Genomic DNA, 53,084 nt, shown 5'->3' with positions numbered 1-53,084 from the left:
GTCGTAGTTTTTCGCATAGCAAGAATTGCAACAGCGCATATCATTAGCAATTTTAATTTCTATTCCGCTGTATCTCATGTTGCTTCCCCTTTCTTTTTTGCTTTCTCTGCCGCCGCCTGCACTTCCGCCGCGTATTGCTCCGGGGTCAGCCCCAAAACCTCCGCCGCGATTCTGTCCGTCGCCGTTTCGATCAGGTCGTTCAGGCTTTCAAAGCCGCCAGCTTCTACCGCTTTTTGATAGACCGCCTTTTTCCCGATCTTTACATAGGGGTAAAGGCGGTCGTAATTTTCGGCGTTCCACTTGTTCTTCGCCCGCGTGTTGCACGCATACTTTTTCTTTTCCATGTGTTCCGCCTCCTTTCTCCGCTGATTATATCATTTTCCGAATACTCACGCAAGTATGAAAAACTATACAATCTCACGTGAGTATTTTTGTGCAACTTCCCATCTTGCTTTTTCATACTCACGTGAGTATAATAAAAACAGAAAGAGGGAAGCGAAAGCCGCCCACCCGCCGGGGCGTAAAGAATACGGCGGGGGCCAACCTTACGGGCCGACACGAAAAGGGGGCCGACACGGTAAACGACAACACTTCAATTTCTGGTTTTTATATATGGGAGGTAATCACATGAAAAAGTTTGAAATCGGCAAGGAATACTTCACGCGTAGCATTTGCGACAGTGAGTGCATTTTCTCCATCAAGATCACCGGGCGGACCGCGAAAACCGTTTCTTATGAGTATATGGGCGAATCCCGCCGTTCCAAGATTCGCTTCGATGATTCCGGCGAATATATCCAGCCGGACCGCTATTCTATGGCTCCCACGTTCCGCGCTGAACGTGAGGTTCAGCCGGAGGAAGAGGCCCCAGCCGCGGAGGAATCCGCCGTTTCCGTTCCCGCGGAGGACGCGGCCCCCTCCAACGTGATCACCATTTCCCAGCCCGCCGACAACGGGACGGTAATTGTAATGATCGGCCAGCGCGTCGAATGCGTCTGCGGTGCCTGCTATCCCGTGGAGGGCGGAACGGTAATCGGCTTTGAGGATGTCCCCGACGGGCGGTTCTTCCGCGGCGGCGTGTTTGCCCTGATTCGCTGGGACAGCCGCCCGGACCGTCCCGAACGGGTCCGCCTCTCCGACATTCACCGCCGCGGGTGGCGGTCTGCGGGTGGCTCTCCGCTGGGCGTGTTCGTGGCCGGGTAAACCAACAAGGGGCGGCGCAAGCCGCCGCCCCCTCTTTGACGAATGGAGGATGATTCGATGAAATTATATAAGGGTTACACCCGCGCACAACTGATTGACATTTTGGCCGATTACGCCGTGTTTACCGCAACCATAAACAACGATCACGGCGGCGCACCCCAAAACACGAACAAAGGGGACTATGTGGGGCTTTATAGCACCTATCCCATGAACTCCCGGAAGTACCCTGCATTCTCTCTTTCCGTTATGTTTGATCGTATGAACGTGGATATTGCAAGGGCGGCGGAGATCGCTTCGTTCTGCGTTCCCGTCGCGGGCGAAAGTGTGGTGGTTTGATGTCCAGCAAGCCCCACCGCACAACCCGGACGGCCCGCACCCGCTCCCGCAAGTTCTCCGGGCGTTGTGAATCCTGTGGAAAGCCCCTTTGCAGTTGCCGCGCGTATCAGTACACCGACGAAAGCAACGGGGCGATCACCGCAAACGCGCCGTACCTCTGCCGCGACTGCTACGAAACCCGCTACGGTGTAAAGATACCGACGGAGGTTGACGCGTACAAGGCGCGCTTGCTGGGTGTGCTGGTCCGTTATGCTGATAGCGTGGAGGGCGCGCCCGCCCGTGATCTCGCCTTGCGTGTGATGCGCCTGATTGAAAATACCGATTGACCCCGCGCCGCCGAACCTCCCACGGCGGCGCAACTTTTTTGAAAATTTTTCGTTTTCCTCTTGACTTTTCATACTCACGTGAGTATAATAATAAACAGAAAGGGGGTGAAGCGGTGAAGAGGAAAAAGAAAAAGCCCACGAAATCGCGGGTCGATGTTCGCACCATCGTAATAACCGCAATCGTGGACTTTCTGGTAGGGCTTGCGTTACTCCTGATTGATAAGCACACGTAAGCCGAAACCCCGTATTCTATGGGCGGGTTCACCGCCCACCCATAGAATACACTTTTTCTTCTGAACTGTCAACCATGCTTGCAAAACTCGGAATCTTCCTGATCGTCGTTGCCGTTGTGAAACTGATTATCGCCGCAATAATCTATTTTAGACAGAGAAAGGAGGAATGAATCATGGGCGCATACGGGTTTTACGAACTGGAATATGTCAGGACGGACCGCAACGGAACAAAAATCTATCACGATAATAATTGCCCGCATTGTTCCGGGTACGGCTCCCTTGAAAAATGGGCGCGTACGGGCAAGACTTGTTTTGAATGCGGCGGGTCCGGGCTTCGTCCCCGTCCGAAAATCGTTAAAATCTACACCCCAGAACACCGCGCAAAGCTGGACGCGCAAAAGGCCGCGCGAGACGCGAAACGCCTTGTGGAGAATCCGCCGCCGTCGGAAGAAAAGTTGCTGGATGCGGCCCGTGAATCCGTTTTGAGTATATGGGAGAATCAAGGGTTCAACCGCGACGGTTCCGGCTTCATTCTTTCCGGCAACACATACCCGAACCGCGACGCGATTTACAAGGACGGCGGGCGGTGGTGTCGGTTCCTGAAAGCCTATATCGCGCCCCGCCCGATTGACGGGTTGCGTGGTATCAAGATTACCCCCACAAGCGCGGAAGCCCTTTGCAACGCGGCGGGGTATGTAGATATAGACAAGGCGCTTAAACTTTCCGAAACGCTATGACCACCAACAAAAAAAGCCCGCCGGGGAATAACCCCCGGCGGGCTTCGTTTCTGTCCGAATCGGACAGCTATTCACTTTCCGCGGGCGCGTCTGCTTCCTCTTCCGCGTCCTGTTTAATTCCGATTGCCAGCATGGTTTCGGCGGGCGGGGTTTCCACGTACTCTTTCAAATTCTCGTTGGTTCCCCACGCCTTTTTCGCTTCTTCCAATACGGCTTCAATCATAGTCGCAATATCCTTTTCCGTGAACAGCAGTTTCAGCACCGCCGGAATTCTCTGATAAATCCAGTCTGCGACGGCGGCAAACTTCAATTCGCCCGTCCCACTCCCGAACTGCTTTTCTGCCTGTGTCACAAGATTAAAAAGAATCTTCTTCAAAACCTTTGTTTCGCCGCGCTTGATAAGCACGACAACCAGCACAAGGAACGCGAGGACCACAAGAACACTGTCCCAATTCGCGGCCAGAAATTGAATGATGTTCATAATTCGTTTCTCCTTTCGTTTTTACACAGCCCCGCCCAGCGCGCAAAGAAGCAGGTCAAGGCTCTGCAATTTCCCGTAGTTCTGCAACCAATATTCCGGGGTGTTGATGACCCCGGCTTTCACCAGCGCGCCAACGCCCGATTTCACGTCCGCGGTTCGCGGCCCGGCCTTTGTAATCTTCGCCGCGGCCTGCGTGAACAGAATATCCAGATAGGCCACCTTTCCGCCTGCGACGGCGTTTTTCCAGTAGTCCGGGGAGTTGATGACCCCCAGCCCGGCCAGCTTGTCAATGGCCGCGTCCGTCTCGCTCTGAACGTCCGCCGCGTTGACCCAGCCGTAAACCGTGGACCCGCCGCCCGCCTGCTTGATAAGGTGGTACGGGTGTTTCGCGCCCTTTGAAATCATGGTGACTTTTGCCGGGCCGGGCTTACAGGCTTTCCCGCTTGCCGCCGCCGCGCTGGTGTAGTGCGTGTTGCCCGTAAACTGCACCACGTCGCCCACGGCGAACGCCAGCGCGCCGGAGGTGTCGGAGGTCCCGCCGGGCTTCTGCGCCGTTCCTGCGCCGCCTGTGGCCGCGCCTGCGGTGTCATAGGTAATATACGGCAATTTGCCGTGTTTGGTCCACCTGCGCCCGTTCATGCCGGAGATTGCGCCGATGTTCAGGCACGCCGTCACCTGCACGCAGTTCTTGAACGCCGGGGAACACTCAATCACCTTTCCGCCGCCGATGTAAACGCCGATATGACCCGAAAGCCAGACAGCTTCCCCCGGAACAATCTTGCTGAAATCGGTGGAAACGCCGGAACACTTCGTAATCATGGTGTCGGCTCCGATGTCCGGCACACCGCCGGAGGCATAGGACGCGCCGCCGTAGGTTTTGGACGCGTCGCCGTTCCAGCCCCACAAAACGCCCTTGATCATGCACACGCAGTCAAAGCCGAAAACGGGCGGGTTCTGATTCGCCGCGGCCTTGATCATGGCCGTGCGCGCCGCCTGCTTGTTGTAGCTGTGGTTCTGGCAGTACCGGGACACGTTGCCCCCGGTCAGGGGCGCGCCGAAACAGCCCATGACGTACAGTGTCTTGTAATGGTCCACGATGTCTTGCAGTTTCTTGATGAATTCAGACGCTTTCATTTTGCCCTCTCCTTTCGCGTCTGTGGGGCGTTCCGCCCCAGCCGTGATATTTGACCCGCCGCCCGCTCCGGCCTGTCCTGCGCCGTCGTAGGCCGTCAGGCCGTATGATTCGATAATCTGAATCAGCTTGTCCGGGTAGTTCGGGTCCGTGGCGTAGCCCGCCGCCTTGATCGCCCGGCAAGCGGTCTTATAGTCCCGCTCCCCGACAACGGCTTTGTACCGGGCCGCGCCCGTCAGCAACGCCGAATGGTCCTCCACGCTCTCTTCCCAACTGTCGTATGCCCGGAAAAGGGCCGTCACGGTGGTAAAGTTCACGCCGTCGTAACACTCTTGCGTTTTCGTGCTGTAAACCCGGCCTTTCCAGCTTGTCCCCGCCTTGATGCCGAACAGGGCGTTTGCCTTGACGGTCAGGCCGGATTTTCCCCATCCGCTTTCCAAAATCGCCTGCGCGATTGTCAGCGAGGCAAGCACGCCGCTTTTCTTCATATCCGCCGCGGCCAGCGCGCCCACCCGCTCAATAAATGCTTTCTGTTCCTGTGTCATTTGTGTTCCTCCGCTATGGCTGAATGTTGTTCAGGTCTACGGGCATTCCCTCCGTCGCCGTCTGGTTTGCCTGCTTGATCTTCACCACGTTTTCCGCCTTTGCTTTCCAACTGTAAAAGCCGATTGCCGTTGCCGCCGGGGTTCCCACATAGGCGAGGAAAACGCCAAGTTGCGACGGGTCAAAGGCCACGGCCCGCGCGCCGATGACAAACCCCGCAAAATAGGTCAAAAGGACCGCCGAAAGAACCAGCTTTGAAAACTCGATCTTCCGGCGGTCGTTCTTGCTGTCTGTCCGGCGGCGGCTCCGCCGTCTGCCGAACAGCAGAACGGCGGCAATCCCGCCCGCCAGCCCCGCGGCAATGCTGATCAGGTATTGCATATTCCGCGCCGCCTTTCACAAAAAGTCGTGTTTGACCAACCTGTCATCATACACGCGTTTGATGTTTGCGACGGCGTGCGTCGCCCGGTTGTTCTTGTAGTCCGGGTGTTCCTCGCAGTATCGTTCGTAACTGTCAATCTCGCTCAATGCTTCGATGAACTCTTCCCGCGTGTGCGGAATATCCCGCAACAGTTCGTTGTTGAACCGCAGGATTGCGGCCCGGTGCATATCTGCGTTTCGCGCGTCGTCTGTCCTGATATGGTCATCAAGGGTTTTTCTGGTTTCGTCCAGCTTTTCGATCACGTCGCCGTTGACGCACTTCCCGATTGCCTTTCCGATTTTTGACCACGGGTTGATCTTAATGGGGGCAATCTCGATCAGGGTCAAAGCGACAAGCAGAACGCCGACGGCACCACCCCCGGAAAATAAGTCGTTCAATGTCACGTCTGTTTCCCTCCGTGTAGAAGATCGCCCCCGGCGCGGATTGCGCGCCGGGGGCCTTTCCGCCTCCCTTAAAGGGTGATTTCAAGGGCGGTCAGCAGATCTTCCACCTCAGCTTTCAGCCGCGCGGGGACCTGCTCCAAGGTCTTTTTGCCCTTGACGATCAGGGTTGCATAAACAACAGCCATCGTTTCCACCTCCTTTCGGCAAAAGATGTATGCAAAAAGCAGGAACAGCGCGTTACTCATTGCCGCCCCCGCTTTCAGCCGTTTTCAGCAGTTCGCGCACCTTGTCGCGCAACCGCTCCGGGACATCATCAATCGTTTTCAGCCCCTTTTGAATCAGATCGGCATAGACCCGTTCCATGTTCACCCCTCCTTTACTCTGCGCCGTACACGGTCGCTTCGATCATTTCGTAAACGTCGCAAAGGGCAAGTTGCAGGTCTGTGACCTGCCCCGAAAGGCTCTCGTTTTTCTCCCGCAACTGCTCGTTTTCGCGGGTCAGTTCTTCAACCGATTTCGGCTTGTTCTTGATGCTGGTCGCCTTGTGCTGTACGCTCATTCAAAATTACCTCCCACGGAAGAAATGAAGCAATCCCCGCTTGCGCTGTTCCGCTTCACCTTGATTCGGAAATTGAATCCCCATTCCTCCGCCGTCTTGCTGTCGTTGGAAAGGAAAAACTTGCTCCCGCTGGTGACGGCCTGCGTCACGTCCTCCCACGCGGGGGAATCGTCGTGGCCGTTGTTGCACGCCTCCACGGTGAATTCTGCACCCGCCGGAATCTGCCGGGTGATGGACATAATCGCCTTTGTCACCATGTCGTCGGCTTCAAGAGGCGTTGCAAGGGTCAGTTCGATTTCAGTTTCGTTCTTGCTGAATGTGTAAGTCCGCGTCGCGGCTCCGCCGTAATTGTCCGTCGCCGTCACCGTCAGCGTGTGGGACCCGTTCAACAGCTTCCGCCATTCATCCGCGGTGACGCTGAACGTGTATTCCTGCCCGCTGGTCGCGGCGTAGGACCTCTTTTGCGTTCCGTCGATCTTCTCAACGACGGTGATCGTCTGGCCGCTGTCCGGGTCGGTGACGGTGTATTTCTGGTCGAACGCTCCGGTCTTTGCCCCAAGGTCCGTATCTGTCCCGCTGATCGTGGGCGGCGTGTTGTTGATGACTGTCCGTGTCGCGCTGGTTTTGTACGCCGATTCTGCGCCCGCGCTGTCGTATGCCTTGACCCGGTACGCCACATTCTCCCAGCCCTTTGTGATCTGGTCGGTGTACGTCCGGTTGATTCCCTTGTAGACCTGCGCCCAGCCGCCGCCGTTGTACTGCCGTTCGAGGATGTACCCCGAAAGGTTGTTGTCCGGGTCGGTGGAGGTCCCCCACGTCACGGTCAGTTTTTCGCCGCCCCGAACGTCGCTCGGAACGTCGATGGAATCCGGGACCGACGGGGCGCGGTTCCAAATAATCGTGTATGCGCCGTCCGAATCCGGGCTGTCAGATACCAAGATTTCAGATTTTAGATTACAAAGCGGGCGAACGCCCCAGTCGCCGGTGTACGCGCTGTCCCAGCCCACCGCGCCGGAGGAAATGACGTAGCGGACGCGGTACGAATACGACGCATAAGCGTCCGCAAGCCACCAGTACCACGGGTCATTGACGTTAAAACCGCTTGTCTGGTATTCGCTTTTTGATACGCATTCCGCCGTTGGCTTCGCCTTGCGGGAATTGTCATCCGTGAATAGCGCAAGTTTGCTTCCGGCCACCACGTCGCCCGACAATCCAACTTCCGTTGACGTGGCAAAGAAAATCTTGTCGGTGCATGTTTCTGTTCCGCCGCCGTCCACCTGCGCTTTTCCGACGGTCCGGTTCGTGGTCAGCAGGGCGGCAATGAAATTCGCGGAGAATCCCGCCAGAAAGCCCGCTTCTGCCTCGTACTCGTTGTAGTTGTTCCACACATTCGAGTTGTTCGGCGGCGCGTCCTGCCCGTGCTGGGCCGCGTACCACGCGCCCGCCCCCGCTTGACTGTTCAGCCATCGACGGATATTTGACCAAATCCAGCGGTTGTTTCCGTAGGAACGGCGGTTTCCGTCGTTGTTGCTCGGCTCCATAGCGTCAAAGCATTTCAGCGAGATAATGCGCTCCGTGATCAGCGTGACGGAATTCGCCGGAAACCCGGCGTGGTTCTTGTCCGCGATTTTCCAAATAATCGGTTTCCCGTTGTAAAGCGTCCCCGTGTCCTTGACCAGCGCGCCAACGACAAGGGAACTTAAACTTTTTGCCATTGTTTAACACTCTCCTTGAATAATTTTTTGAACAGGCGGTCCGTTTCCCGGATAAGGTGGTGACAGTTGCCCTTTGCCGCATGGCTCCGCCAACTTCCGTATGACTGTTCGATTGCCGCAAGGGTAATTTTCCCCTTGTTCAGCAAGCCCCGCTGTTTCTTCAATTTCCGTTGCTCGTTACATTTGCTGTTCCTCCTTACCTTTCGCACGATCTTCCCCGTGTCAGTCATATAGGTTCGGAATCCAAGGAAATCAATTCCGTTCCGCAACGGGAAAATATTTGTCTTGTTGTTCAGTTTCAGTCCCAGCCCGGCCACGTACTTTTCAATCTCCCGGCGGCAATACTGCAAATACGCCTTGTCCTCGTGAATCAAGTAAAAGTCGTCCATATACCGCCCATAATAGCGGATTCCCAATTTCTCTTTTATGAAGTGGTCAAGCCCCGAAAGGTACATGACCGCGAACCATTGTGAAGTCTGGTTGCCGATCGGAATTCCGGGGTCGTCCGTGCTGTCAATGATCATGTCGACAAGCCATAGAACGTCCGGGTCCCGGATGAAGCGGCGCACCATTGCTTTCAATGGTTCATGCGGAATTGAGTAGAAATATTTTGATATGTCGCATTTCAGAACCCAGCCGTCCGCATAATGGGCGGCGCGCGGGTCGGGCCGCGGCAACCCCTCCTCCCGGCACCGTTGTTCTTCCCGCGCTTTCCGCTCGAAATAATAGGACCGCATAAACACTTCCAGTCGATACAGCCCGTCATGCGTCCCGCGCCCGGCCTGCGACGCGTAGTTGTCGCGGATAAAGGTACGGGAAAACGCTGGTTCTAACACATTGTCACATAAGGAATGCTGAACCACCTTGTCTTTGAACGCGTTGGTCATAACAATGCGTTCTTTCGGTTCGTAAACCCGAAATACGAAATATTCCGACGGGCGATAGGTTTTGTTCTTCAGCATTTCCGAAAGCAGGCAAAGGGCTTCCAGCAGGTTTGCTTCAAACTTCGCAACGCTTTCTTTTCCCCGTTTGCCCCGGCGGGCTTTTAGAAACCCTGCGTACAGGTTCCCGAAATCGTGGACCCGCTCGAATTCTGTTTGTTGCATAATAATAAAAAATAACTCCTTGCCGTGTATAGAATCCGCCTTGCGGGGACGGTAAGCGGCCTGCGCCCGCCGTCGCAATGCTTCATCATCGGACCCCGCCGCGCGCCCGCGCCGGGGCGGAAGCTGGTTCCCGTGGGCCTTGCTTCACCAATCTTGTGTTTACCGTCGCGCTGTCACCGCGGCGGAGGGATGCGGCTTCCTTTGATAGTGGTCCTCTGTTTTTCAGCCGTTGGCTTACTCATTCGCGGTATTCCACCAAAGCGGGCGAACGCCCCTGTTGCCGTTGTACGCGTTGTTCCAGTTCATCGCGCCGGAGGAATTGACGTTGCGGACGTTGTACGAATTCGACGCTACAAGCCGCACCCCAAGAAAAACGCCCCGGCGATCACCGCCGCGGCGCGCTTCCCCGTTGTCTGGATTCCGTGAACCGTTCGAGGTCCTTTTTTCTCCAACTGGCCGTCATCCGTTTTACTTCCACGGCGTACTTTGTCCACGCCGCGCATTGCGCCGTTGAAATCAGGTTCTTTCGTTCGGCCAGTTCGATCAAAAACAGCATGTCTTTACAACGTGAAAGGGCCTGTTTCTGTTCGTACCGCCGTTCCCGGAACTCTCCCGCGTCCTGAACGTCAAGTTCGTTCGCGTCCTGAATATGAATCACGATTTCCCGCGCAAATTCCATCAGGTCTACGGCAAGTTTCCCGTGCCGCTTTGGAAAGCGGCGGGCGGTGGTCATGTCGTAGGTGTGAAAGGCTAAATCTTTCGCTTTCGTGATGATGATAAATTCCTTTTCATCCGCCACGCCGCAAGCACCTCTTTCCCCGGATTTCTTCAATCTCCGACGGGTCCCCGTCGAACCGGAATCCCCATTCCGTGACAGTTAGAACCGCCTGTGCCCCGGTATAGGTTCGCCCGCTGATCGTCAGTTCGTCAGCGTCGGAATCGCACGCGGCGCAAGGCGGGTCCAGCTCCGTAAACAGATTCCCAATGATGCAGGACAGTTCCCGCCGCGTGCAGGCGTATTCCCTCAACATTCGATTCTGTTTCTGGCCGCGTTCCAAATGCCTTTTGTCATAACCACCCCGTCGAGGGAATCAAATTGCACAAGAAACGGGTTTCCGGTGATGTTGTTGAACAGTCCATCTTCCACGCGGGAAACGCGGCTTTCCAGCCCCGCAATAGCGGACAGGGCTTCCGCCGCGTCCGCCTCCGCCTGCTCTGCGGCCTCCGCGCCTGCGTCCCACGCGGCCCGCTCGCCCGGCTGAACGTGAACTTCTGTGTCCTCCGTGTGGTCGATCAGTCCGGCAATGGCCGTGTCATAGTTCCCCATCGTCGTGGGGTTCACGTGAATGTCGCTGTTGTTCGCGTGGTCGTTCAGGGCGGTAACATCTGCCTTTTTCTCAAACTCCGCGGCGTGCGCCGTCTGCGACGTGTTGTGGTCTGCAAGGTCCTTTTTCGTGGCCGTTACCACGTTCGGGTCAATGACGAAAGAGATCGCGCCCGTGTTGGAAATTTCGATGTGCATAGTCAGTTCAATTTCCCCGGCGGCTCCGCTGGTGATAATGACCTTTTCCGTGTCCGGCGTATTGCAAACGGCGATCATGTTCGGCTCTTCCGCGTCGTCGAACACGCCCATTTCCCGGATAGTCCAGCCGCCCACGTCGGAGGGGACCACCGCCACCACGTCAATCATGTTCGGGGATTTCTCGTTGACCTCCACGCGGTTTACCTTTCCGCGCCATTTCTCGCCCTTTAGGGCGGTCATGGTGGAATTCGGCTTGTAGTAGCTTCCGCCGCCGTCGCCCACGGCGAGGGTTGTAATATTGACTTTCTGCCCCTCCATGACTGCTTCCGTGATAAGCTGAACGCCTACGTCGGTCACAATACTTCCGTATTTGTTTTCGATTTCTGCCATTGTTACGCCTCCGTTCTGTTCTGCGGGAAGATTTCAAGTTTCCCGGTTTGCTGAATATAGGCGGCGCATAACGCGCGCCAATCTGCCCCCATCTTCCGGTAAACATGCGGGTAAATGTCCACGCGCACGCCGACGGTGTGGCCCGCCCCGGCCTTGATGCGCGCCGTTTCCTCGATGTCCTCCGCAAGATAGGGGTAAACTTCCAGCCGCACGCCGACGGAATGGACCGCCGCCGTGAATACTGCCGCTTTTTTCTCAATCTGATAACTGATTGCTTCCAAATGGGACCGGAGGTTTTTATAAAAGCGCACCCGCTCCAAAACCGCCGCTTGCCGGTCCGCCGATACCCCCGATTCCGTCGCGCCGATGATGACTTTGAACATGTACGGTTCTCCGCCGTACTCGAACCACTCTTGCACCCGCGTTCCGGGGAATACCGCCCCCAGCGCGGTTTCGACGGCGTATTTCGTCCCCAACCTCCGGTGAACGCGCACGCTGTCCCGGATGGTCTGCCGCTTGACTTCGATCGGATAGGAATAGTCGTACCAATCCACATGCAGGTCATAGGCCAGCACGTCAAGCGTCTGTTCGTCCAGTTCGTCAATCCGGGCGTATATGATGTTCTTCCCGATCTGCCGGACGGTCCCTTGCAACTGCTCCGCAATGACCCGCGCAAGGGCCGTCATGGTCGGGTCGTTTTTCAGGGGAGGGGGGAGGGACCGTGTATAATCTGCCGAATGCAGTTCGTTGTCATTCACTTTCCGCACCCCCGTTCGTAACGGTGGTCGTTCCGATTTTCGCAACCTGATTGTCTTTCACCGTCGCAAAAGCCGGGGCGCGGACCTCCACCCGCTTTACCCCGGCTTGCATAAGCAGTTGAATCAAATAGGACGGGTTCACGTCCCGCCCCATCTTCTCCGCCTGCCATTTCTTGAACGCGCCCACCGCCGCGTTTACGTTCTCCGAAATCACGTCGTCGCTGATTGCGCCGCCCTCCTGTGTGTAGTAGGTCACGTCGATGTTGTATGCCACGGTTTCCGGGGCCTTGACGGTCACATGGTCAGTCAGCGGGCGCACCGTGTCCGCGTTCAGGATTTCCGAAACCTCTTTCAAGATTTCTTCCTCTGGCAGTTCTCCGCCTGCCAGCAGAACCCGCACGTCCACTTCTCCCGGCTCCGGCGACGTGGCTTTTACGTCCGCGATCAGGGCCGACGCGGATTTTGCGAAATACTCATATCCGCCCATCGGCCCCGCTGTGGAGTATGTTTCCACGCTCTCCCGTAGCCGTTCATAAAATGCCGCGTCGCTCTCTTCATCTGCGCCGCCCGCGCTTTCCGTTGTGTTCGACACGCTTTGAAAGTAGGGGAACACGTCAACCGCCTGTTTGATTTGCCCCGGAACAAAGCCGTTCCCGATTTCTCCCGCCTGCGTGCATTCCGCCGCCACGTCGCCGGACAACTGGCCCGCCGGAATGGTCAGGTCTTGAAGCGTGGCAAACACAACGTCGCCGTCCGGTGTTGCACGGGTCCCTGCCGGGATGACGGTCGCGGTGTCAAGTTTGATGGACAGCGTATAGCGCAAGGTTGTTTTCGCCTTTTCCGGCTCCAATCGGTACGTGTCCTTGAACAGTTCCGCGAGGGAATCCAGATATTCCCCCTCCGCGTATCGCGGCACGTTCTGTTTTGCCGAAAAGTCGATGTTCACCCGCTCTTGAACGATGATGTCCGCCACCCACAAAATGAAAAGCCGCGCCGGGTCCGCCGGGTACAGCGTGCGCCCGGTGAACTTCTCGTATGACTGAATCAACGCGTTCACGATTGCTTCCGTGTCGGTTTCCACAAAGGAAATATCCGGGTAACTCCTATTCGTCGCCGTCAATGATCTTCACCTCCACAATGGGAATCAGGGTCCCCGGCCTGTCCCCCAACTCAAAGGTCACGTTTTCCACCTCTGCCCGCGGCTCGAATTCCTCGATCGCTTCGAGTACCTCTGAAATCAAGATTGACTGCGCCGCCGGAATCGGTTTATCAAGAAACCGTTGCGCCAGCCCCAAGCCCCGCTCTAACGGAACGGAAAATTTCGGTGTGGAAAGGATGACCGCCACGTTCTGCAATACCTCTTCCGTGGTGTCCTCCGGCGCGAGGTTGATTTTTTCAAGGGCGTATGCCTTTACGGTGTAAGCCATCGTCCGCCCTCCTATCTGCTCGAATATGATTGCATGGTTACATTGACCGACGCGGCCAGCAGGTTCCCGCCCCGGTCGTATCGTTGCAGGGAATTTGACAGTTTGGTGATGACCCACTTGTTCGTCCCATACGCTTTCGGGCCGATGATCAGATAATGGGCCTCGCCCCGCCGCATGGTTTGAAGCAGGTTCGCAACCTCCGCAATGGGGTTCACGCCCAAAAAGACGGAAAAGAACATGGTGAAAGACATGCTTTCCACGTCCTGCCCGGTGAACTCCAAAAGCGGCTCTTTCAAATGCCGCTCGTGCGTGGCGTACTTCACCGAACTTTCCCATTTCAGATCGTCAAACGTCTTGATGGATGACCGGGAAACGTAAAAGGTGAACGTCCCCCAGCTTCCGATTTCCGCCATCGTCAAATCCCCCCAATCACGAACCCGTCCCCGTCCTCTGTCGGGAGGTAGATGCAAAGCACGTAATCCCCCGGCGACGGTAGCCACGGGCTGATCTTGACGGCGTGGCTGTGGCCCGCAAAGGCCGCGTCGCCGCTTCCGCCGCTCTCGGTTTCCGTCCGTTGCGGCGCGTTCTGCGCCGGGATGAATGGCGCGTTTTTCAGAACTTTCAGTTCTCCCGAAACAATCGGGCTTTCTCCCTTGTCCGAAAAGGTCACGCGGGCCGTTCGGTTCCCTGCGTTGACAGAAGAGACGATGCCCGTTCGGACCATATTTTTCAAAACGGATAATTCGCTCATTTAGTAGCCCTCCAGCACGCGGCGCAAAGTCAGATCGGTTTTATACCCGCTTCGGGATATGGAATGTGTCGCCGTTTCGATGATGTACTTTCCGTCGAACGCCCCATACCCGGCCACCTGAACCGTTACGCCCGCCACAAGGCGCGCGTCCCCGGCCAGCTTGAACGATGCCTTGAATTCTCCTTTGTTCTTTTCCCGTAACCGCTTCATTGCCAGTTGCCGGGCCTCTTCACGGTTTGATACCTTTTCGTTGATTTCCAGCGTTTGGCCGCTCTTGTCCGCGTCCCGCGGGGTGTAGGTATATTCGATCGTCGTCCCCGTGGCCGGGTCTGTGTAGGACACGTGGCATTTGCTGTACGCGGTGTCGTGCAGGCTCGTGGAAAAAGAATAGCTTCCCACGTCTGCTTTTCCCCGCTGGATGGTCCGCACCGCGTCTTTCTGCTCATACGCCGCCGCGTCAAACAGGACGATGATTTTTGCCGTGACTTTCAGGGAGATTCCAGCCGCTTTGCAAAGCCGCTGTAAAAAGGTGATGTCGGATTCCTGCATTTGCTCTTTCCGCTGATAAAATGGGTCGGACGCAGATTCAAACATACAGGTAAACCCGTTCGCCCCCGCAATCTCCTTTGCAATGCCGGAAAGCGTGTATTTCTCCCACGCTTTCGTCTTTTTCTGTGTCCGAATGGTGGAGGCGTAGGGGATAGACCCGGCCTTGATGGTCGCTTTCGCGGGCGGTCCGCTCCCGTCCACTGTGTCCACGGCGAACACGCCGCAGTCAAGAACCCGGTCTTTCCCGTCCGATTCCCAATTCTTTTGCACAATCACGGCGGAGATTTCCGCCCCCTTTGACGCGGAGGGCGTATTCAGCCAGCTTCCCAGCCATACGCCCTCCTTGTCGTCAAGGGATAGTTGCAGGTCGTCCGTCTTGTCCTCTTCGTTGTCCGTGTAGGTCAGCGAAAGAAGATGCTTGTTGATGTCCGCCGAAATATCCACCCCCGAAAAGGTCAGGCGGATAACCGCTCTTCTCGCGTTCATGCCGTCCCCCTTTTCCACGGCGGCAACCCCGCCGCAACCTGTGATTCAGGCTCCGGGATGGTCAGCACGATTCCCGCGGGGAACACGAAAAGGCGGCGGTATTCCGGGTTCAGCTTCATAATCCTGTCCGTGTACGCTTCGTCGCCCAGCGTTTTATAGGCGATTGCGTCCCACATGTCCCCGGCTATGGTGGTGTATTTAGTCATAGTTCCGCCGCCTTTCGTCGTCCTCCTGTTGCCGCTTCCGCTCTTCGATTTCGTCCAGCAGTTCTTCGTCGTGCCTGCGTAGCAGTTCTTCGATGTCCTCCGCCTGCGCCTCGCTCCCAACATGGAAAACGGGCGCGCTGTGAATGACGATCGACGCTTGCCGCGCGCCGGACGCGATAGACGGTGCCGACACGCTGGGGGCCTCCGCGCCTGCATAAGCCAGTTGCAGGGCCGGAACGCCAACCCCCGCCCGAATGGTGTTGACGGTGTTTGCGAGATTGCGGAAGATCGCCCCGGTTTCCGCCGCATTGAAAACGGTCCGGTTCCTTGCATTCGTGACAAGTTCCGCGCCCGCTTCACCCGCTATGAACGTGTCAGGCGTGTTTTTCGTGCCTTTTGCAAAAGTCGGAATCAACGGAATGTTGATGCCCTTTCCGCCGATGCCGGGGACCCAATCAGGAATTTTCAGTTTGTTCAGCCCGGAAATCACGCCGTTGATCAGGCCGATAATTCCGTTCAGAACGCCGCTTGCAATGCTTTTCAGGGAATTCCAAACGCCGCTGAATATCCCTTTCACGCCCTCCCACACGCGGGACCAATCCCCCGTGAAGATGCCCGCGAACACGTCCACAATGCCTTTAATCGCCGTCAGCGCGCCGGACACAACCCCTTGAATGGTCGTCAGCGCAACGCTGATAATATTTTGAATCGTCGGCATAAGAAACTGAATCACGGACATAATGGCCGTTGCGATCGTCGAAACGACGGTTGCCAGCCCTTGCAGGATGGAAGCGATTGTCGGCGCCCAATCCGCGAACGCCTGCGCGATCTGCGGAAGCACCGTTTGAACGATGAATGTAAAAATCTGTTCCACAATCGGGCGGACGTAGGTATTCACGAACTCGATAAAGCCGGAAAGTATATTCCACACAGTTTGCAAAACCGTGATCGCACCGTCGATAACGCCCGTCGCTTCCTCTCCGAACAGGTTGATCAGGAAGTCCCGCGCTCCGCCCAAGTTCCCGTCTGTGAAGATGCTCTGGATTGTGCTTCCGATATTCGAGATTGCGGACACGATTTTGTCGAACACTTCAACACCCGCGTCCCCGAACACGTTTCGGATAACCTCTCGCACCTTGTCCAGATTGTCCCGCAGGATTTGCACCGCCGAAATAATCAGGGTGATCACACCCACGACGGGAAGCACTTTCCCAAGAATGCCGCTGAACGGCCCCAAGATTGCGCCGCCCAGCTTTTGAAGCGGGCCGAACAGGGTTGACAGCTTCCCGAACCCCTTTGCAACCACGCTTCCAATCTTTCCAAGCGGACCCGCCGCAACTGCGGCCCCGGCCCGCCCCAATATTCCGGTAATGGTTCCCGCTACTCCGGTAAACGCCCGCGTAGCAACGCCGCCCACGCCGGAAAATATGCGGGTAAACACGCCGCCCACGGCTCCGCCGATACCGGAAAACAGGTTTCCGATTTTCGTTCCGGCGAACATCTGCCCGAACGCGCGGCCTACGCCGCCCGCCGCGCTTCCGATTCCGCCGAAATACCCTGTGACGCTTTTTGCAACGCCCTTGACTTTAGACGCAAAGCCCACGGCTTCCACGCCCGCAAGGGCGAATTTGCCTTTGAACAGGGCCATGACCTTTTGAATGGTCAGTACCCCGCCTTTCAGGTCAAGAAATGCCAGCTTTGCCACCAGCCCCGCCGCCTTGAACGCCAGAAGTCCGGTGACAACCTTTGTGATCGTCCGTACCAACTCCGGGTTTGCATTGATAAACTCGGTCAGTTTGGAGATCAGCTCCGCGGCCTTTTCCGCGCCCTCGGTAAACGTCGGTAACAGCGCGTCGCCCAGCGCAATTTGTAGACCCTCAACTGCGGATTGCAACAGCGTTACTTTTCCTTGAAAGTTGTCCAGTTTGATTTGCGCCATTCGCTCCGCCGCGCCTGCGGAATTGTTGACCGAATCGGACAATTTTTGAAAATCTGCCTCGCTTGCATTGACGATCGCCAGCATACCCGCAAAGGATTCCTTGCCGAAAATGGCCGTTGCCGCCGCCACCTGCTCCGTTTCAGACAACCCGCCCAGACTGCTTCGCAGATTGTCCACCACTTCGCGGAATGACTTCATGCTTCCGTCTGCATTCGTCAGGCTGATTCCGTACTTGTCCATGTACTCTTTCATCTGCTTTGTCGGCTTTGCCATGTTCGCAAGGGCGGTTTTCAGCGAGGTTCCGGCCACTTCCGACTTTATGGACGCATTCGCCATCAGGCCGATTGCAAGGGAAACGTCCTCAACGGAATATCCCAGCGCGCCCGCGACGGGGGCCACTTTTTGGAAAGTCGCGCCCATCATTGCCACGTTGGTATTTGAATTGCTCGACGCTTGCGCCAGCACGTCCGCAAAGCGGCCCGCCTGATCTGCCGTCATGTTAAACGCGGTCAGCGCGTCCGTCACAATGTCAGAAACCTGCCCCAAGTCCTCGCCGGATGCCGCCGCAAGGTTCATAATGCCCGGCAAGCCGCCCAACATCTGGTCTGTTTTCCATCCGGCCATTGCCATGTATTCGAGGGCTTTTCCCGCTTCAACGGCGGTAAACTGCGTCGTCGCGCCCATTCTCTTTGCTTCATCCGACAAACGCTTCATTTCATCCGCGGTCGCGCCGGAAATGGCTTCTACGGTGGACATCTGCGCTTCAAACTCCGCGGCCTTTCTCACTGGCCCGGCGTAAATTGCCGTTCCAAGTGCCGCAAGGGTTCCGACGGTCCCCGCAAGTTGCGTTTTGGTCTTTGAAATCGCCGCGTTGTTCTGTTCCAACGCGGCGTTTACTTTTGCCAATTCCTCTTGACTTTTTTTGACCCGCTCGTAACTTTTGGATAATCGTTCGTTTTCCTCGGTCAGACGGGAGGTGTTCACCCCTGCGTCGGACAGTTCTCCGCCCAATTCGTTCAGCCGCGCTTCCTGTTGCTCGATTCTCGATGTGGTCGCCGCGATCTGCCGTTCGTTCTGCGCCATCTTTGCCCGCAGTTCTTCCGTTGGCTCTCCGGTTTCGCTGATTTCCCGTTGCAGTCGTTCATGCTCTGCGGTCAGCCGTTCCAGCTTTTGACGGTTCGATTCAAGGGCGGCTTCCTGCTTTTTGTAAGCGTCGATCTTTCCGGTGATAGAATTTAGCTTTTGCAGGCTGTTTTGCATTTGCCGCGTGGTATTCAGCGCGCTACTGAATGCCGCATTGAAGTTTCCGCCCAATGCGGCGGTCAGTTTGAAGAGAAGTTCATATTCCTTTCTTCCTGCCAAATTCTTCACCTCGCTTTCTGGTTCTTCTGCTCTGCTGTGGCGGCGTTGATGTCCTCAATCCATGCCGTGATCTCCGTCACGGTCATGTCAAGCCAGAATGGAACGGGCGTAAAGGTTGCCTGTGCCAGTTTGAAGCATTCCCGCCGCCACCAGCGGGCCGGGCTTCTTAAAAGCCCGTGTCGATTAAAAAACTTCTGGCCGCGTTGGTGATCTTGTTGAAATCTTTCAGGGGCATTGCTTCCAGCACGTCGCTTCCGATGCCCGCGGCCTTTGCCGCCATCTTCCCTTGAAAACTCCGGGAAATTTCCGGTGCAAGGGCGTATTCGTTGTTCATCTGCATTTCGGTTTCAATGGAAACCATGTCGCGCCCGGAAAGCCGCTCGAAATTGAACGTCAGTTCGGTGTAGGTCTTTCCCTCATACTCGAAAGGCTTCTTGAACACGTGCGTATAAACGCCCGTGTTGCCCTCTGCGGGCTTCTCTGCGGCTTCCTGTGCTGGTCCATGGGTGACGGCTTCCGCCGCGCCTGCGGGCCGCTCTGCGCCCTCTGTGGTGGTTTTTTTCTCGGTGTCGTTCATGGTCAATTCCTCCATTCAGATTTTCATAGGTTCAAATACAGAAAAAGGGCAAAGGAAAGCCCAGCGGGGAGGACCCCGCCGGGCTTATGCCTTGCCAAGTGCCTTTCTAACGTCGGCCAGATAGTCGGTTCCGTTGATGTAGTAAATGAAATTGATAATATCAATTTCGAGGACCTTTTTCCCGTCGATGTATGTTGCGAAATAGGTTGCCGCATACTCCCCGGACGCTTCCGCGGAGGCGGCGGGGGCCAGCTTTCCGGGCGCGAACTTCGTCGGCGTTACCATCAGCACGTGTTTTACCGCCTGTTGAATGAACTTGCCCGCGCTGTTGTCCCAATACTGTTGTGCCGCGCGCAAGTCAAGCTGGTGGTTGCGCGGCTCTGCCAGTTTGATTGCGTCGGCGGTCACAGAACGGAAATTCAGGGTCAGCGTCATTGCCTCGATATGCCCGACGAACGCGCCGTTGAACGCGCCCGCGATTCCCGCGCCCTTGACTTCCTCCGTGATCTGCGAGATTTCAGGAAGCGTAGCTTCCGCCATTCCGTAAAACTCCGTCGCGTCCTCATACACGGCAAAGTTGGTTGTGCCGTTGTCAACTTTCATGTTGTCTTTCCCTCCTTATGCCGCCAAAGCCGACGAAACATAGTCCGCGTCGTACTCCAATACGAATTCGCATTCTTTCATCGGGCTGGGCGGGGTCATGTAGATGTGGAAAACTGCCTTGCCAGCCATAAGCGCGGTTTCGCTGTTTTCCTCTTCCAGAAATTCCACGCGCCCGCCCAGCAGTTTTTCCTCGTTGACAAGGCCGTTCAGCCAGATATTGACGGAATTCACGATGCTGTCGATCAGGCGGCGCGTCATCTTCTTGTCCAGCTTGCTCCAATAGGACAGGACAAGCGAATTCGCAACCCATCCGAACATGCGCGACACGGGAATGAAGTAGTTCTTCACGTCCGTATCGGCGGGGAAGCAGGCGGTTTCATTGCCCCAAAGGACATACCCGCCGATGAAATTCAGCGCGGTTACAATGCCGTTGCTGTTCAGATAGTTTGCTTGATTCAGGTCGAGAAGAACGGTGGTCCCGTCGGCAAGGCACGCCCGGTCGATCTGCAAAGACTTGTTGGAGGGACTTTCCGCCGGGCAACCGCCGTTGTCCGAATCGGTCGCCGTCATCCGTGCCGCGGTGTGGACCGACGCGTGAAACACGTAATCGCCCAGCCCGAACAGGGGCCAGCAAAGGATTTCCGCCTTGTCGTTGATGTTCTGCGTTTTCTTCCACGCGGGCGCGTCTGCATAATGCGTGACTTCTGTTGTGTCAATGTCGATCAGGGCCTTTGCGCCGTGGAAAACGCCGTTGATGGTTTCCGCCTTTGCCCGCATTGCCGCCGCGACAGTTGACTTATGGGACCATCCCGGCGCAAGAATCATGTCGCACACAATTCCATATTTCGGGAAAACCTTGTCAATCAGTTCCAGCCCGGAATATTTCTTTGTGCTTACCTCAAAACCGCCGATAATATCTTTCTCCGCGATTTTGGAGGGGTCCACCGCGTCAAACGCAATGGTCAGTTCTCCCGTCCGCTCTGGGATGCTCCCGCCCTCGATCACTTCAAGAATCAGATTTTCGCCCTCGTAGAACAGGTCGAAATCCTCGCCTGCGGTATAGTCGGTGACTTTCACCGTGTCTTTCAGGGCTTCCAGCGGCAAAAGAACCTTTCCGTCCGTGACAGCGTAATTCTGCTCCGAAACGCTCTTCTTGTGCTTTGCGGGGTCCAGAATGTTCACGAATACGACGGGCGATACGCCGTACAGCTTGAACTGTGCGTAGATCGCTTCGCAAATCGGATAGTTTCCCCAGTTATCGCTGTACCCCATAGCGGCCACGGCCTCCGCGTAACTCTGGCACATGATCGGGTCGTTCACGCTTCCGCCGACGGTGTGCGCCGGGGCCGCGCCTACGACGAACGCAATCCCGGAATCTGCCGTAACAGGGGTCGAAACCGACGTGTCAACCTGCCGCGTCGAAACCCCGTGGAAATACTCTGCCATTTGTTATACCTCCTTGTTTCCCCGCATTGTCGAAACAATGTCGTTGTAATACTTGTGTGCAAGGTTTCCGGGCGTTTTCACCTTGACGTGAAACGCGGAAAGCCGCTCAACAGGGACGATCATCCGCGCTACAAGGGGATAGTCCGCGATCACGTCCGCAAGGTACGCTTTCACGTCCTCGAACGTCCCGTTGAACACGGCATTTTCTTTCAGTCTCCCGCGTGGGAGGGACGGCCCGGCATAGACGAACAGGTTGTACCCCTCCGGGGCTTCCTGCGCGTCCTCTGCGGGCGTTTCCTGCCCGGCGGTGTCCTCGGTCCCCTCTCTGTCCCCGGCCTGTCCTGCGCCGCTCTGTGCGGCCTGTTGGCCGTCTGCGGCGGTTTCCTCCGGGCTGGTGTTCAGTTCCGCCCCGTCGGGCGCGCGGCTGTTTGCGCCGTCCAGCGCGGCAAGAATCGCCGTTTTTGTCATACTGTCATCGGCCTGCACGCCGTTTGCGGTGGCGATTTCCAGCAATTCCGCTTTCGTCATGCTGGGTTTATAGTTCATTGCCATACTTTTTGAACCTCACTTTCTACAACTGGCATTTCCCATTCCGTCATCATTTCCCCCAAATAGTAGGGGGCTGTCGTTCCATCCGGGTACACAATCATTTCAAGGGGCGGTTTCAGCATGTACCGCTCTCCAATCACGCCGTCTTTCAACAGGGCAACCCGGATTCGGGTCAGCAGGTTCAGGACGCATGTTGCGCCCTCGCTTTCGTCCTCCGAATACGTCGCGGCGACGATGCGTACCGTACAAACACTTTCCGGTTCCTGTCCCGGCTCCTGTGTGTCTGTGCTTTTGATGTACTGCAACAGCAGATAGGGGACGCGCTCGGTCTGCGCCTTTTTGGTCGGCAACCGCATTTTGTAAATTTCCGCGGGCCGCTCTTTCGGCTCTCCGCTCCGGCGGTCTACGCGGACAGGTAAAAGCATGTCCTTTGTTTCGCGCCGCACGAACTCTTCCAGCACGTCCAAAAGGTCTAAAGGTGTCATGGCTTATCCTCCGTAACCGTTCAGAATCCGGGTGATTTCATGTTCAATCCGCTTGTTTATGACTTCCTGCGCCTTTTCCTCCACCTGCTCCACAACTACACTGTTCGCCGCCATCTGTGCGGCGGACGGCCCCATGAACTCGGTGATCGGAAGTCTGCCTGTCCCGTCCCGCTCGAACATGCCCGTATGACCGCTTTTCATTTTTGCGATAAATGCGTGTGCAAACGGGGTTCGCCCGCTCTCCGCCAGCACCGCCGCCGAAACGGTCGCGCGCTGGACAGGGAGGGTCGGGGAGACATTGAAGCGGTAAAGGGGGATTTTGTACCCGGCAAACGATACCATTCCCACAACCCCGCCGTCCACTTTCTGCGTCCTCACTTTGATTGTGGTATCTGCCCGGACATTCTGCCGGGTGATTGCGTAAACGCTCGTGATGCCCTTTAGGGCTTCTGATCTCACGGTGTTGTTGGCCCGGCGGATGACGCTTGCCATTGCCTTTTCCGCACCTTTTGGAACGCCGGAAAGAATCAGGTTCACCCGCTCGATCTGGTCGGCTGTAATCTGAATCATTCGGTCAACGCCTCCATGTAAAGCACGATTTCCCCGGCTTCCGGGTGAACCTTTGTGATTCGGTACAGGCAATCCCCGATTTCCACGTTCAGGTCCTTTTGCGGGATGGTTTTCAACAGGGACAGCGGAACATACATGACAAGATCGACAAGAATCAAACCGTCCACGTGGTCCGTGGACGGTTTCTTCCGGTCCTGCGCCCCGCCGTCGTCGATGATGACCGGGCCTTTGTAGCGGATTCCGTCAATCCAGAATTCCACAACGTCGGCGTGTTCCCGGCTGTTGTGGAATACGGCGGTCAAATCCCGCTCCACCTGATCTTTGAAATTCATGGTTAAAGTACCTGCGCCACGTACCAGCTATTGACCTCATGGGGGACGGTCAGCGGCTTGCTGTTGATTTGCAGGAAGCGGCGGTCCGGGCGGCGTTCAATCCATGTCTGCGGCACCTTGTCGCCCTCCACGGTGACAAATCCCTTGCCCTCTTCGGGAATCATAGTGATTGCGCCGTAGTAGATGGAGTAATCCGCCTCCGTATAAAGCAAAGCAATGTGCTTGTCCGGTACAATGGGCTTGTTTTCCGGTTCGCCCGGCTCCGTCCAGTCGTCCAGATACCATTCGTTGTACTGATAGAAGTCAAGCCCCAACTTGTGATACGTGCCGATGTAAGTTGCTCCGTTCGGAAGTTGCCGGGGCTTGATGACCGCAAGATCATAGGCTTTCACGTCCAGCACTTCTTTAACCTTTGCGTGGTTAATGAACGCTGTTGCAACATCTTTCGCCATGACGCAGACATTGCAGTTCACGAAACCTTCCCGCTGTACGATTTCGTGCCACCGCTCAATGTCTGCCAGCGGGTCGCTCTGCGCGTTGTCCCACTTCTTTTCGGCGGACACGATGGTTTCTTTGTTGGTGAAGTCAAAGTCGATGACCTCATTCACACCCTCGCCAACAATCGGAATCTGCCCCGTAAAGATCGCCGTCGCCGCCATCCACTCTTCCCGGCGCACGATCATTTCGTTCAGTTCCCGCAAATCCTCCGCCAGCTTTTCCACGGCGCGTTCCGCGGGCTTTCTGCCGCTGTAAGGGTCCTCGCCCGCGGCCCGCTCCAACAGGTCGTCAACGGTGGTGATCTTGTTCGGGGCCAGCAGAACGGGGGTGTAACTCTTCGTCTGATAGCCCGTGTTTAGGATGGTTTTCCCGCCCACTTTCGGATGAACAAAGGGCGCAAGGGCGCGGGACCCCTTTTTGAAGTCCACGTCAACGCTCTTCGTGTTGAACGTCCGGCGGTTCTTGAAAAAAGTATCGCGGAAGAACGTATGCACCGGGGGCATACGCCGAACCAGTTTCCCCAGCGTGCGGGGGGTATAGATGGTAGTTTCGATTCCCATTTCGTTTCCTCTCCTTTACTTCAAAAAGATTCCGATATTTCGGAATGCGGTTGTCAGGGTTTCCGCGGTCACACTGTCCGGGAGATTGATTGCGTCCGCGAAAAATTCGCCCGTCAGGTAAACAACGACATCTTCTCCGGCTCCCGCGTCGCCCGCCGCAATGCCGTAGATTCCCGCCGTGGTGTTCTCGTACTCCGTTTTCGCCGGAATTGTACTTCCGCTGTTCGCCTCGCTCGCCTCCACCTTGACGACGGGTTCCACCTTTCCGTCAACCAGCTTCACGGGGTCGTATTTCTTGACGCTCTTCCCGCTCGAAACCTCGCGGACCGCCGTTGCAACGGGATAATCGCCCGCAAAAAAGTTCACCGGGCTTGTCTGGTCTTTCTGAATCTCGTACATGCTTCTTTCCTCCTTACTTCACGTCGGGGAACAGCTTGTCAATGGCCGCGTCCACTTCATCGGGGCCGTCGCCGCCCGCTCCCTCTCGCTGTCCTCCGGTTCCAACGTCGCCCGCTCCGCTCGCGTGCGCGTCGTCGTCGCGGTCCTGAATGTACTTGCCGCCCTGCTTCTTCTGCTCCGCAAGAATCGCTTTCGCAACGTCTCCCGCGGCAATGGGGGTCTTGAACTTTGCGTCCGCCACGATGGTTTCATAGCCCGCAATCGCCACGTCCTCGATGTCCTGAATGCGCTTGCGCTCCGCGTCGGTTGCCGCTTCCTCGATCTGCTTTGTCAGGTCTGGGAAAGCCGCTTTCAGGTCGGCCACGGTCTTAATGTCTTTGATTCCGTCCATGTTCTCTTCGCTCCTTTTCGGTTCATTTATGGTTGGTTTATTTGAAAAACCGCCGTGCGCGCGAGCCGTCGTGCGGTTTAACAACGAAATCGGCATATTCGGATAACGGTTCAGGTCCAGCGAAACGCTGTTGACAACGATTTTCGCGGCGTTTTCAATGGTAGTTTCCGCGTCCTCAAACATCAGCTTGTCGCAAAAGCCAGCGTCAACCGCCTGTTTCCCGTCAAACCAGCTTTCCGCCGCCATAATCGCGGCAACCTCCGCCGCGTCTTTTCCGGTTTTCAGAACATAAGCGTTCACAATAGACTGTTTGACCACTTTTAATTCCTCGGTCATCTTTGCAAGGTCCGCTTCGTTGAAGTAGCCCAGCAAGCCCAAGGACGGGTCATGCACCATGAAAACGCCGTTCCCCGGAATCTCGATCACGTCGCCTGCCATTGCAACGATCGTCGCGGCGGACGCGGCCCATCCGTCGATTTTTACGGTGATCTTTGCCGCGTTATCCTTTAGGCGGGTGTAAATCGCATTCGCGGCGAACACGTCTCCGCCGCCGCTGTTGATTCGGACAACGATTTCGGGGACCGCCCCCAGCGCGTCCAATTCCTCCGTAAACTGCCGCGGGGTCACTTCGTCGCCCCACCACGTTTCGGAAGCAATATCGCCATATAAAATCAGTTCCGGGGCGGCGTTATCTCCCGCCGCGGCCCGGAACGTCCAGAAATGCTTATTTTTTACCTGTTTGTGCTGGGCCTGCGCCCGGCTCTGTTCCTGTGCCATCTGCTTTCGCCTCCCTTAACATTTTTTCTTCCCGTTTGATCTGCGCGGCGTTCCGGTAGAAATCGGACCCGTTCATTTCCATTGCTTCCCGGTCGCGGGTGGAAAATCCGTTCTGTACCCGTTTTTCCGCCGCAGTCACTTCCTGCACGGGGTTCAAAAGCCCCTGCGCCGGACCGTTCCATTCCGCGCCTGTGTATGCCTTGCGAATGATAGGGTCGCCAAAAAATCCGGGCGCGGGGATTCGTCCCTTTGCCACGGCCTCCGCAAACCATTCTTCATAAATCGGTTGGCAGAAGTCATTTGCAAGCCATGTCCGGTACATTCGGAACATTTTCCACGCTTCCAGCAACGCCCCGCGGGACGCGCTGTAAGACGCGTTGAAGTTCTTTACCAATAGTTCATAGGGGATTTCGAGGGCCGCGCCGATCTGCCTGCAAATCGCAACCACGAACCCGTCAAACGCCGTGTTCGGCCTGCCGGGGTTCATGTCGTGCGCCTTTTCTCCCTCGTTCAAGTCCACGATTGCGCCGGGCGCAAGTTCAATCGTGCTGTCGTCGCCCGCGTCCACCTGCGCTTCCTCCGGGATGATCTCGCCAAAGGTTCCGTCACTGGACGCGGATTCCTTTTCGATGAACACTGTGAACATGCCGGAAACCACGGCGGCGACAAGTTCCGCGTCGGTATATCGGCCCAACTGCTTCAACGCTTCAATGACAGGGGCTAAAAATGGCACGCCGCGCCTTTGCCCGATGCGCTCCCGGTTCATAATGTGAAGCACGTTCCGCCGCCCTGTTTTTGCGCCCCATGCTTCAACGCGCGTCCACCCGTATTCGCTCGCGTCGTAAGACAACGGATGATGCTTGCTGATATGGTACGCGATTACCTCGCCCGCGTCGTTGGTTTCCACGCCTCCGACGAAATGCGGGTCAACCGTCCCGTTCGGGTTGCTCAATCGGTCCGCCTCAATCAGACAGATTCGCAGGTCATACGGGCAGTTCACCCGCTTTGTCACTGGCAACGTGGCGATCACGTCGCCGCTCATAAGCCAGTTCAGAAAAGCCAGTTGTTGCAGTTCATAGAAATTGTCCAGCCGTTCAAGGTCGCAGGCCGGGGAATCCGCCCACAAGGAAAATTCCCGCTCGATCTTGCGTTCAAGGTCGCGGGCTGTTTCTTCATCCATTCCCAACGCCTCATAGTCAATTTGACTTTTCAGCCGCAACCCCGCGCCGACAACATTTGTCCGGCACGTTTTCAGCGCGCCCGTTGCCAGCGGTACGCCCATGTAAAGATCGCGGCACCGTTGCCGGAGGACGGAAAGGTTCTCTTGTATATCCTCTTTTGCGGACCCGCCGCCATACAACCAGCCCAGCATTGATTTTTTTGTCTGTGACGCGCCGTAGTTGCTGTACCCGCTGTCCAGTATTTCCAGCTTCCGGCGGGCGGCGGCGCGCTTCACGGCCCGTTGCGGCGATACTGCGGCAATCATTCGGTCAAGCGTGTTCAACCCGCTTCGCCTCCTTTGTCATGGTCTTAAAGGTCCCGCGGGACCACACGGAAAACGCGGTTTCGCCCGCCGCGCTTTTCGACGTTTTCCAGCCGTGCAACCTCGTTTTTCCAAAATTCGATTTGTTGCCGGATGTCCGCAAGGTCTGCTTTTGTCAGGCTCCGCGAACCGATGGTATAACTTTGGTGTGTCGTAACCTCCAATTCCGCTTCCAGCCATGCGGAAAGGTGCTTTCTTGCGATTTCAAGGCTGATTCCCGCCATTTACAAAATACCTCCGTTGGTTCTTGATCGTCTGCCCCGCCGCTTCTGCGCGGGGGCGGCTGTGGCCGCGTCCCGCTCCGTCCGTTTCAAAATCGGATTCGCGATTTCCAAAGCGACGGTCGCATAGTTCCGAATATCAAGCGGTTCATTCCGCTTGTACCCGCCGTCTTTCAGTGTCCAGACGTATTGCGCTTTTCCGCGCTTATAGGTGATCACCATTTTTTCGGCGGTCAGTCCGCGGAAATACTCTTGCGTGTACCCCCGGTCCTTTTCCCGCGGAAAATGGCAATAATTCGGCCCCTCTTCCTGCACCGCCAGCCGTTGATATAAAAGGGCTTTGCCCGTGTCAACTCCGACAGTGAAAAGAGGGGCCTTGATATTGTTTGCTGTTGACGGCCTGTTGAAGTACGGCACTTCCGCGCCACCTTTTCCCTTGATTGCGAACACGCGCCGGGCCGTCCGCTCTTTGCAGAATCGGTAAACCTGTGTCGTGAAGTGTCCGCCGGAATCCACGCAGGCGCAAATAATTTTCAGCCGCCGCCCGTCTGCGGTGGTGAACGTCTGCGAAAGAAATTTGTCCAATTCGTCCCATACGGGCTTCAACTTCAAGTCGCCGTAGATCACCTGATACTTGATTCCCCAGCTTTCCTTGTCCACGCCCCAGCCGACAACCTCCACTTCAAAGCGGTCGTCCTGCACGTCTACGCCCGCAGTCAGCACCAGCACTTCTTCCGGGACCTCGCAATTATAGCGTTCGCGGCGTTTGAAGAGGTCGTCCGTTTCGATTTGTTCGCCCTCTTCCTCCCACGTTTCGCCCATTTCGGTATTTGTCCAAACTTTTAGAAGTTCGATGTTGCCTTTTTTCTTCTCTTCGTTTGCAGTCAGGAATTTTTCAACGATTTCCCGCCATTCCACAAAGAGGGAAGCGAGGGCGTTCAAATGGAATCCGCGCACTTTTCGTTCCGGGTGTGCCGCGACGAATTTACCCTTTCCGAACTGCTCTTTCCACTCCGTTTCGCTGGAAACCACGCCGCACGCCGGGCAAGCGCACCCGATTTCGTCCAGCTTGTCCCGGTCAAAAATGATATTCGCCCACAAAAGCGGCGTGTATGCCCCGCACGCCGGACAAGGTACGTTCCATTCCTCTTGCGTGCTGTGTTCAAATTCAACGGCAATTCTGGACGTTTCCTTGTTGGTCGGTGTACTCACGCACACTTCTTTCTTGTTCCAAAAGGTCGCAAGCCGTTTCCCTGCCAGCAACAGGGGGTCGCCCTCATTGCCAGCCGTGGCCGGGTATCGGTCGATTTCGTCCGCAAGCAGAATCCGAATCGGGCGGGAGGCGAGGGAGGACGGCGAATTTGCGCCAACCATCGTCACATGACCGCCTGGGAAAATTTTCTGCAAGATCGTGTTTCCGCTGTTCCGGCTCTTGTCGTTCACCTTGTCCCGTAAAACGGGGGTGTCCCGCAACATCGGGGAAAGTCGGTCTTTTGAGAATGTTTCCGCCATTTGAATGGTCGGTTGCATGACCATGATCGGGGACGGGTCGTAGTGCATATAGTAGCCGATCGGGTTCAGAATCAGCGCGTCCGTTTTCCCGATCTGCGCCGCCGACATGATGACTACTTTTTGAATCCGCATGTCGCAAACTGCGTCCATAATCTCCCGCTGGTATGGGGCCTTTGATGTGCGCCATTGGCCCGGCTCCGCCGACGATTCGGAGGACAAGCGGCGGTATTTATCCGCCCATTGCGATATGGTCATATTCGGGGGAGGGGCCAGCACCGCAAAAATCCGGGTGAACAGGTCAACCGTCGCTTTTTTCATTGCTGTTCCCCCTTTCCCCGAACGTAGTTTTGAAATCGGAAAGTTCCATCAATGCTTCGTCGATATGATCTTTCAGCAGGGCGAATATCTCTGCCTTGTCCGTTTTCTTGCAAAGGACCGGGGCCAGCTTTGACGGAATCGCCATCAGGCGGGATTTGAAGTTTACCAGCATATCCGTCATAACGGCTTCGATGTCCGCCGCGGCGTGAAGCGTGTTTTCTTTCAACTGCAATTCGTATTCTTCATTCTTCCGCTTTGCCCGAACCAGCTTCGCCCGCTCGGTGTTGTAGTCTATCGTCTCTTCGCTCTCCGGATTCCTCTTTCGGAGATAATTTATATAGCGGTGGTTCGTGTCGATCAGGTCGTACAAGCCGGGGCGAACTTCCGCGATCACCTTTTCGTCGCGCAACTGCCGCACCCGTCGTTCCGACACGTCGAGGAATCGGGCAACCGCTTTCGCGTCGTAAAGTTTCACCGTTTTTCCACCCCTCCCGCGCTTTTTTTGGCATACCCCCTTAAAAAATTTTCCCGGCCCCGGAAGCGTTCAAAAAAATTTCGTATCTAAAAAAACGCCGGGGCTCGCCGGACCCGCAGGCGGGAATTTCCGCCAGAAGGACCCGCGGTTTAGATTTCCAATTCGTCCGGCTCTTCCGCTTCGTCGTTGATCTCTCCCGTGTCAGGGTCGATGTCATAAGCCCCCGAAAGTTTCTGCTTTGCAAGATTATATTTCCGCTCTTCGAGGCGAACCCGGCGGCTCTCCATCTCATAGCCCTTGATCGAATCCAATAGTTTAATGATTCGCCCGTGTATCTTGTTTAGTTCAGCTTCCAGTTTCATAACACGGTCGAACACGCTTGCTTTTATAACGGTCTGCATTGTCACGTTGTAGCCCTCGCGTTCAAGTTCGCGTTCCTTGTCGCCCGTGGTGTCCTGCAAGGCGGCAATCTCACGTTGCAGGCGTTCCAGCTTCTTTTCCTGCTGTCTGGTTGGCTTCTTTCCCTCTGTCCCGTCCATATCCCAAAGCATGGTATCTTCTTCCCGTTGCAGGGCTTCCAGCTTCTCCCGCTGTTGCTCTAACCGCGCTGTTCCTTTTGGGGTGCGCATTTCAACAACACGGTCAATATACAGCGCGTCCGGGTCGCCCTTTTCAAGCGCCGTGATTTTATTTTGCAGGTCGGCTTCTTTTGCAATAAGCAACTGCAATTCTGCAAGCATATTTGTTTCAGTGTCCAGCGTGATTCCCTCGATATATTCCCGCTGTTTAGGCGGGAGATCGCAAAGCCGAACCGTCGAATATGCCCCGTGTGTTTCAGCATTCTTGTTCCCGACAGGCGCGCCAGCGCCCGCGGCGTTCTTGTTCCCCGGCTGGCCCCCTCGCTTCCTTTTCGGCTTCTGCGCTTCAAGGGCCGCTTGCCAACCATCAAGGCTTTTCCATTTCCGCACCTGTTCGGGCTTCGCGCCCACTTTTTCGGCAATCTGCCGGGCGGTCATGGTCCCGCCGGATTCAAGCCATACCCGGCGCGCTTCGTCCCGCTCCGGGCTTCTTTCGCGTGCCATGCGCCGCGGCCTCCTTCGTTTGTTTTTCATTTTTCGCTTCCCGGCTCCCCACGGAAGCGCGTAAAAAACGGGCCATGTTCAAAACATGGTCCGTTTTCCTTCGTCCGGGCGGTTTGCCGCCGCACCCCGCCCGAATCGTTGTGTTCATTTTCCACAATACCAATTTTACCACGAAAAACGGGCAATGGGTGGCAATCTTATTTTTCCGGGAAGCGGTAACGTGAAATAGTCTTATTCACCGCAAAACGCTTCGCCAGACGGTCCAGCGCAACGGCCCGAATGCTCCGACATTGCCGCGGGCTATAATTGACACGCGCTGACAGGCGTTCCCAGTGTTCGCCGTTTATGTAGAACCCCAAAACCAGCGCCTTTTCCGTATAGTTCAGGCACTTCAATTCTTCTGCGATCTCCGCTTTCACGCGTTCGGTTTCCTCATTTTCCCGGCGTAGTCGGTCAATGGTCCTTGTAACCGAACCGGGTATATTCAGCACAACGCGTTCAACCTGGTTTGAAGTCGTCCCTTTTCCGTGCGGCATACCGTCGGAATTGACAGCGCCCAGCGTGGAATAATACTGATCTTCGAGGTTCTTTATAACCCGCTCGTTCATTTTGATTGCTTTGTCTGCGTCCCGGTAATAATGCAGAATCACAATAACTTTTTCCCTGTTCACGTTCGCTTCCTCCGCTTTGCTGTCAGGGCGGCTTGTATATTCGTCGGTAAATGCGTTCATTTTCCACCCTCCGAATTTCCGCCCGGTATTTCTGTTCGATAACCCTTGCCCGCGCCCGGTTCTGCTTCTTCCGCCGGGCGCGCGGCTCTTCCACGATGCCAAGCACGCCGCTTTCTTCTATCTGCTCCCACGTGTCGGAAAGAATGTTGAACGCTTCCGCAACTACGCCGAACGCCATTGCAAACACTTCCGCGGCCTGCCGCAAGGTTTCCGCCAGCTTTTCCGTTTTTATCCCCGCGGCCCTTAAAACCCGCGCGGCGGCGTTTGCCTGCTCCGTGGTGATCTCGTATTCAAGTTCCATCGGCGCGCCCTCATTCTTCGTCCGGGTAGCATATGTATTCCACCGAACACAAGATTTTCAGCGTCTTTCCACAATGGGGGCAACGCACAGGGCCGACGGCCTGTGTGCCGAATGTGTTGTAACGGGTGGCCTGTCCCGCGTCGAAAGATTCCCCGCAGAAAGGGCAAATTCCACGCCCAACGCACCGCGTTTCTTTCGGCGCTTGTCTTTCCGTCTCTGCTGGCCTACGCGCGGCCTCTGTCGGTTCTTCCTGTTCCTCCGGGTTATCTTCCCCGGCGGGCGTGCTCGGCGTGTCCTGCGCCCTCTGCTGGCCGTCTCCGGGCATTTCTGCTTCCGTCTGGTTGTCCCATTCAATTTCCGGCGGCTTCACCGTGGACGGTATGCAATGCGCCGGGGGCGGTGGTGTCTGCTCTCGCTTCCGGACGGGTTCGGCGGGCGGGGTGTTTTTCTCTCCGTCCTGCGGCGGGGGAGGGGGCGGGGCCGCTTGCGGCTTCCGCTCTCTTGCGGCCTTTATAGAGATTTCCCCGGTTCTCTGGTAGTCATCGAATGCGGCACGCTGTTCTTCTTCCGGCAATCCTGCCAGTTCATAGGCGGTCGAAAGGTTTATGCGGTCCTCTTTCAATTCCTCTTTGAACTCCGGGGACAAGTGGCGAATGATGGTGTCATATCTTCCGATCTGCGCCGGGCTTGTGTGAAGCACTTTTGCGATAAAATCGCGGGTCCCGTCTGCCTGAACCCTGCTGTCTCCGAACACGGTTGCGACAATCCTTTGCAGGACGGCCACGAACCGCGGGCGGGTCTTTGCCTTTTCCAGCACGTCCCGCAAGTAGCGCACTTCCTCGATCTTGTCCCACGCCGTTTTCTCCCGCTGGGAGTTGGTGACAATCAGGTTCAGGCCGTCCCGGATTTCCTGATCTTCCGCCGCTTCTTCGTTTGGCTCCACGGAACAGGTGACGAATTCATATTGCGGCTTTCCATCTTCCACAAGGGACAGCGACGCGAGGCGGCGGCGGTGTCCTGCAATGACTTTGTATTTCCCGTTTTCGAGCGGGACGACGGTTAGGTTTTGCAGGACCTTCCCGGCGATCTCGATTGCCGCTTTCAGTTCTTCAATCTCCCGCATGGAATAGAAGTTATCTTCTGACGGCACAAGGTCAAAGACGCTGATTTTCTTAATCTCGCTTTCAGCAGGGCGGGGCGTGGTGTTTCCGCCGCCCTCCGCCGCCTGCCGTGAAGCGTCGTTCAAAATCTGGTTCAAATTAAATCTTCCCATAATGTGCGCCCCTTTCTGTCCGAATCGGACGGTTTTATTCCTTCCCGCGGTTCAGGTATTCCCTCACGAATGCGATATAGTCCATAGCTGTTCCGCTCCGGCGGCTATATTCTGCAATCGGCATTTCCGAAAAGGTGCTTTCGGTGACTTTCTCTGAATACCGAATGCGGGTGTCAAATACGGGGTATTCCGGGCGGCTCCGCAACCACGCTTCGCCCTGCTTCTCTGCGTCTGCCCTGATAAAGCAGGTAATCAGGCACCCGGCCAGCCGCAAACGCGGGTTCAGGTCGTCCCGCGTGTCCTCGATCTGCTCTTTCAGTTCTGCCAGCCCGTCGAAAGCGTACTTGTCAATTTTGATCGGAATAATCACGTCGTCAGAGGCGACAAGGGCGTTTATTGTGGAAATGTTGATGTCAGGTGCATTGTCGATAATGCAGAAGTCATATTGCCCCGCTACGGGGTCCAGCGCGGCCCGCAGGCGCGTTTGCTGGGGCCGGGTGGTGTCCATCATAACTTCCATGTTGGCGCGAATCAGCGTCATGTTAGCGGGCAATACGTCGATATTCTCGAACCGGGTCTTTTTGATGACCTCCCGAACGTCCATCCGCCGGGCGGTCAGAACGTCGGAAAGGCTCTTTTCATCGTAGGAATGGACCCCGAATGCCTTTGACGTGTTGCCCTGCTTGTCGTTATCCACAAGTAAAACCCGCTTTTTGTGGAAAACCGCGAGGACGTGGGCCATGTTGTCGGCGGTCAGCGTCTTTGCCACGCCGCCTTTTAGGTTGATGATTGATATAGTTTTCACCGTTCAAACCTCCTTGCTGAATTTGCCCCGCTCCGGCGGGCGATTATTTCCGTTTCTTCTTCCGCGGCGGCGCTTCCAGCCGCACCAGTGGGCCGCGCCCGTCCGGTTCATACAGGAATACGGCTTCCCCGGTCTGCGCGCTGTACTGGCACACAATGTCGGTGATCGTGCGGACCGCCGCCGGGAATTTGAACGCCAGTTCCGGCGGGTGTATTTCCCGCCCCGTCACGATCTTGTCGCCTATCTCATAGGGGCAAGAGGCGGAAATTTTTATGGTTGTCATGTTGTCGCCTACTTTCTGTTCTGTCCGGCGCGGCGTTACTCGAACCGTCGCTTGATGAAGTCCACGAATTCCGGCGGAAGTGGGCCGCTTTCATCCCCTGCAATCAGCATTACGCCTCCGCTTTGTGTCGCGGCTTCCCGTTGTTCCGGGCGCGGGGTCGCGGCAATATGGACCAGCTTTCCGCTGTTGTCCAGTTCATACAGGAATGTAACGGTCCCGTTCTTCACGCTATGTACGCACACAATGTCGGTGATCGTGTGGACCTCTTCGACAACCGCCGCCGGGTCAAGTCTGAACGTCTCCGCCTCTCCCGGCTTCACTCTCCGGCGGCTCTTGATTTTGTCCCCGATCTCAAAAGGGCACGTTGCGTTGAATGCCGCAAGTTTCATTGTTCTGCCTCCGTTTCTCCGGGGAAATTGATGATTTCCCCGGTGCTTTCGTCTACGTTGATTCGGTACTGTGTTTTGTCTATGGCTTCCGTCGCGGGTCGGTCTATCTTCTTTTCCGCCAGCGCGCGGCTACATTGCCGGGCCAGCGCGGAAAGGTGGTAGACGAACTTTTCATTGATGACGTTATACGGCATGATGACCGCCGCGACGAAAAGCCCGGTCTTTGCGACAATGTACGTCATTCCCTGCGGGGTTTCCCGCTCGTACAACTGCACCATGTCAATTACATCTTCCAGCGGCGATAAATACTTGTTCTGAATGAACGAAATCCCGTTCCGCGTTTGCAACGGCTTCAACACGCCGCCGTCGTACACCAGTGAAAGGCTCTCTTCGTCAATCCGGTGTTCCGTCGGGTCCGTGTCGGAAATGTTGATTCCCTCCGGCGCGTGCTGGTGGCGGAATATGATCTTCTCTTGCTGTTTGGCCGAAATGTCGAACATGGAATAGATATTTTCTTCATCCATGTATGGAAGTCCTGTGATCGGGTAAATTGCGGATGAATCCCCAAGCCATTGTGAAACCTCTCCGCCGGATTCCTCCCGGTCATACAGACAGAAGATTTTCGTTTTACTGCAAAGGGAAGCGACTTTCTTCAACTTCATACGGGTTCACCGCCTTTCTTTTCGAGGTATTCCCGCATGACACGGACAGCCACGCGGCACGCCTCTTCCGTGGCCGCAAGCACCGCTTTCGAACCTCTGAACCCTCCGAAATACCGATAACCAAACAGGGCGGCGCGGCTTGTCTCCGGGTCAAGAATCGCTATGGCCTCTTCGATGGTCATTTTCTGTTGTTCACCCATTCCGGCTTCCTCACTTTCTGCGCCGCTTCCTGCGCTTCTTTTTGGGTGTCCGGGGCGGTGGTGTGGCCGTCTGCGGCTCCGGCACGATCTCTTCGCAAAGAACTTCGATTTCCTCCACGTCCTCTGGCTGAAAACATAGTGTCGCGCCGGGGTCGTAGGTCCCCGCGGCCCAATCCGCCTTGAACTGTTCAAGGGCGTTTTTGTATCGGGGGAACGGGTGGACCTGCTCGGAATGATAAATTGCCATCATCATTCGTTCGTCGTCCTCCGGGTTCCAGTTATGCAGGTGATAGGCTTCGTGGTTGTCGTAGTCCCAAAGGGACAGCAGGACCACCAGCCCGTCAAACTCTTCATTCGCCCGCTGAATGCTCTCGAAATCCCGGTATGTCATGCCCTGTCCGGCGTACCTCTCCCGGATTTTCTGAATGGTCTTGCCGCCCGTATGGAGGCGGCACCGAATGACTTTCGGTTGATAGGTCATGTATTTTCACCGTCGCTTTCCGTTGTAGATGACCACCATCGACGGGAACGGGGCGGGGGCGTATGCGTTGCCCTCTTCATCGGTGAAGCGTAGCCGCCCGCGCACAAACCGGATTTCCGCTTTCCCGTATATGTAGTCGTGAAAATATGCTGTGTCTGTTCTGGCAGGAATCAGAAGAACAACCGTTTTCCCGCTCCGGGCTTCTTCATAGGCTTTGCGAACCCATTTCCCGGTTTCCCGTCCGTATGGAGGGTTACACCAAACAGCACCCCCCCCCCGCAAGATTCCAAGGACTATTCAAACCATCGGTTTCCGGCGTGTAGTACGCCGGGCATTTTGCACTTTTGGCCGTCGCCGCCGCGTCGAGTACAAACCCGAATTCATCATTCAGGCGGTCGAAAAAGTCCGGCGGCGTGCAATAGTCCATTTTCTTACTGCTCAATAATGCCGCGTTCATTCCGCGTCCTCCGTGTCCCGCCCCTTTGCGGCTTTTACCGCCGCCGGAATATCCCCGCGGCCTGCGCCCTCAACCTCCACGCGCACAACGTCGCCCGTTCGATATACCGCAATTTTCCGGGCCGGGCGAATGGCCTTGACGATCTCCGCAACGGCTCCACCCGCCGCGGCTACCAGAACCACAAACCCCAGCCAAACCCAAAAAGACGAAAAGATAAATCGCAAAAACTCCATGTCATTTCCTCCGTTCCAGTCTGTCGGCTATGTTCAAAATTCCTGCCATTGCTTCACGAATATTCGTGTCGGTGTTTGCCGTGATGGAAAGCACCTGTGCAATATCCCGTAATTCCTCCGCCGCTTCGACGATCTCCGCCGCCGCTCCGGATTCTTTCATGCAGTCCGGGCAAAGTGTCAATCCCTCCGCCGTCGGCGCGCCGCACTTTTCGCACTTTCGGTTTTTCACCGCCTGCACCCCCTTACACGGGGTAGCCGAAAACAAAGAATGTCCCGGTCAATATCGCACCCAGCAAGAACGCCAGCCACGCGATCATAAGCACCGCAAGGACGTTTTCGGCCCATCCCGCTACACGCAAGGCCCATCTTGCCGCCGCCAGCGGCCCACGGCGGCGCTGTGCGGCCCGCTTCGCTTCCGGGTTATCCCGGTTCAGGTCGTATGTATTCGCCTTTTCAGCCGCCGCCAGTTTCGGCGTGAAGTGCTTCCGCACCGTGAAGATCACCCAAAAGGCAAGGACGATCACGCTTCCCGCTGTCATTGTACTTCCTCCCGTTCTCTGGCCCATGTGCATTCCGCGCACTCTTCCAATTCTCCCGTTTCCAGCGGGCAAGGCTCCATTTCGGCCCACTCTGGCTTTCCACAATCGTATTTCATCGGTCGTTCTCCTTTTCTCCGGTATGCCCGCGCAAGGCAAGCATTTTTTCACGAACCAGCTTGTCAACGACGCGGCCCGGCGTTTTCTGCCCGCTCATGGTCATAAGCCGTTCGAGGTTATAGGCGGTCTGCGGTGTTACCCGAACCGTTAATTTCTGTCTGTGCTGTTTCTTCATTGCTCCCGCTCCTTTCGTGCGCGTAGTCGAGGAATAGAACCGCTCCGTTGAATCGGACCCGCCACGGTTCGAGGTCCGCCGCGGTGACGTATTTTCTGCCGAATCGCTCTTTCATGTCCCGCCAGACTTCCCACGGAACAAAGAAAAAGTCATTTCCGATTCCGGCGCACACAGCGGAGATTGCGCCGTGCTGGTGGTGATGTTCCAGCGCGTCCCGCTGTTCCTGCGTCAGAACGTCCCATTTCAGGCGGTCCGTGGTGGTGTACTTTGCTTCAAAGACGATTGACCGTCCGCCCGCAAGCGTCCCCTGAAAGTCCGGCTGTGCGCGGGCCGTGAACCGCCCCTTGAAAATCCCGTCGCGGCTCTTCTCCAACACGCGGAACGGTTCAGGCGTTTTGTCAGCCGTCGCCCGCCCGCGGGACGCATACAACGCGCACGCGGCTTTTATGGCCTGCTCGAAAAAATGCCCCTGCGCGTTGTTGACCTTGTTTTGGTAGCGCATGGCCGCGCGCTGGTGATCTATCTGCATCGTTTATCCCTCCGTTTTCTCCCGCTCCCGTTCGTCATGGTCTGGACAGGGGAACGGCTCTGTCCGGTAGCACTCTTCGCAACATTCGTCGCACACGGCTTCCCCGCGGCGGCGGTAGTATTCGCAAGGGTGGACCCGCTCGACGGGCTTTCCGCATATCGCGCAATTCACGGCTCCACCTCGCTTTCCAGCGCGGCCCGCCGGGTGTGGTGGTTCATTCCCCCATGTGTACGGCTCCCCGCCGCAATTATCGCGGAACAGGCACTTTCGGCAAGCGTCGTCCGCCGTCCTGCTTTCGCAGTATTCTTTGATAACGGCAACCGCGGCGTTCAATGCTCGCGCCTGTTCTGTCAGGTTGTCCCGCTCCATTCGTGCAACCTCCGTTCCTTATGCCGGGCCAAGTATTCGGACCAGCTTTCTTTCAGGTATGACCGCCCGTAAATGAACCGCTGGGCGAACTCTTTTTGACGCGCGTTTGGAATTATCCCTTTTCGCTCGTTCCGCTCCGGCTGGGCGTATATGCTGATACCCTTTAGGCGTTTTAGCCGCTCCACCCGGTAGGCCGCGTTTTCCACGTCCTCCGTGACAAGCAGGTAAATAAACAGGTTATACGGCTTCTTCCCGTGGTTCCCCAGCAGTTCCGCCGCCCGCTCGATCGCTTCAATCTGCGGTATCTGGTCGCACGAAAACCGAATGAATCGAATCCACGTCAGCCGCGCCAGTATGCCCGCTATGCGGTCATTGACCAACCGTGCGTCCATGCCTTGATTTAGGTCTATCGCGTACCCGCTCCCGATCATGCTTTCAAGCTGGGAAACCCCGTATTCGGAAGCAAGTATATTGTTATCCATCAGGACAAGTTTGTTCGTGTCCGGTCGCACAACCTGTTTCCATTCTCTGTACGGCTTGATTCCGCCCTCTTTTTCCGGGACTACGCACCACGGGCAATGATTCGGGCAACCGCGGGTCAAATACCCTATCGCGTAGTCGCATTCCGGGTAAATGCTGTAATCAGGAAAGGCCGCGTCGATCTCCGGCGGCAACTTCTGGTTTAGCGGTATGTCGTCATATCCTGTCCCGCCGCGTATTGTGTCCGGCGGCAAGTACAGGTTTTCCGGCGTGAAGTCAAAGACTTTGCTTGAATACACCCGGTCATAATGGCACATAGGGGACCACCATTCTACGGAATCCCCGCGGGCTTTGTGGTATGCCGAAATCTTCATCAAAACATAGTTCGGAAAGGTCTTGTGTCTCATGTATTCTTGTTCCGCGTCGTGAAGTCCTATCCGCATAGCGCACCCCGCGTCATATCTCCACAATTCCGCCGATGTTATCCACGTCGGCCCGCGTGACGCTCCGGCGCTTCAAGATTCCGGCTATCACTTCCCCGTAACGCTCCCAGCGTGCGGACACAAGGGCGAAATACCGCAATTCCGGGTTTGCCCGCGCCTGAATCTGTAAGCATTGCATAACGCGGTCGTCAATCTCCGTTTTCAGGGGATAGACGGCAATCTTTCCAGTTTCCTTGTCTACTTCCCGGCAAACTACCATCAGGCTCATTCTCTTCAATGGCTTTTCCGGCTCCGCCGCCGGGCGCTGGTCCCGCTCCTTATGCGTGCAATCGCAAGGTTCGCCCGCGTCCAAATGCGCCCCGCAATTCGGGCATTCCCGGTAAGGCGTTCCCATGTTGACCACTCCTTTCTATTCCTTCTTGCGCAATTTCAGGTAAATTGACCAGCCCGTGAAGTCGTTGTATTCATACTGAATCCCGTAATCTTCGTCTGTCGGGGTCCATCCGGGGTATTTCTTTTCCCAAAACTCCCGGCCCGGACGCTCCCGCGCCCATTTTTCGATCTGTCGGTGGTTGTACTTCCCGTCATTTGTCCTGCTGTAAGGTCGTTCGAGGTTGTGCGAGGAAGTCCACCGCTTCTTCCCGCCGCTCTGCTTCACAAGGTAGTTGCAGAGGGCGGCAATCCCGTTTTCGTCCGATTGCAGGCGGTCAGCATTGCAAAACCCGATTCTGTCGCCTTTTTTCTGGCCCTTTCGCTTGCGCTTCCTCCACAACTCTTCCACTACGTCGCGTTCCAGCCCGCCCGACATGATTATGTGGTGATGAATTCTCACGGGCTTTTCGCTGTTCCGCTTTGTTGTGTAGGCGGTGACAAGCATATATTTCAAGGGAGGCAATCCGTCCTTCTGCCTGCGATATTGGACCCGGCGGAGGTAGTTTGTTATCTCCCGTTCCGCTTCCTCTACTGTGTCGGGTAGGTATTTTGCGCTGTATGTAGCCGTCACGTGCAACGCTTCCGGGTCACTCCCGAAATTCAGGTTCGCCGTCTGTATGAAGTAGCGCCGGGCGTTTTTGTCGTTCAGGTTCTTTTGCTTCGGCTCCGATTCCCGGACCTTCTTTGACCGCTTCCCGCGGCCCGATGATAGCTTTTGCGTGTCCGTGTAGGAAAAAATATCGACTTCCCTATACCGATCACCGCAATATATTTTCTTTTCTCGAATAAAGCTACGCACTTTTGCTTCACCCTCTTTCTTTTGGACAGTGAAGCGGGCGTGTTGTGCTTTTCCGGCCTGTGCCGTAGTCGATAGGTGCAAAGGGGGAAGAGGGTTCCTGTCCTGCGCCCCCTCCCTCTTCCCCCTTTGCAATCCCCCTTCACCCTCGGCGGCGCAAAGAGAGAAAGAGGGGATAGAGGGCGGAGCGGGACCGTCCTTTAAGTCTCCCTGTTTTCCTTTACTGCGTGACAAGGCTTCGCCGGAACGTTAATACCCATTACAAGCCCGCCACGCCGCATAAAAACGGCGCTATTTGTTGACTTTTCCGCCGCTTTCTGCTATACTTGCGTTAGGTTGATAGATGATGTATTTTCATCGGCGGAATCCGCTTCGTGTTGCTCTGCAAAGCACCACGGGGCGGTTTTTCTTATGCTGTTTTTTCTGCGGCGGGGGAGGGGTCAGCCCTCCGCCGCCTTGTCCTTTTCTTCCTGCGCGATCTCTTCCGCGTCCTGCTTCGACTGAAAGAGTGCGGCAACCGCCGCGCCCAGCGCGTCGCCCCACAAATAGGGCGGATAATCGTTCAGCGTGGACATGAGCGCATCCACGGCGTCCAGCTTCATTTCTTCACGGCGCGCGGCCTGCTCTTCTTCGTCGTCCTCTCCGGGGATAGATACCAAGATTACAGATTTCGGATAGCAAAGCGGGCGAACGCCCCAGTCGCCGTTGTACGCGTTGTACCCGCTCATCGCGCCGGAGGAATGGACGCTGCGGACGTTGCACGAATGCGACGCGTCACACGTCCACGGGGTCAGGTTCCAGCACCATTCGTCCACGGGCGGGGTGATCTCCCGATACTTGCGGCAAAGCGCGTCGGACCGCAAAGCGATCTTGTCCGTGGCGGTCCCGTAATCGGTCATTCCGTCGTCGGCGGTCAAGTCGCTTTCCCAATCAAGGAACGCGGCCCGGTCTGCGCCCTCCGCAACCAATGCGTCAAGGAACGCCCCGTTCAATTCCCGGCGCAAAGAGGATTTCCGCCAGTCGTTGCAGTTCTCTTCATCGAACGCCCGGAGAAAAACAGGTTCCGCCGCCAGACAAAGCGTTCCCGCGCCGATGTCCTCGAATTTGACCCACTCAACGCCGCCATACATGAAGCGATCGCCCGGTTTCAGTTCAGCAAGTTTTTTCATGGTCCTTTTCCTCCCGAAAAATAGATTTGATTTCCTTGATATAGTCCCGCACCGTTGCGGAAATTGTGTAGTAGAACACGGGGAGGAAGAGGGCGAAAACTTCGCCGCCGATCGCCTTATATCCCCGTTCTGTCAGGGCGTAGGCCGCACCCGCTCGAAACAGCAGGACCCCGGCCACGGTCAGGGCCGCATATTTCGCCACGGTCCAGCCGTTCAGCCGGACGCGCCGCCGGGTGTGCTTCTTGCTCCGCCGCCGCGGGCGGGCTTGTCCCGCTCCAATGGTGATTGTTCTGATTTCCTGCGTCATGGTGTCGCCTCCACAAAATTGATTCGGTCCGCCGCCGCGATTGCAACGGCGCGCCCGTTCCGGTCCAGCAGTTCGCCTTGCACGTGAAGTCCTTTCCCGTCCGGGGTCTTTCGGTAAATCACCGCCGTTATTTTCTGATAGGTAATACCGCCGAACGCAACCGGGCGTTCATCCAGAAAAGCCCGCTTCAATTCATTCACTGTCACGGCGCGCACCGCCTTTCCGGGAAATCTCGTATTCCGCCCCGTAGCGGCGGCGTTTGCACCGCCAACAGGTGATTTTCAGGTTCTTTCCGCCTGCTATGCGGGTTATGTCGTGCTTCCCGGCCTTTTTCAGTTCGAGAAAGCAGGGCAAGCAGAATTGACGCTTCACAGCTTCACCCCCTCTTTGATTTTCAAATAGAATTCCTCCGGGGTCATGTCCGCCGGAACGGTCAAACTGATTGCGTGGAACTGCTTACGGCATTTCGTACATTCCCGCCGCTCGATTGCCCCCACGGTCCAGATATTCACACTTCCGCCGTGGCCGGGGTAAAGTCCGATTTCTCCGCAATGGGGGCAAACAACACGCAAGCCATTTTTCACGATCTCGCCGGATTCTCCGTAAATCACGCCGTTTGTGGCCTCTCGCGCTACGTTCTTCATTCCGGTTCCCTCTCGATCACTTCGCAATCCCCGGCGCAGATTCCCAAATAGTTCCCGCCGTGGTGGATGAAATAGACTGTTTCGCCGTCCCCGGTCGTCGATACTCCTTGCACGTAGAAAACCCGGCCTTTCTCAACAAGCGGAATTTTTGTATCGCGGGTGATTCGGATTTTCACGCCGTCACCCTCTTTCCCAAATCCGCTTGACTTCCTCGCAACAGTAGTCCGCCCCGTTGGTTAGCACCCAGTCTTTCAGGTCGTCCCGCTGGGCGCGCTTGCAATACCGTTCCAGCGCGTTGTAATCGTCTTGCAGGGTGTCCGGGTTCAGGAATTTCAGGGTTTGACCCGTGGCAAACGCCAGTTCAGCCGAAACCACAATGCACCCTGTTCCGTCGTAGGTGTCCGGGTGAATGCGAATGAACAGGTTCCCCAACCTCATTTTGAAGTAACCGGGCATTGCAGTTTCTTCTTTTGTCAGGCCCTTTGCGGTCCCGAATTCCTGCATTGCCACGGCGCGGGCTTTTGTGGCCGTCAGCTTCACGCCGCCGGGGTAACTGTTTTTCTTCGTCATGGCTTTTCCGCCTCCCGCTCGAATCGGATTTTCATTTGTGCCGGGTAAAGGTCAACTTCTGGCCGTCTTTTTCCGGTCCACCGCAAGCCGCCCGCCTGTCCAACACACTTCCAGCCAGCGGCCCGCAGGCTTGCCCCGTTTTCGCTTTCCAGAATGTATGTCACCAGCCGTTTATACCCCATAGCGCGGGCGGTTCTCCATGCGGCGGCATAAAGCATTGAACAGGCGTTCCGGGTCCCGTCTGTGCAAAGCCTGTTGACTTCCAGCGTCCAGCCGTCGTCTAAATGCCGCGCCACCGGACGGCCCACAATGGCAACGCCCACGATCTTTTCGCCGTCGGAAAGCCCGATGGAAAATTTATGCCCCACCGTCGGCCCGTGGTGTCTGTGGTTCTGCTCCACGAACGCGTTTGCTTCCCGTAGGGTTATAGGTACAACTTCAAGCATTAGACCGCCCCCGCCGTCCCAGCTTCAAGCCCCAGCCACCAGCCGGGGCTATTCCGCTTTTCTTCGTAGGGGCAACCGCTCCCGTCGTCGCAACTCACCTTTCCGCACCCGGCGCAATACTGCCGCTGGAATTCTTCGTCCCACGGTCCATCCAGAACGGGCAGGCTCCGCAGGAATGCGGCCAGCGTTTCCGGGGTTCTGGCGATCTCTTCAAAATTAGTTGCCAATCTGCACACCTCCTTGTGAACTCACCGCCGCGGGCTTCCCGCGCCGCTTAAAACTGGCCTGCACCCTCTGTTGTGCAAGAACGGGGTTGTATTCCCGCCGCTGGTTGCGGTCAAGTTCTCCCGTTTCGCCGCGCTTCAATTCGCGGTAGACCGTCGCCGTTGTCACGCCAAGCCCTGCGGCAATGTCGGCCACGCGGTCCCCATTCAGGTATCGGGCGGCGATTTGCTCCCGGTCCCGAAAGTCTATGTATCTGTACTGCCGCACCACATTTCACCCCCGTTTCTCTTGCATTTTACGGTTTTTGTGATACAAAAAAATAAATGCGATAGAACTTGCACCCGTCGTTCGACGTGGTGTTTGTTCTTTCGCATTTAATATTACAAGGCGCGTTCTATAGCCTAATTTCCTCTTGACATTCTTTTATACGTGCGTATAATTTAGATTAAACTTATACAAGCGTATAAAGGGGTTGGTGGTATGGCAGCGGAAATCAAACGCCTGGGAGATGCGGAATTGGAGATCATGCAGGCGGTCTGGGGGGCCGGAGAAGCGGTCAATTCTGCCTACATTCAGGCCGCACTGGCCGGAAAGCGCAATTGGTCCTCGGGGGCGCTGGGCACCGCCCTCAACCGTCTGTGTGAAAAGGGCTTTCTGGCCTGTGAAAAGCGGGGCTGGAATAATTTTTATACCCCGCTGGTCCGTCAGTCCGACTACCGCCAGCGGGAGGGGCGCACCCTCCTGGAAAAGCTCTATGGAAATTCCGTGACGGGCCTTGTCGCCTCCCTAGTGGAGGGACAGGCCGTCAGTGAGCAGGACCTTCGGGAGTTGCGCAAAATGCTGGAACACTGGGGGGGAACGCCATGAGCGACCTGTTGTTTCTCAATCTCCTGCGCACCTCCCTGATCGTGGGGGCTCTGACTCTGATCTTGACCCTTCTGTCCCCTTTCTGGGATCGGCGGTTCTCAGCCAGATGGAAAAAGCGTCTCTGGTATTTGCTCTCCCTGGTGCTGCTGGCGGGTATTTTCTTTTCCATTCCGGGGGGGAGGGCCCCCATTGTGGTCGCGCTCCCGGAGCAAACGATCCAGGTGGTCCACAGGCAGAGCGGGATACCCAGGGTACAGGCGGCCACGCCTGAAACGGTTGCCCCCCATGCGCCCGGCCATCCCGGCGGCGGTGAAGCGCCGCTGATGGATGCGCCCACCTCTCCGGCTCCCGCAGCCCAAACCTCCGTCCCGTTGCTTCACGTGCTCAAGGTCGTTTGGCTGCTGGGCGCGGCGGGTATGCTCACACATCAACTCATAAAAGAGCGGCACTTTCAGCACAGGCTGCGCCGCTGGGCGAAGCCTGTGGAATGTGGGCGGCTTGCGGAGACATACCGTGCGACCTGTGGGGAGCGGGGCTGTGTCAGACCGCCCCGCCTCTTTCTGTATGCGGACGCCGGGGGCCCCATGCTGGCGGGACCATTCCATCCCAGGCTGCTCCTTCCGGATGCTGATTTAACGGAAGACGACGCCCTCTGGATTTTCCGCCACGAGCTGACCCACTGGAGCAATCACGACCTGCTGTGGAAGGTTTTGCTGCTGGCGGCCCATATCCTCCACTGGTTCAACCCGGCCGTCTGGCTGCTGCGGCGCATGGCGGGGCAGGACATGGAGCGCGCCTGTGACGAGCAGGTTCTGGCCCATGCCGCTTTGGAAGATCGGCGGTTCTATGGGATTGTTTTGCTGAACGTACTGCAAAAGTGCCGCGGCTCGGCCCTCTCCACCGGCTTTTCCGGAGGGAAACGGGTGCTGGCGGAGCGGTTGGAGGGTATCATGTCCCCCGGGAAGGGCCGGGGCGCTCTCCCCGCCATTCTCTGTATGCTCGCCGCAGTCTGCGCGGTTACCCTGGTGGCCTGCACCGTGACATCCCCGGCCCGACAGGAACCATCTGCGTCCCATGCCGGTGAATCTACCGTCGCGGCAACCCTCCCCCTCACGGATCTGTCCTCCTATGCCCCTCCCCCCGGCATGGAGCCCGACCTCGTCCCCACGAATGCCATGGGGGAGGTGCTGTTGGAACAGACCTTACCGGATGGGACGGAGATCGTCCTGTACCGGGAGCCGGGCAGTGCGTACACAAAATACTGGGCGCTCCGGCAGGGCGATTCCCTGCTGCGGTTCTGCATGGAGGAGAGCGCATACGGCGGCGGAAGCTGCGCGGTAGAGGCGTATGCAGACCTGTTTGGGCATAGCGGCTTTCGCATCGAGGTTCCCCGGGGGGCGGGCTATCAGGCCTTCGACTATTTCTACCTGGACGAAGAGGGCGTACCCCGCCTTCTGGCCGACTGCGCCAATTTGGTGGTGGAACACGACCTGAACGGAGATGGGGAGAAGGAGCTGCTCTACTTCTACCACGGCACTGGAGAGGCCGTTTACTATTTTGGACGAAACGGAACTATTTACAAGGCCGACGTGACCGGGTTGCTGCGGGAGCGCTTCCCGGATTGGACGATAGAGGGTATGGACCCGGAGCACTGGGATAACGGCTGTCTCCCGCTGATCTATCGCGTAGGGGCGGCTGAGGACACGGGCGAGTACGGCCCGGAGAAAATACTGCTTTCCGCTCTGCTGTGCTTTACCCCGGATGCAATCGAAGTGCTGATCCCGGAGGCTCAGGCACCCCTGGACAATCAGTCGGAGTGGGCCGGGCGCTATTATACCCTTTTGGACGGCGTACCCGTCGCCCGCTATGCCGGGGAGACAGGCTGGACGCCGCTGGGGCCTGCCGTGGCTCCGCCCCGCGAGTGGGAGTACGAGGACTTAGCGGGGCGGGATACGGCCACTACCCTATTCGGGGAACCCGGTATTTCCATGCAGATGGTGGACGCGCAAAACGGATGGCTGGCGGCGACTTACGGCCACGGCGTGGGCGGCGCGGACACCTACGTTTACCGCACCCACGACGGGGGCGGAACTTGGACGGAGACAGGACAACTCCTACAGGCGGCATGGTGGCCCAGCAAAACCGCGTTCTTTGATAACGAGCACGCCATCATCTCCATCGGACGTTTCAACGGTTCTCCCGTCCTGATCACCCATGACGGCGGCGAAACCTGGAACCGGGCCGACCTCCCGTTTTACGGCGACACCTGGGAAGTGTGGGATATCCGGCGTCTGGGAACCCAGATTGTTATGACGGCCACCGTGTTCGGCGATGCATACACTGGTGATGAGACCTTGATCTCCTACGACTGGGGCAAAACCTGGCTGCTGGATCGGGGGGAGTACCAGGTGGGGCTGCGGCAAAACCGCGATGGCATGGAGGCCTATGTGCGGCAGGGCGGCGCGGAAACCGCCGTGGAGCCGATACCGGATTGGGACGCCGATTTTCCCCGCCCTGTAGAGCTGCGCTCCTTTGAGAATATCATGGGCTGGAACGGCTTCCTGCTTTCCAACCACACCATGACGGGTACAACGACACACACCTATTATATCGTGGAGGACCATGATATCGTACAAATCGCCGACAGCTTCGGCTTTCAGCGGGACGACCACTTTGTGGATTTGGATGGGGACGGCGTGCGGGAGCTGATCTGCAACGTGGCCTACAACATCGGCGGCACAGGGGATGTAATGATTTACCGCAGGAGCGGGGATGCCGTGGAGGTGGCCGGTGTGAATCATTTGATTGATCCGCCGCAGAGCCCGATGATGCGCATGCCCAGTAAGCGCTATGACGAGAGCACTGGAGCAATTGTTGCGGACTATCATTACTATGACACGCCGGAAAAAGACTATACCAGGGCGTTCTCTTTGCAGTACGATGCGCTTGCGTTTTCTCCCTATGAATAGAGCGCAAATCCGATACCCGATATTTTCTGTGCTCTCGCTCAGCACCCGACCGCTGGTCAGGTCCCTTTCAAATCCGCCATGATAGATGCAGACAGTTAGATCCACCTGTCCACGCATCTCGCTCAGTGCCGCCGCCCTTTGTTATCCTAAAAAGCAACTATCAACCAGCCACGGCCCTTTGGGGAGGAAAGGGGGAATTTTCTATGACTTGCACAGAAGTCCGCTTGGCTGACTGTATTTTTCATCAGTCTCACTTTCCCGTTGATTATGGTGGACGCTTATCTCGGTCTTGGGCCGGGCAGCCTGCTGATCCGGGGTTCTATGGGGGCCGTTGCATTCCTGCTGATTTACGCTGCTGTCCTGTATTTCCTCAACAACCATATTGAGATAAGTTCCTGATTTGCCGTTCCGTATACGATCAGCATACGCCAACGGGGCATTGTAAATCAGATAATCCCGCTTTGACCGCTGATACATATTGTCATAAACCTCGTTCTCCATGGCGATAGTATCAATCGCAATCATGCTGTCATCAAGAAATTTCAGTTCCACACAGGCGGTGTCCATATCGAGCACACAAGACATCAGGTATTTCACCATATTTACCTTCAAAATCGAAAAATATAGTCAAAACCTCCGGCTAAGTCGGAGGTTTTGACTTCCTAACCCCGTCTGACAGATGCCATAATCGTAATTTTTCGGATTACTTCCTTATGCGCACCCGTGTAATGGTGTGGTCGTTTTTATGGCTCCCCGGCGGATTTGCATGCACAGGCGAAGCAAATCCGCCGGCCGGTTCTCCCGGACAATCGGTCATGCTATAAGAATTTCTTCATTTGCTCGATATTGGCTTCCTCGGTACGAAGCAGCTTGGATGCCAGGTCCCGTACCCGCTCGTCCTTTCCGGGATAATCGTTCAGGTTGCGAAGGCTTTGGGTCATCCCCATCGTGTTGCCCTGGATCATCATTTCCGCAATTTTTGACGCGGATGGGTCTGCCATTAGCTTCATCGCCGACATCGCGGCGGAAGACGCCTTTGCCACGGGGTTGGTTTCCTTTGGCTTTTCGTCCCGTTCCAAGAGCATTTTTCCGGACGCGCCGGCCAGCTTTTCATATTCCACCAGCTGCTGCTCCAGGGCCTGACGAAGCCTGTCGTCCTTGGCATAGTTCAGCACGGACTGGATCCCCTCGCGGCCCATATTGGTAGACTGGTGGATGGACTGAAGCAGTTCAGATTCTGTCAGCATGGGATATCACCTCAAAAGCAGTATCCCACCGGCCGGTCCTGATTATACGCCGCCGCGCCGCTCCACTTCTTCCCGGTATTCCCTTCTTCCCGTTTCCGTCAGCATGGGCCAGATCAGGCTCCAAAAGCAGGGCAGCCGCTCCCCATCCGGCTCCCCCATCGCCGTGCCAAAGAGGCTGACGGTCACCAAAGCCTGAATCAGATGCCGGGTTTGTCCCGGAACGGTATCTTCCATCATCCTTCCATGGGACTTGAAGCCCCGAAACGTCTCGCCGTAAAATTCATATTGATCGCGGATGATGCCCCGCTGCATCTCGTATACCTTCGGCGAGATCTGCGCCAGCTGCGTATAGTGACGGAAATAGTAGGCATTTCCCTTCTGAAAGGCCAGCTTTCGCCGGAAGTGTCCGTCCAGCTCCGCCAGACTGGCGGCCGGGGCCTTCTTTTGATAGCCCTCCAGCTGCCGGAGCGCCACAGCCTCCAGCAGATCCTCTTTCCGTTTGAAATAGTAGGTCAGATTTCCCACGCTGATCCCCAGCGCTCCGGCGATATCCCGCATGGACACTCCGTTGTAGCCCTGCTCGTTAAAGAGTTTCCGGGCCGTCTCCAGGATATCCGTTTTTACGTCTTTTTTCATGCGCTTCCTCATTTCTGATCCGTTCCGGTATTGACAGTTTAGCACTATCGTACTAAACTGTCAATCAGACGACCATCGGTCCGAAAGCGAGGAGAAATGCATGCAGCCGGAACCCCTCCAAACGTCCGCCAATCCCCTTGGCACCGCTCCCATCGGAAAGCTCCTGCCCAAATTCGCCATCCCCTCGGTCATCGCCTTTCTGGTCTCCTCCCTGTATAACATTGTAGATCAGATCTTTATCGGGCAGGGGGTCGGCCTTCTGGGCAATGCCGCCACCAATGTGGCCTTTCCCTTCAACAACATCTCCACTGCGATCGCCCTGCTCATGAGCATTGGTACCGCGGCCAATTTCAATCTGAATCTCGGCGCCGGTCATAAGGACCGCGCCCGCGAGGTGGCGGGCACGGGCCTGGTGGTTCTGGCTTTCCTGGGCGTCTGTCTGGGCGCGGTCGCCTTCCTGTTCCGCCGTCCCCTGCTGCTGGCCTTCGGCGCTACGCCGGATGTGCTTCCCTACGCCCTCACCTATACCCGCATCACCGCCTTCGGCCTGCCGCTGCTCACCTTTACCACCGGATGCAGCAATTTGATCCGCGCCGACGGCAGCCCCACCTATTCCATGCTCTGTACCCTGTCCGGCGCGGTCCTCAACACCATGTTGGACCCTTTGTTCATCTTCGGCTTTGACCTGGGGATCGGCGGCGGCGCGCTGGCCACGGTGCTGGGTCAGGCACTTTCCATGGGGATGGCGCTGGTCTACCTGCTGCGTACCCGTCTGCGTACCGTGGTGCTCACCCGCGGCGACCTGCGGCCCAGGCTCCATTGGCTGGGGGCGATCTTTTCCCTTGGCATGGCCTCCTTTTTCAACCAGTTGGCCATGGTGGCCGTGCAGATCGTAATGAACAATACGCTGACCTACTACGGCGCTCTGTCGCAGTATGGCCAGGACATCCCCCTGGCCTGCGTGGGCGTGGTCACCAAGGTGAATATGCTCATCATGGGCTTTACCATCGGCATCTCCCAGGGCTGCCAGCCCATCTTCAGCTTTAATTACGGCGCACGCAATTATCCCCGGGTCAAAGAGGCCTATCGCAAGGCCGTGACTGCGGCCACCCTTATCTGCAGCATCGCTTTTGTGTGCTTTCAGCTCTTTCCACGGCAGATCATCGGTATTTTCGGCACCGGGTCAAACGCGTATTTTCACTTTGCGGAACGCTATTTCCGTATTTTTCTCTTTATGACCTTCGCCAATGCGTTCCAGCCCATCAGCACCAATTTTTTTACTTCCATCGGCAAGGCCAAGCGCGGTATCTTGATCTCTCTTACCCGCCAGGTCCTCTTTCTCATCCCTCTGGTCCTGATCTTCCCCCTCTTTATGGGGATCGATGGCGTCATGTACGCCGGCCCCATCTCCGACGCCGCCGCAGTGGCGGTGGCCATCACCATGGTGCTGCGTGAAATGCGGCGGATGCCGGAGCAGGGGGCGCCCATACCGGGTACAGGCGGCGTTGACGGATCCTAAGCGCGGCGCTATAATCAAGGAGCAGCCGGACGCCGGCTGCTCTATTTTACCGTTTCAGGAGGCGACTCATGCCTGTTATTACCGTACATGGGCCGGACGGGACCCATACGATCGAAGGCCGGTCCGGCGAAACGCTGCTCAGCGCCCTTCAGCGGGCCGGCCTGCGGGAACCGGAGGCCCCCTGCGGCGGCAACGGGACCTGCGGGAAGTGTCTGGCCGCCGTCTCCGGCGCGGTGACGCCGGCCGATGCGCAGGAGCGCGCGCTGCTCCCGGCCGGCGGCGAGCGCCGTCTGGCCTGCCGTACCCGGCTGACCGGCGATTGTTCCGTGACCCTGGACGCGCTCCGGCAGGCCTGCGTCGTCTGCGAGGGCGCTTCCCGCCCCGTCTCCCTGCAGCCCTGGGTCGCCGTTCCGGAGTGCGGCGGGCTGGGCGCGGCGGCCGATATCGGAACCACCACGGTGGTGGTCACGCTCTACGATCTGACCACCGGTGCGCTGCTGGGAACAGAGGGCGGCATGAACCGCCAGCGGGTCTTCGGCGCCGACGTGATTTCCCGCATCCAGTATGCCAATACCGCTCCAGACGGTCTGGCCCGGATGACCAGCGCCATTCGGGAGCAGGTCTCCCAAGCGGTGTGCGCCCTGTGCGGCCGCGCCGGACGTAGCACTGGGGAGGTACTGGCCGTAACGGCGGTGGGCAACACCATCATGGAGCATCTGTTCGCCGGGCGCTCCCCCGCCTCCATCGCCGCAGCCCCCTTTACGCCGCAGGACCGGTTTGGCGCAGTGTGCTCCCCGGGGGATGGTTTCTTCCCGGCGTTTCCCCAGGCACAGGTCTATCTCGCTCCCGCGGTCGCGGGCTATGTGGGCGGCGACATTACGGCCGGATTGTACGCATCAGGGGCCTGGCTGGCCGAGCGAGCGGTACTGTTTCTGGATATCGGCACCAACGGGGAGATGGCGCTGGGCACAAAGGACGGCTTCACGACCTGCGCCACTGCCGCGGGCCCCGCCTTTGAGGGCGCGGAGATCTCCCGGGGCATGTCCGGGGTGGCGGGAGCCGTGGACCGGGTCTGGCTGGACGGCGGCGCGCCCCGCTTTTCCGTCATTGGCGGCGGCGCGCCCGCGGGGATCTGCGGCTCCGGCCTGGTGGACGCCCTGGCGGTACTGCTGCGGATGGGCGCGGTGGACGGGACCGGCCGGCTGCTGCCCCCGGACGAAGCGCCCGCGGGCCTGGAAGAATGGCTGGAGGAGGATGCACGCGGCGTTACCTTCTGGCTGGACCGGACGCACGATATCGGCGTTACAGAAGCGGATGTGCGCAAGCTCCAGCTGGCCAAGGCCGCCATCGCCGCCGGTATTCGTACTCTGCTGGAGCATACGCAGCAAACCATGCAGGCGGTTTCCGTGCTCTATCTGGCCGGAGGCTTCGGCAGCCGGATCGACAAGGAAAACGCCGGTGCCATCGGCCTTCTGCCTCCGGAGCTGGTGGCACGGACCCGCTGCGTGGGCAACAGCGCCAGCGCAGGCGCGGCGGCCGCGCTTCTGTCCCGGCAGGCCCGGGACGAGCTGACGGCCATCCGGGACAAATGCCGCTACCTGGAACTCTCCACCGAAGCGGCCTTTACCAGGCATTATGTGGACTGCATGCTGTTTGAACCATAAGACTCAGGGCGGGGGAGCAAAGCTCCCCCGCCCTGAGCTTGTAGAAAAAGGCCTCTGGCCTTTTTCTACAGAGGGATGCATGACGGACAGGGCTCGATTCTGGCAGAAAAGTCGCCCTGTCCGTCATGAGAGGTGTCATTTCCGACGCACGTGTCGCCGGAAATGACGGAGCTTCCTTTCCTTCCGTCGTCTGCGGACGACTCAA

72 protein-coding genes and 1 pseudogene are annotated in these 53,084 nt (G+C 57.0%); 8 read left to right on the top strand and 65 right to left on the bottom strand.

Going from position 1 to position 53,084, the window contains the following annotated elements; all coding sequences use genetic code 11:
- Positions 1-74 precede the first annotated feature (74 nt).
- On the bottom strand, positions 75-344 hold the full coding sequence (locus NE547_RS11720) for a hypothetical protein (RefSeq protein WP_148337866.1): 270 nt from the start codon (positions 342-344) through the stop codon (positions 75-77).
- Between the two features lie 283 nt (positions 345-627).
- Between NE547_RS11720 and NE547_RS11715 the strand changes: the two genes are divergently transcribed.
- From NE547_RS11715 to NE547_RS11700, 4 genes are all read left to right on the top strand, one after another.
- Complete coding sequence (locus NE547_RS11715) at positions 628-1,200, top strand: hypothetical protein (protein ID WP_148337691.1); 573 nt, start codon at positions 628-630, stop codon at positions 1,198-1,200.
- A 57-nt stretch (positions 1,201-1,257) separates the two neighbouring features.
- The gene (locus tag NE547_RS11710; RefSeq protein ID WP_148337693.1) at positions 1,258-1,536 is read left to right on the top strand and encodes a hypothetical protein; all 279 of its coding nucleotides are present in this window, start codon (positions 1,258-1,260) and stop codon (positions 1,534-1,536) included.
- Positions 1,536-1,862: a hypothetical protein gene (locus NE547_RS11705; RefSeq protein WP_148337695.1), complete on the top strand. Its 327-nt coding sequence runs from the start codon at positions 1,536-1,538 to the stop codon at positions 1,860-1,862. Before NE547_RS11710 ends, NE547_RS11705 begins: the two co-directional genes overlap by 1 nt.
- A 406-nt stretch (positions 1,863-2,268) precedes the next feature.
- Entirely contained in the window at positions 2,269-2,832 is a 564-nt protein-coding gene (locus NE547_RS11700; RefSeq protein ID WP_148337697.1) for a hypothetical protein, read from the top strand.
- Positions 2,833-2,899: 67 nt separating this feature from the next.
- Here NE547_RS11700 and NE547_RS11695 read toward each other — a convergent pair whose 3' ends face one another.
- From NE547_RS11695 to NE547_RS11395, 61 genes are all read right to left on the bottom strand, one after another.
- On the bottom strand, positions 2,900-3,313 hold the full coding sequence (locus NE547_RS11695; protein ID WP_148337699.1) for a hypothetical protein: 414 nt from the start codon (positions 3,311-3,313) through the stop codon (positions 2,900-2,902).
- Between the two features lie 21 nt (positions 3,314-3,334).
- On the bottom strand, positions 3,335-4,990 hold the full coding sequence (locus tag NE547_RS11690) for a glycoside hydrolase family 73 protein (protein WP_207735104.1): 1,656 nt from the start codon (positions 4,988-4,990) through the stop codon (positions 3,335-3,337).
- A 13-nt stretch (positions 4,991-5,003) separates the two neighbouring features.
- Positions 5,004-5,369: a hypothetical protein gene (locus tag NE547_RS11685; protein WP_148337701.1), complete on the bottom strand. Its 366-nt coding sequence runs from the start codon at positions 5,367-5,369 to the stop codon at positions 5,004-5,006.
- Positions 5,370-5,384: 15 nt separating this feature from the next.
- Positions 5,385-5,813, bottom strand: coding sequence for a hypothetical protein (locus NE547_RS11680; protein ID WP_148337703.1), 429 nt, complete (start codon positions 5,811-5,813; stop codon positions 5,385-5,387).
- Positions 5,814-5,881: 68 nt separating this feature from the next.
- Positions 5,882-5,998, bottom strand: a complete 117-nt coding sequence (locus tag NE547_RS11675; RefSeq protein WP_195325141.1) for a CD1375 family protein — start codon at positions 5,996-5,998, stop codon at positions 5,882-5,884.
- A 52-nt stretch (positions 5,999-6,050) separates the two neighbouring features.
- Complete coding sequence (locus NE547_RS11670; protein ID WP_256176008.1) at positions 6,051-6,176, bottom strand: CD1375 family protein; 126 nt, start codon at positions 6,174-6,176, stop codon at positions 6,051-6,053.
- 13 nt (positions 6,177-6,189) lie between these two features.
- Positions 6,190-6,372, bottom strand: a complete 183-nt coding sequence (locus NE547_RS11665; protein WP_148337705.1) for a hypothetical protein — start codon at positions 6,370-6,372, stop codon at positions 6,190-6,192.
- Positions 6,369-8,087 carry a DUF6273 domain-containing protein gene (locus tag NE547_RS11660; RefSeq protein WP_256176007.1) on the bottom strand — a complete coding sequence of 573 codons (1,719 nt, stop codon included), beginning with the start codon at positions 8,085-8,087 and terminating at the stop codon, positions 6,369-6,371. The genes NE547_RS11665 and NE547_RS11660 overlap by 4 nt, the downstream gene beginning before the upstream one ends.
- The gene (locus tag NE547_RS11655) at positions 8,072-9,193 is read right to left on the bottom strand and encodes an RNA-directed DNA polymerase (protein WP_256176006.1); all 1,122 of its coding nucleotides are present in this window, start codon (positions 9,191-9,193) and stop codon (positions 8,072-8,074) included. Before NE547_RS11655 ends, NE547_RS11660 begins: the two co-directional genes overlap by 16 nt.
- A gap of 385 nt (positions 9,194-9,578) precedes the next feature.
- Positions 9,579-9,992 carry a hypothetical protein gene (locus tag NE547_RS11650; protein ID WP_148337709.1) on the bottom strand — a complete coding sequence of 138 codons (414 nt, stop codon included), beginning with the start codon at positions 9,990-9,992 and terminating at the stop codon, positions 9,579-9,581.
- A gap of 225 nt (positions 9,993-10,217) precedes the next feature.
- Complete coding sequence (locus tag NE547_RS11645) at positions 10,218-11,105, bottom strand: phage tail protein (RefSeq protein ID WP_148337711.1); 888 nt, start codon at positions 11,103-11,105, stop codon at positions 10,218-10,220.
- 2 nt (positions 11,106-11,107) lie between these two features.
- On the bottom strand, positions 11,108-11,863 hold the full coding sequence (locus NE547_RS11640) for a phage tail protein I (protein ID WP_172697902.1): 756 nt from the start codon (positions 11,861-11,863) through the stop codon (positions 11,108-11,110).
- On the bottom strand, positions 11,856-12,983 hold the full coding sequence (locus NE547_RS11635) for a baseplate J/gp47 family protein (protein ID WP_148337715.1): 1,128 nt from the start codon (positions 12,981-12,983) through the stop codon (positions 11,856-11,858). Before NE547_RS11635 ends, NE547_RS11640 begins: the two co-directional genes overlap by 8 nt.
- Positions 12,967-13,290, bottom strand: coding sequence for a hypothetical protein (locus NE547_RS11630; RefSeq protein WP_172697901.1), 324 nt, complete (start codon positions 13,288-13,290; stop codon positions 12,967-12,969). The genes NE547_RS11635 and NE547_RS11630 overlap by 17 nt, the downstream gene beginning before the upstream one ends.
- Positions 13,291-13,301: 11 nt before the next feature.
- On the bottom strand, positions 13,302-13,703 hold the full coding sequence (locus NE547_RS11625) for a phage tail protein (protein ID WP_148337719.1): 402 nt from the start codon (positions 13,701-13,703) through the stop codon (positions 13,302-13,304).
- Between the two features lie 2 nt (positions 13,704-13,705).
- Positions 13,706-14,041 carry a hypothetical protein gene (locus NE547_RS11620; RefSeq protein ID WP_148337721.1) on the bottom strand — a complete coding sequence of 112 codons (336 nt, stop codon included), beginning with the start codon at positions 14,039-14,041 and terminating at the stop codon, positions 13,706-13,708.
- Positions 14,042-15,076: a phage late control D family protein gene (locus tag NE547_RS11615; protein ID WP_148337723.1), complete on the bottom strand. Its 1,035-nt coding sequence runs from the start codon at positions 15,074-15,076 to the stop codon at positions 14,042-14,044.
- Positions 15,073-15,282, bottom strand: coding sequence for a tail protein X (locus tag NE547_RS11610; RefSeq protein ID WP_148337725.1), 210 nt, complete (start codon positions 15,280-15,282; stop codon positions 15,073-15,075). Before NE547_RS11610 ends, NE547_RS11615 begins: the two co-directional genes overlap by 4 nt.
- Positions 15,275-18,583 (bottom strand): phage tail tape measure protein, encoded by a 3,309-nt coding sequence (locus NE547_RS11605; RefSeq protein WP_227128039.1) that lies wholly within the window; start codon positions 18,581-18,583, stop codon positions 15,275-15,277. The genes NE547_RS11610 and NE547_RS11605 overlap by 8 nt, the downstream gene beginning before the upstream one ends.
- A 166-nt stretch (positions 18,584-18,749) precedes the next feature.
- Positions 18,750-19,160 carry a phage tail assembly protein gene (locus tag NE547_RS11600; protein ID WP_256176005.1) on the bottom strand — a complete coding sequence of 137 codons (411 nt, stop codon included), beginning with the start codon at positions 19,158-19,160 and terminating at the stop codon, positions 18,750-18,752.
- Between the two features lie 84 nt (positions 19,161-19,244).
- Entirely contained in the window at positions 19,245-19,763 is a 519-nt protein-coding gene (locus NE547_RS11595) for a phage major tail tube protein (protein WP_148337728.1), read from the bottom strand.
- 15 nt (positions 19,764-19,778) lie between these two features.
- Positions 19,779-21,209: a phage tail protein gene (locus NE547_RS11590; RefSeq protein ID WP_172697897.1), complete on the bottom strand. Its 1,431-nt coding sequence runs from the start codon at positions 21,207-21,209 to the stop codon at positions 19,779-19,781.
- A 3-nt stretch (positions 21,210-21,212) separates the two neighbouring features.
- A complete protein-coding gene (locus NE547_RS11585) occupies positions 21,213-21,761 on the bottom strand; it encodes a hypothetical protein (protein ID WP_148337732.1) in 549 nt (182 codons plus the stop codon).
- Positions 21,752-22,243: a hypothetical protein gene (locus NE547_RS11580; protein ID WP_148337734.1), complete on the bottom strand. Its 492-nt coding sequence runs from the start codon at positions 22,241-22,243 to the stop codon at positions 21,752-21,754. The genes NE547_RS11585 and NE547_RS11580 overlap by 10 nt, the downstream gene beginning before the upstream one ends.
- A 3-nt stretch (positions 22,244-22,246) precedes the next feature.
- Complete coding sequence (locus NE547_RS11575; RefSeq protein ID WP_148337736.1) at positions 22,247-22,813, bottom strand: phage tail protein; 567 nt, start codon at positions 22,811-22,813, stop codon at positions 22,247-22,249.
- Positions 22,810-23,145, bottom strand: a complete 336-nt coding sequence (locus tag NE547_RS11570; protein WP_148337738.1) for a hypothetical protein — start codon at positions 23,143-23,145, stop codon at positions 22,810-22,812. The genes NE547_RS11575 and NE547_RS11570 overlap by 4 nt, the downstream gene beginning before the upstream one ends.
- A 2-nt stretch (positions 23,146-23,147) precedes the next feature.
- Positions 23,148-24,203: a major capsid protein gene (locus tag NE547_RS11565; protein ID WP_148337740.1), complete on the bottom strand. Its 1,056-nt coding sequence runs from the start codon at positions 24,201-24,203 to the stop codon at positions 23,148-23,150.
- Positions 24,204-24,218: 15 nt separating this feature from the next.
- Positions 24,219-24,602 carry a hypothetical protein gene (locus tag NE547_RS11560; protein WP_148337742.1) on the bottom strand — a complete coding sequence of 128 codons (384 nt, stop codon included), beginning with the start codon at positions 24,600-24,602 and terminating at the stop codon, positions 24,219-24,221.
- A 13-nt stretch (positions 24,603-24,615) separates the two neighbouring features.
- On the bottom strand, positions 24,616-25,770 hold the full coding sequence (locus NE547_RS11555) for a head maturation protease, ClpP-related (RefSeq protein WP_148337744.1): 1,155 nt from the start codon (positions 25,768-25,770) through the stop codon (positions 24,616-24,618).
- The gene (locus tag NE547_RS11550; protein WP_370866847.1) at positions 25,718-27,274 is read right to left on the bottom strand and encodes a phage portal protein; all 1,557 of its coding nucleotides are present in this window, start codon (positions 27,272-27,274) and stop codon (positions 25,718-25,720) included. Before NE547_RS11550 ends, NE547_RS11555 begins: the two co-directional genes overlap by 53 nt.
- A gap of 26 nt (positions 27,275-27,300) precedes the next feature.
- On the bottom strand, positions 27,301-27,537 hold the full coding sequence (locus tag NE547_RS11545) for a DUF6148 family protein (protein WP_148337745.1): 237 nt from the start codon (positions 27,535-27,537) through the stop codon (positions 27,301-27,303).
- Positions 27,538-29,364 carry a phage terminase large subunit family protein gene (locus NE547_RS11540; RefSeq protein ID WP_148337747.1) on the bottom strand — a complete coding sequence of 609 codons (1,827 nt, stop codon included), beginning with the start codon at positions 29,362-29,364 and terminating at the stop codon, positions 27,538-27,540.
- Entirely contained in the window at positions 29,345-29,839 is a 495-nt protein-coding gene (locus NE547_RS11535) for a hypothetical protein (RefSeq protein WP_148337749.1), read from the bottom strand. Before NE547_RS11535 ends, NE547_RS11540 begins: the two co-directional genes overlap by 20 nt.
- 149 nt (positions 29,840-29,988) lie before the next feature.
- Entirely contained in the window at positions 29,989-30,921 is a 933-nt protein-coding gene (gene terS / locus NE547_RS11530) for a phage terminase small subunit (protein WP_256176004.1), read from the bottom strand.
- Positions 30,922-31,118: 197 nt separating this feature from the next.
- Positions 31,119-31,652 carry a hypothetical protein gene (locus NE547_RS11525; RefSeq protein ID WP_256176003.1) on the bottom strand — a complete coding sequence of 178 codons (534 nt, stop codon included), beginning with the start codon at positions 31,650-31,652 and terminating at the stop codon, positions 31,119-31,121.
- Positions 31,615-31,953 (bottom strand): hypothetical protein, encoded by a 339-nt coding sequence (locus NE547_RS11520; RefSeq protein WP_256176002.1) that lies wholly within the window; start codon positions 31,951-31,953, stop codon positions 31,615-31,617. The genes NE547_RS11525 and NE547_RS11520 overlap by 38 nt, the downstream gene beginning before the upstream one ends.
- Before the next feature lie 10 nt (positions 31,954-31,963).
- Positions 31,964-33,211, bottom strand: coding sequence for a ParB/RepB/Spo0J family partition protein (locus NE547_RS11515; RefSeq protein WP_256176001.1), 1,248 nt, complete (start codon positions 33,209-33,211; stop codon positions 31,964-31,966).
- A 49-nt stretch (positions 33,212-33,260) separates the two neighbouring features.
- Complete coding sequence (locus tag NE547_RS11510; protein ID WP_256176000.1) at positions 33,261-34,031, bottom strand: ParA family protein; 771 nt, start codon at positions 34,029-34,031, stop codon at positions 33,261-33,263.
- 43 nt (positions 34,032-34,074) lie between these two features.
- Positions 34,075-34,314 carry a hypothetical protein gene (locus tag NE547_RS11505; protein ID WP_256175999.1) on the bottom strand — a complete coding sequence of 80 codons (240 nt, stop codon included), beginning with the start codon at positions 34,312-34,314 and terminating at the stop codon, positions 34,075-34,077.
- Between the two features lie 35 nt (positions 34,315-34,349).
- A complete protein-coding gene (locus NE547_RS11500) occupies positions 34,350-34,703 on the bottom strand; it encodes a hypothetical protein (RefSeq protein ID WP_148337763.1) in 354 nt (117 codons plus the stop codon).
- The gene (locus tag NE547_RS11495; protein ID WP_148337765.1) at positions 34,700-35,365 is read right to left on the bottom strand and encodes a hypothetical protein; all 666 of its coding nucleotides are present in this window, start codon (positions 35,363-35,365) and stop codon (positions 34,700-34,702) included. Before NE547_RS11495 ends, NE547_RS11500 begins: the two co-directional genes overlap by 4 nt.
- On the bottom strand, positions 35,362-35,565 hold the full coding sequence (locus NE547_RS11490; RefSeq protein WP_148337767.1) for a hypothetical protein: 204 nt from the start codon (positions 35,563-35,565) through the stop codon (positions 35,362-35,364). Before NE547_RS11490 ends, NE547_RS11495 begins: the two co-directional genes overlap by 4 nt.
- Before the next feature lie 10 nt (positions 35,566-35,575).
- Complete coding sequence (locus NE547_RS11485) at positions 35,576-36,046, bottom strand: hypothetical protein (RefSeq protein WP_148337769.1); 471 nt, start codon at positions 36,044-36,046, stop codon at positions 35,576-35,578.
- A gap of 6 nt (positions 36,047-36,052) precedes the next feature.
- On the bottom strand, positions 36,053-36,328 hold the full coding sequence (locus tag NE547_RS11480; RefSeq protein WP_256175998.1) for a phage N-6-adenine-methyltransferase: 276 nt from the start codon (positions 36,326-36,328) through the stop codon (positions 36,053-36,055).
- Complete coding sequence (locus tag NE547_RS11475) at positions 36,300-36,503, bottom strand: DNA N-6-adenine-methyltransferase (RefSeq protein ID WP_256175997.1); 204 nt, start codon at positions 36,501-36,503, stop codon at positions 36,300-36,302. The genes NE547_RS11480 and NE547_RS11475 overlap by 29 nt, the downstream gene beginning before the upstream one ends.
- Entirely contained in the window at positions 36,500-36,736 is a 237-nt protein-coding gene (locus NE547_RS11470; RefSeq protein ID WP_148337771.1) for a hypothetical protein, read from the bottom strand. Before NE547_RS11470 ends, NE547_RS11475 begins: the two co-directional genes overlap by 4 nt.
- 1 nt (position 36,737) lies before the next feature.
- Positions 36,738-36,965: a hypothetical protein gene (locus NE547_RS11465; RefSeq protein WP_148337772.1), complete on the bottom strand. Its 228-nt coding sequence runs from the start codon at positions 36,963-36,965 to the stop codon at positions 36,738-36,740.
- Positions 36,966-36,978: 13 nt separating this feature from the next.
- Positions 36,979-37,275, bottom strand: a complete 297-nt coding sequence (locus tag NE547_RS11460; RefSeq protein ID WP_148337774.1) for a hypothetical protein — start codon at positions 37,273-37,275, stop codon at positions 36,979-36,981.
- A 233-nt stretch (positions 37,276-37,508) separates the two neighbouring features.
- Complete coding sequence (locus NE547_RS11455) at positions 37,509-38,096, bottom strand: Holliday junction resolvase RecU (RefSeq protein ID WP_148337779.1); 588 nt, start codon at positions 38,094-38,096, stop codon at positions 37,509-37,511.
- A 350-nt stretch (positions 38,097-38,446) separates the two neighbouring features.
- On the bottom strand, positions 38,447-39,352 hold the full coding sequence (locus NE547_RS11450; protein ID WP_195325130.1) for a radical SAM protein: 906 nt from the start codon (positions 39,350-39,352) through the stop codon (positions 38,447-38,449).
- A 49-nt stretch (positions 39,353-39,401) separates the two neighbouring features.
- Complete coding sequence (locus NE547_RS11445) at positions 39,402-39,656, bottom strand: hypothetical protein (protein ID WP_256175996.1); 255 nt, start codon at positions 39,654-39,656, stop codon at positions 39,402-39,404.
- Positions 39,657-39,797: 141 nt separating this feature from the next.
- The gene (locus NE547_RS11440) at positions 39,798-40,619 is read right to left on the bottom strand and encodes a hypothetical protein (RefSeq protein WP_148337833.1); all 822 of its coding nucleotides are present in this window, start codon (positions 40,617-40,619) and stop codon (positions 39,798-39,800) included.
- 437 nt (positions 40,620-41,056) lie between these two features.
- Positions 41,057-41,785 carry a hypothetical protein gene (locus tag NE547_RS11435; RefSeq protein WP_256175995.1) on the bottom strand — a complete coding sequence of 243 codons (729 nt, stop codon included), beginning with the start codon at positions 41,783-41,785 and terminating at the stop codon, positions 41,057-41,059.
- Positions 41,769-42,092 carry a hypothetical protein gene (locus NE547_RS11430; protein WP_148337787.1) on the bottom strand — a complete coding sequence of 108 codons (324 nt, stop codon included), beginning with the start codon at positions 42,090-42,092 and terminating at the stop codon, positions 41,769-41,771. The genes NE547_RS11435 and NE547_RS11430 overlap by 17 nt, the downstream gene beginning before the upstream one ends.
- On the bottom strand, positions 42,089-42,298 hold the full coding sequence (locus NE547_RS11425; protein WP_148337789.1) for a hypothetical protein: 210 nt from the start codon (positions 42,296-42,298) through the stop codon (positions 42,089-42,091). The genes NE547_RS11430 and NE547_RS11425 overlap by 4 nt, the downstream gene beginning before the upstream one ends.
- Before the next feature lie 162 nt (positions 42,299-42,460).
- Positions 42,461-42,736 (bottom strand): transposase, encoded by a 276-nt coding sequence (locus NE547_RS11420; protein ID WP_148337791.1) that lies wholly within the window; start codon positions 42,734-42,736, stop codon positions 42,461-42,463.
- Positions 42,733-42,912, bottom strand: a complete 180-nt coding sequence (locus tag NE547_RS11415) for a hypothetical protein (protein WP_148337793.1) — start codon at positions 42,910-42,912, stop codon at positions 42,733-42,735. The genes NE547_RS11420 and NE547_RS11415 overlap by 4 nt, the downstream gene beginning before the upstream one ends.
- Positions 42,913-42,916: 4 nt before the next feature.
- Positions 42,917-43,306 (bottom strand): hypothetical protein, encoded by a 390-nt coding sequence (locus tag NE547_RS11410; RefSeq protein ID WP_148337795.1) that lies wholly within the window; start codon positions 43,304-43,306, stop codon positions 42,917-42,919.
- Positions 43,303-43,752 (bottom strand): XF1762 family protein, encoded by a 450-nt coding sequence (locus NE547_RS11405; protein WP_148337797.1) that lies wholly within the window; start codon positions 43,750-43,752, stop codon positions 43,303-43,305. Before NE547_RS11405 ends, NE547_RS11410 begins: the two co-directional genes overlap by 4 nt.
- Positions 43,752-43,979 (bottom strand): hypothetical protein, encoded by a 228-nt coding sequence (locus NE547_RS11400; RefSeq protein ID WP_148337799.1) that lies wholly within the window; start codon positions 43,977-43,979, stop codon positions 43,752-43,754. Before NE547_RS11400 ends, NE547_RS11405 begins: the two co-directional genes overlap by 1 nt.
- Entirely contained in the window at positions 43,969-44,244 is a 276-nt protein-coding gene (locus NE547_RS11395; protein WP_256175994.1) for a helix-turn-helix domain-containing protein, read from the bottom strand. The genes NE547_RS11400 and NE547_RS11395 overlap by 11 nt, the downstream gene beginning before the upstream one ends.
- Positions 44,245-44,457: 213 nt before the next feature.
- Here NE547_RS11395 and NE547_RS11390 point away from each other — a divergent pair, with 213 nt between their 5' ends.
- Together NE547_RS11390 and NE547_RS11385 are read left to right on the top strand one after the other, a co-directional pair.
- On the top strand, positions 44,458-44,844 hold the full coding sequence (locus NE547_RS11390; RefSeq protein ID WP_256175993.1) for a BlaI/MecI/CopY family transcriptional regulator: 387 nt from the start codon (positions 44,458-44,460) through the stop codon (positions 44,842-44,844).
- Complete coding sequence (locus NE547_RS11385; protein ID WP_256175992.1) at positions 44,841-47,813, top strand: M56 family metallopeptidase; 2,973 nt, start codon at positions 44,841-44,843, stop codon at positions 47,811-47,813. Before NE547_RS11390 ends, NE547_RS11385 begins: the two co-directional genes overlap by 4 nt.
- A 369-nt stretch (positions 47,814-48,182) precedes the next feature.
- Here NE547_RS11385 and NE547_RS18645 read toward each other — a convergent pair.
- The 3 genes and pseudogenes from NE547_RS18645 to NE547_RS11370 all read right to left on the bottom strand — a co-directional run.
- Positions 48,183-48,410: pseudogene (locus tag NE547_RS18645) on the bottom strand (DUF6061 family protein); the annotation flags it as partial.
- A gap of 221 nt (positions 48,411-48,631) precedes the next feature.
- Positions 48,632-49,060, bottom strand: a complete 429-nt coding sequence (locus NE547_RS11375) for a hypothetical protein (protein ID WP_186909038.1) — start codon at positions 49,058-49,060, stop codon at positions 48,632-48,634.
- A 42-nt stretch (positions 49,061-49,102) separates the two neighbouring features.
- Positions 49,103-49,696, bottom strand: coding sequence for a TetR/AcrR family transcriptional regulator (locus NE547_RS11370; RefSeq protein ID WP_186909037.1), 594 nt, complete (start codon positions 49,694-49,696; stop codon positions 49,103-49,105).
- Between the two features lie 100 nt (positions 49,697-49,796).
- On the opposite strand from NE547_RS11370, the gene NE547_RS11365 reads away from it, so the two are divergent.
- Both NE547_RS11365 and NE547_RS11360 read left to right on the top strand, forming a co-directional pair.
- A complete protein-coding gene (locus NE547_RS11365; RefSeq protein ID WP_186909036.1) occupies positions 49,797-51,215 on the top strand; it encodes an MATE family efflux transporter in 1,419 nt (472 codons plus the stop codon).
- Between the two features lie 68 nt (positions 51,216-51,283).
- A complete protein-coding gene (locus NE547_RS11360) occupies positions 51,284-52,879 on the top strand; it encodes an ASKHA domain-containing protein (protein WP_256175991.1) in 1,596 nt (531 codons plus the stop codon).
- Positions 52,880-53,084: the final 205 nt, after the last annotated feature.

This window comes from Flavonifractor sp. DFI.6.63 (assembly GCF_024462255.1).
In the GTDB taxonomy this organism is placed as follows: Bacteria; Bacillota; Clostridia; order Oscillospirales; family Oscillospiraceae; genus Lawsonibacter_A; species Lawsonibacter_A hominis.
The sequence above is the reverse complement of the archived record's forward strand: the minus strand, read 5'-3'. Positions and strand labels throughout refer to the sequence as shown.

What these genes read in the sequence shown, in the direction of transcription:
- NE547_RS11720 (WP_148337866.1), bottom strand. Translation starts at nt 344, where the DNA reads ATGGAAAAGAAAAAGTATGCGTGCAACACGCGGGCGAAGAACAAGTGG.
- NE547_RS11715 (WP_148337691.1), top strand. Translation starts at nt 628, where the DNA reads ATGAAAAAGTTTGAAATCGGCAAGGAATACTTCACGCGTAGCATTTGC.
- NE547_RS11710 (WP_148337693.1), top strand. Translation starts at nt 1,258, where the DNA reads ATGAAATTATATAAGGGTTACACCCGCGCACAACTGATTGACATTTTG.
- NE547_RS11705 (WP_148337695.1), top strand. Translation starts at nt 1,536, where the DNA reads ATGTCCAGCAAGCCCCACCGCACAACCCGGACGGCCCGCACCCGCTCC.
- NE547_RS11700 (WP_148337697.1), top strand. Translation starts at nt 2,269, where the DNA reads ATGGGCGCATACGGGTTTTACGAACTGGAATATGTCAGGACGGACCGC.
- NE547_RS11695 (WP_148337699.1), bottom strand. Translation starts at nt 3,313, where the DNA reads ATGAACATCATTCAATTTCTGGCCGCGAATTGGGACAGTGTTCTTGTG.
- NE547_RS11690 (WP_207735104.1), bottom strand. Translation starts at nt 4,990, where the DNA reads ATGACACAGGAACAGAAAGCATTTATTGAGCGGGTGGGCGCGCTGGCC.
- NE547_RS11685 (WP_148337701.1), bottom strand. Translation starts at nt 5,369, where the DNA reads ATGCAATACCTGATCAGCATTGCCGCGGGGCTGGCGGGCGGGATTGCC.
- NE547_RS11675 (WP_195325141.1), bottom strand. Translation starts at nt 5,998, where the DNA reads ATGGCTGTTGTTTATGCAACCCTGATCGTCAAGGGCAAAAAGACCTTG.
- NE547_RS11670 (WP_256176008.1), bottom strand. Translation starts at nt 6,176, where the DNA reads ATGGAACGGGTCTATGCCGATCTGATTCAAAAGGGGCTGAAAACGATT.
- NE547_RS11665 (WP_148337705.1), bottom strand. Translation starts at nt 6,372, where the DNA reads ATGAGCGTACAGCACAAGGCGACCAGCATCAAGAACAAGCCGAAATCG.
- NE547_RS11660 (WP_256176007.1), bottom strand. Translation starts at nt 8,087, where the DNA reads ATGGCAAAAAGTTTAAGTTCCCTTGTCGTTGGCGCGCTGGTCAAGGAC.
- NE547_RS11655 (WP_256176006.1), bottom strand. Translation starts at nt 9,193, where the DNA reads ATGCAACAAACAGAATTCGAGCGGGTCCACGATTTCGGGAACCTGTAC.
- NE547_RS11645 (WP_148337711.1), bottom strand. Translation starts at nt 11,105, where the DNA reads ATGGCAGAAATCGAAAACAAATACGGAAGTATTGTGACCGACGTAGGC.
- NE547_RS11630 (WP_172697901.1), bottom strand. Translation starts at nt 13,290, where the DNA reads ATGGCTTACACCGTAAAGGCATACGCCCTTGAAAAAATCAACCTCGCG.
- NE547_RS11625 (WP_148337719.1), bottom strand. Translation starts at nt 13,703, where the DNA reads ATGGCGGAAATCGGAAGCTGGGGGACGTTCACCTTTTACGTTTCCCGG.
- NE547_RS11620 (WP_148337721.1), bottom strand. Translation starts at nt 14,041, where the DNA reads ATGAGCGAATTATCCGTTTTGAAAAATATGGTCCGAACGGGCATCGTC.
- NE547_RS11615 (WP_148337723.1), bottom strand. Translation starts at nt 15,076, where the DNA reads ATGAACGCGAGAAGAGCGGTTATCCGCCTGACCTTTTCGGGGGTGGAT.
- NE547_RS11610 (WP_148337725.1), bottom strand. Translation starts at nt 15,282, where the DNA reads ATGACTAAATACACCACCATAGCCGGGGACATGTGGGACGCAATCGCC.
- NE547_RS11600 (WP_256176005.1), bottom strand. Translation starts at nt 19,160, where the DNA reads ATGAACGACACCGAGAAAAAAACCACCACAGAGGGCGCAGAGCGGCCC.
- NE547_RS11595 (WP_148337728.1), bottom strand. Translation starts at nt 19,763, where the DNA reads ATGAAAGTTGACAACGGCACAACCAACTTTGCCGTGTATGAGGACGCG.
- NE547_RS11590 (WP_172697897.1), bottom strand. Translation starts at nt 21,209, where the DNA reads ATGGCAGAGTATTTCCACGGGGTTTCGACGCGGCAGGTTGACACGTCG.
- NE547_RS11585 (WP_148337732.1), bottom strand. Translation starts at nt 21,761, where the DNA reads ATGGCAATGAACTATAAACCCAGCATGACGAAAGCGGAATTGCTGGAA.
- NE547_RS11580 (WP_148337734.1), bottom strand. Translation starts at nt 22,243, where the DNA reads ATGACACCTTTAGACCTTTTGGACGTGCTGGAAGAGTTCGTGCGGCGC.
- NE547_RS11575 (WP_148337736.1), bottom strand. Translation starts at nt 22,813, where the DNA reads ATGATTCAGATTACAGCCGACCAGATCGAGCGGGTGAACCTGATTCTT.
- NE547_RS11570 (WP_148337738.1), bottom strand. Translation starts at nt 23,145, where the DNA reads ATGAATTTCAAAGATCAGGTGGAGCGGGATTTGACCGCCGTATTCCAC.
- NE547_RS11565 (WP_148337740.1), bottom strand. Translation starts at nt 24,203, where the DNA reads ATGGGAATCGAAACTACCATCTATACCCCCCGCACGCTGGGGAAACTG.
- NE547_RS11560 (WP_148337742.1), bottom strand. Translation starts at nt 24,602, where the DNA reads ATGTACGAGATTCAGAAAGACCAGACAAGCCCGGTGAACTTTTTTGCG.
- NE547_RS11555 (WP_148337744.1), bottom strand. Translation starts at nt 25,770, where the DNA reads ATGGCACAGGAACAGAGCCGGGCGCAGGCCCAGCACAAACAGGTAAAA.
- NE547_RS11545 (WP_148337745.1), bottom strand. Translation starts at nt 27,537, where the DNA reads ATGGCGGGAATCAGCCTTGAAATCGCAAGAAAGCACCTTTCCGCATGG.
- NE547_RS11540 (WP_148337747.1), bottom strand. Translation starts at nt 29,364, where the DNA reads ATGAAAAAAGCGACGGTTGACCTGTTCACCCGGATTTTTGCGGTGCTG.
- terS (WP_256176004.1), bottom strand. Translation starts at nt 30,921, where the DNA reads ATGGCACGCGAAAGAAGCCCGGAGCGGGACGAAGCGCGCCGGGTATGG.
- NE547_RS11525 (WP_256176003.1), bottom strand. Translation starts at nt 31,652, where the DNA reads ATGAACGCATTTACCGACGAATATACAAGCCGCCCTGACAGCAAAGCG.
- NE547_RS11520 (WP_256176002.1), bottom strand. Translation starts at nt 31,953, where the DNA reads ATGGAACTTGAATACGAGATCACCACGGAGCAGGCAAACGCCGCCGCG.
- NE547_RS11505 (WP_256175999.1), bottom strand. Translation starts at nt 34,314, where the DNA reads ATGACAACCATAAAAATTTCCGCCTCTTGCCCCTATGAGATAGGCGAC.
- NE547_RS11500 (WP_148337763.1), bottom strand. Translation starts at nt 34,703, where the DNA reads ATGAAACTTGCGGCATTCAACGCAACGTGCCCTTTTGAGATCGGGGAC.
- NE547_RS11495 (WP_148337765.1), bottom strand. Translation starts at nt 35,365, where the DNA reads ATGAAGTTGAAGAAAGTCGCTTCCCTTTGCAGTAAAACGAAAATCTTC.
- NE547_RS11490 (WP_148337767.1), bottom strand. Translation starts at nt 35,565, where the DNA reads ATGGGTGAACAACAGAAAATGACCATCGAAGAGGCCATAGCGATTCTT.
- NE547_RS11485 (WP_148337769.1), bottom strand. Translation starts at nt 36,046, where the DNA reads ATGACCTATCAACCGAAAGTCATTCGGTGCCGCCTCCATACGGGCGGC.
- NE547_RS11475 (WP_256175997.1), bottom strand. Translation starts at nt 36,503, where the DNA reads ATGAACGCGGCATTATTGAGCAGTAAGAAAATGGACTATTGCACGCCG.
- NE547_RS11470 (WP_148337771.1), bottom strand. Translation starts at nt 36,736, where the DNA reads ATGGAGTTTTTGCGATTTATCTTTTCGTCTTTTTGGGTTTGGCTGGGG.
- NE547_RS11460 (WP_148337774.1), bottom strand. Translation starts at nt 37,275, where the DNA reads ATGACAGCGGGAAGCGTGATCGTCCTTGCCTTTTGGGTGATCTTCACG.
- NE547_RS11455 (WP_148337779.1), bottom strand. Translation starts at nt 38,096, where the DNA reads ATGCAGATAGATCACCAGCGCGCGGCCATGCGCTACCAAAACAAGGTC.
- NE547_RS11450 (WP_195325130.1), bottom strand. Translation starts at nt 39,352, where the DNA reads ATGAGACACAAGACCTTTCCGAACTATGTTTTGATGAAGATTTCGGCA.
- NE547_RS11445 (WP_256175996.1), bottom strand. Translation starts at nt 39,656, where the DNA reads ATGAGCCTGATGGTAGTTTGCCGGGAAGTAGACAAGGAAACTGGAAAG.
- NE547_RS11435 (WP_256175995.1), bottom strand. Translation starts at nt 41,785, where the DNA reads ATGAAAAAACTTGCTGAACTGAAACCGGGCGATCGCTTCATGTATGGC.
- NE547_RS11430 (WP_148337787.1), bottom strand. Translation starts at nt 42,092, where the DNA reads ATGACGCAGGAAATCAGAACAATCACCATTGGAGCGGGACAAGCCCGC.
- NE547_RS11420 (WP_148337791.1), bottom strand. Translation starts at nt 42,736, where the DNA reads ATGAAGAACGTAGCGCGAGAGGCCACAAACGGCGTGATTTACGGAGAA.
- NE547_RS11410 (WP_148337795.1), bottom strand. Translation starts at nt 43,306, where the DNA reads ATGACGAAGAAAAACAGTTACCCCGGCGGCGTGAAGCTGACGGCCACA.
- NE547_RS11405 (WP_148337797.1), bottom strand. Translation starts at nt 43,752, where the DNA reads ATGCTTGAAGTTGTACCTATAACCCTACGGGAAGCAAACGCGTTCGTG.
- NE547_RS11390 (WP_256175993.1), top strand. Translation starts at nt 44,458, where the DNA reads ATGGCAGCGGAAATCAAACGCCTGGGAGATGCGGAATTGGAGATCATG.
- NE547_RS11385 (WP_256175992.1), top strand. Translation starts at nt 44,841, where the DNA reads ATGAGCGACCTGTTGTTTCTCAATCTCCTGCGCACCTCCCTGATCGTG.
- NE547_RS11375 (WP_186909038.1), bottom strand. Translation starts at nt 49,060, where the DNA reads ATGCTGACAGAATCTGAACTGCTTCAGTCCATCCACCAGTCTACCAAT.
- NE547_RS11370 (WP_186909037.1), bottom strand. Translation starts at nt 49,696, where the DNA reads ATGAAAAAAGACGTAAAAACGGATATCCTGGAGACGGCCCGGAAACTC.
- NE547_RS11365 (WP_186909036.1), top strand. Translation starts at nt 49,797, where the DNA reads ATGCAGCCGGAACCCCTCCAAACGTCCGCCAATCCCCTTGGCACCGCT.
- NE547_RS11360 (WP_256175991.1), top strand. Translation starts at nt 51,284, where the DNA reads ATGCCTGTTATTACCGTACATGGGCCGGACGGGACCCATACGATCGAA.